The sequence below is a fragment of the Neobacillus solisequens genome, assembly GCF_051233465.1.
Taxonomy (GTDB): domain Bacteria; phylum Bacillota; class Bacilli; order Bacillales; family Cytobacillaceae; genus Neobacillus.
Genome location: NZ_JBKFGJ010000019.1, coordinates 1 through 57,671 on the forward strand (window position 1 = coordinate 1; position 57,671 = coordinate 57,671).

The 57,671-nt window shown below is 39.1% G+C and carries 57 protein-coding genes, 1 other RNA gene and 3 other annotated features (1 of these 61 running past the window's edge); of the genes, 13 read left to right on the forward strand and 45 right to left on the reverse strand.

Annotation, left to right across the window (positions count from 1 at the left end):
• Positions 1 to 332, forward strand: a 332-nt coding sequence (locus tag ACI3K6_RS17665; protein WP_435555878.1) for a hypothetical protein, incomplete at its 5' end; no start/stop codon positions are given.
• A gap of 221 nt (positions 333 to 553) precedes the next feature.
• Here the strand turns inward: ACI3K6_RS17665 and pheT are convergent.
• From pheT to ACI3K6_RS17680, 3 genes are all read right to left on the reverse strand, one after another.
• On the reverse strand, positions 554 to 2,968 hold the full coding sequence (gene pheT / locus ACI3K6_RS17670) for a phenylalanine--tRNA ligase subunit beta (protein ID WP_435555879.1): 2,415 nt from the start codon (positions 2,966 to 2,968) through the stop codon (positions 554 to 556).
• Between the two features lie 14 nt (positions 2,969 to 2,982).
• Positions 2,983 to 4,023 carry a phenylalanine--tRNA ligase subunit alpha gene (gene pheS / locus ACI3K6_RS17675; protein ID WP_335474899.1) on the reverse strand — a complete coding sequence of 347 codons (1,041 nt, stop codon included), beginning with the start codon at positions 4,021 to 4,023 and terminating at the stop codon, positions 2,983 to 2,985.
• Positions 4,024 to 4,098: 75 nt separating this feature from the next.
• Positions 4,099 to 4,334: a binding site (T-box leader), on the reverse strand.
• Between the two features lie 27 nt (positions 4,335 to 4,361).
• Entirely contained in the window at positions 4,362 to 5,126 is a 765-nt protein-coding gene (locus ACI3K6_RS17680) for a TrmH family RNA methyltransferase (protein WP_435555880.1), read from the reverse strand.
• 116 nt (positions 5,127 to 5,242) lie between these two features.
• Here ACI3K6_RS17680 and sspI point away from each other — a divergent pair, with 116 nt between their 5' ends.
• The gene (gene sspI / locus ACI3K6_RS17685) at positions 5,243 to 5,452 is read left to right on the forward strand and encodes a small acid-soluble spore protein SspI (protein ID WP_335474895.1); all 210 of its coding nucleotides are present in this window, start codon (positions 5,243 to 5,245) and stop codon (positions 5,450 to 5,452) included.
• Between the two features lie 446 nt (positions 5,453 to 5,898).
• Here sspI and ACI3K6_RS17690 read toward each other — a convergent pair whose 3' ends face one another.
• The 19 genes from ACI3K6_RS17690 to ACI3K6_RS17780 form a co-directional block, all read right to left on the reverse strand.
• Positions 5,899 to 6,984, reverse strand: coding sequence for a M42 family metallopeptidase (locus tag ACI3K6_RS17690; RefSeq protein WP_435555881.1), 1,086 nt, complete (start codon positions 6,982 to 6,984; stop codon positions 5,899 to 5,901).
• 70 nt (positions 6,985 to 7,054) lie between these two features.
• The gene (locus tag ACI3K6_RS17695) at positions 7,055 to 7,546 is read right to left on the reverse strand and encodes a dUTP diphosphatase (RefSeq protein WP_435555882.1); all 492 of its coding nucleotides are present in this window, start codon (positions 7,544 to 7,546) and stop codon (positions 7,055 to 7,057) included.
• Between the two features lie 198 nt (positions 7,547 to 7,744).
• Positions 7,745 to 8,017: a DUF1294 domain-containing protein gene (locus tag ACI3K6_RS17700; protein ID WP_435555883.1), complete on the reverse strand. Its 273-nt coding sequence runs from the start codon at positions 8,015 to 8,017 to the stop codon at positions 7,745 to 7,747.
• A gap of 62 nt (positions 8,018 to 8,079) precedes the next feature.
• Positions 8,080 to 8,439, reverse strand: coding sequence for a 50S ribosomal protein L20 (gene rplT, locus ACI3K6_RS17705; RefSeq protein ID WP_335477433.1), 360 nt, complete (start codon positions 8,437 to 8,439; stop codon positions 8,080 to 8,082).
• A gap of 38 nt (positions 8,440 to 8,477) precedes the next feature.
• A complete protein-coding gene (gene rpmI, locus ACI3K6_RS17710) occupies positions 8,478 to 8,678 on the reverse strand; it encodes a 50S ribosomal protein L35 (RefSeq protein ID WP_435555884.1) in 201 nt (66 codons plus the stop codon).
• A gap of 13 nt (positions 8,679 to 8,691) precedes the next feature.
• Positions 8,692 to 9,198: a translation initiation factor IF-3 gene (gene infC, locus ACI3K6_RS17715; protein ID WP_435555984.1), complete on the reverse strand. Its 507-nt coding sequence runs from the start codon at positions 9,196 to 9,198 to the stop codon at positions 8,692 to 8,694.
• A 113-nt stretch (positions 9,199 to 9,311) separates the two neighbouring features.
• Positions 9,312 to 9,445: a sequence feature (ribosomal protein L20 leader region), on the reverse strand.
• 169 nt (positions 9,446 to 9,614) lie between these two features.
• Positions 9,615 to 11,546, reverse strand: a complete 1,932-nt coding sequence (gene thrS / locus ACI3K6_RS17720; RefSeq protein WP_435555885.1) for a threonine--tRNA ligase — start codon at positions 11,544 to 11,546, stop codon at positions 9,615 to 9,617.
• Between the two features lie 87 nt (positions 11,547 to 11,633).
• Positions 11,634 to 11,884: a binding site (T-box leader), on the reverse strand.
• Between the two features lie 108 nt (positions 11,885 to 11,992).
• Entirely contained in the window at positions 11,993 to 12,871 is an 879-nt protein-coding gene (gene ytxC / locus ACI3K6_RS17725) for a sporulation protein YtxC (RefSeq protein WP_435555886.1), read from the reverse strand.
• 116 nt (positions 12,872 to 12,987) lie between these two features.
• A complete protein-coding gene (gene dnaI, locus ACI3K6_RS17730; RefSeq protein ID WP_335477437.1) occupies positions 12,988 to 13,917 on the reverse strand; it encodes a primosomal protein DnaI in 930 nt (309 codons plus the stop codon).
• A 10-nt stretch (positions 13,918 to 13,927) separates the two neighbouring features.
• The gene (locus ACI3K6_RS17735; protein WP_335477438.1) at positions 13,928 to 15,322 is read right to left on the reverse strand and encodes a replication initiation and membrane attachment family protein; all 1,395 of its coding nucleotides are present in this window, start codon (positions 15,320 to 15,322) and stop codon (positions 13,928 to 13,930) included.
• 140 nt (positions 15,323 to 15,462) lie between these two features.
• A complete protein-coding gene (gene nrdR, locus ACI3K6_RS17740; RefSeq protein ID WP_335477439.1) occupies positions 15,463 to 15,924 on the reverse strand; it encodes a transcriptional regulator NrdR in 462 nt (153 codons plus the stop codon).
• A gap of 108 nt (positions 15,925 to 16,032) precedes the next feature.
• On the reverse strand, positions 16,033 to 16,422 hold the full coding sequence (locus ACI3K6_RS17745; RefSeq protein ID WP_335477440.1) for a hypothetical protein: 390 nt from the start codon (positions 16,420 to 16,422) through the stop codon (positions 16,033 to 16,035).
• Between the two features lie 133 nt (positions 16,423 to 16,555).
• A complete protein-coding gene (locus ACI3K6_RS17750; RefSeq protein ID WP_335477441.1) occupies positions 16,556 to 17,587 on the reverse strand; it encodes a glyceraldehyde-3-phosphate dehydrogenase in 1,032 nt (343 codons plus the stop codon).
• A gap of 200 nt (positions 17,588 to 17,787) precedes the next feature.
• The gene (gene coaE, locus ACI3K6_RS17755; protein WP_435555887.1) at positions 17,788 to 18,390 is read right to left on the reverse strand and encodes a dephospho-CoA kinase; all 603 of its coding nucleotides are present in this window, start codon (positions 18,388 to 18,390) and stop codon (positions 17,788 to 17,790) included.
• A gap of 21 nt (positions 18,391 to 18,411) precedes the next feature.
• Positions 18,412 to 19,047, reverse strand: a complete 636-nt coding sequence (gene ytaF / locus ACI3K6_RS17760; RefSeq protein ID WP_435555888.1) for a sporulation membrane protein YtaF — start codon at positions 19,045 to 19,047, stop codon at positions 18,412 to 18,414.
• 74 nt (positions 19,048 to 19,121) lie between these two features.
• Positions 19,122 to 19,967: a DNA-formamidopyrimidine glycosylase gene (mutM, locus tag ACI3K6_RS17765; protein ID WP_435555889.1), complete on the reverse strand. Its 846-nt coding sequence runs from the start codon at positions 19,965 to 19,967 to the stop codon at positions 19,122 to 19,124.
• Between the two features lie 24 nt (positions 19,968 to 19,991).
• Positions 19,992 to 22,640 (reverse strand): DNA polymerase I, encoded by a 2,649-nt coding sequence (gene polA, locus ACI3K6_RS17770; protein WP_435555890.1) that lies wholly within the window; start codon positions 22,638 to 22,640, stop codon positions 19,992 to 19,994.
• A 6-nt stretch (positions 22,641 to 22,646) separates the two neighbouring features.
• Positions 22,647 to 24,065 carry a two-component system histidine kinase PnpS gene (gene pnpS, locus ACI3K6_RS17775; RefSeq protein WP_435555891.1) on the reverse strand — a complete coding sequence of 473 codons (1,419 nt, stop codon included), beginning with the start codon at positions 24,063 to 24,065 and terminating at the stop codon, positions 22,647 to 22,649.
• Positions 24,062 to 24,778, reverse strand: a complete 717-nt coding sequence (locus ACI3K6_RS17780) for a winged helix-turn-helix domain-containing protein (RefSeq protein WP_435555892.1) — start codon at positions 24,776 to 24,778, stop codon at positions 24,062 to 24,064. Before ACI3K6_RS17780 ends, pnpS begins: the two co-directional genes overlap by 4 nt.
• A 327-nt stretch (positions 24,779 to 25,105) precedes the next feature.
• On the opposite strand from ACI3K6_RS17780, the gene ACI3K6_RS17785 reads away from it, so the two are divergent.
• Genes ACI3K6_RS17785 through ACI3K6_RS17795 form a run of 3 tightly spaced genes read left to right on the forward strand, consistent with a single transcriptional unit; the run spans position 25,106 to position 28,888 of the window.
• A complete protein-coding gene (locus ACI3K6_RS17785; protein WP_435555893.1) occupies positions 25,106 to 26,578 on the forward strand; it encodes a spore germination protein in 1,473 nt (490 codons plus the stop codon).
• 29 nt (positions 26,579 to 26,607) lie between these two features.
• Positions 26,608 to 27,714 carry a spore germination protein gene (locus ACI3K6_RS17790; RefSeq protein WP_435555894.1) on the forward strand — a complete coding sequence of 369 codons (1,107 nt, stop codon included), beginning with the start codon at positions 26,608 to 26,610 and terminating at the stop codon, positions 27,712 to 27,714.
• On the forward strand, positions 27,695 to 28,888 hold the full coding sequence (locus ACI3K6_RS17795) for a Ger(x)C family spore germination protein (protein WP_435555895.1): 1,194 nt from the start codon (positions 27,695 to 27,697) through the stop codon (positions 28,886 to 28,888). Before ACI3K6_RS17790 ends, ACI3K6_RS17795 begins: the two co-directional genes overlap by 20 nt.
• Before the next feature lie 89 nt (positions 28,889 to 28,977).
• Here ACI3K6_RS17795 and ACI3K6_RS17800 read toward each other — a convergent pair whose 3' ends face one another.
• The 5 genes from ACI3K6_RS17800 to ACI3K6_RS17820 form a co-directional block, all read right to left on the reverse strand.
• Positions 28,978 to 29,454 carry a MaoC/PaaZ C-terminal domain-containing protein gene (locus tag ACI3K6_RS17800; protein ID WP_435555896.1) on the reverse strand — a complete coding sequence of 159 codons (477 nt, stop codon included), beginning with the start codon at positions 29,452 to 29,454 and terminating at the stop codon, positions 28,978 to 28,980.
• Between the two features lie 84 nt (positions 29,455 to 29,538).
• Positions 29,539 to 30,477 (reverse strand): malate dehydrogenase, encoded by a 939-nt coding sequence (mdh, locus tag ACI3K6_RS17805; protein WP_435555897.1) that lies wholly within the window; start codon positions 30,475 to 30,477, stop codon positions 29,539 to 29,541.
• A 71-nt stretch (positions 30,478 to 30,548) separates the two neighbouring features.
• Positions 30,549 to 31,817 carry an NADP-dependent isocitrate dehydrogenase gene (gene icd, locus ACI3K6_RS17810; RefSeq protein ID WP_335477453.1) on the reverse strand — a complete coding sequence of 423 codons (1,269 nt, stop codon included), beginning with the start codon at positions 31,815 to 31,817 and terminating at the stop codon, positions 30,549 to 30,551.
• 125 nt (positions 31,818 to 31,942) lie between these two features.
• Positions 31,943 to 33,061, reverse strand: a complete 1,119-nt coding sequence (gene citZ / locus ACI3K6_RS17815; protein WP_435555898.1) for a citrate synthase — start codon at positions 33,059 to 33,061, stop codon at positions 31,943 to 31,945.
• A gap of 341 nt (positions 33,062 to 33,402) precedes the next feature.
• Entirely contained in the window at positions 33,403 to 33,837 is a 435-nt protein-coding gene (locus tag ACI3K6_RS17820; protein ID WP_435555985.1) for a DUF441 domain-containing protein, read from the reverse strand.
• 221 nt (positions 33,838 to 34,058) lie between these two features.
• Between ACI3K6_RS17820 and ytvI the strand changes: the two genes are divergently transcribed.
• The gene (ytvI, locus tag ACI3K6_RS17825) at positions 34,059 to 35,174 is read left to right on the forward strand and encodes a sporulation integral membrane protein YtvI (protein ID WP_435555899.1); all 1,116 of its coding nucleotides are present in this window, start codon (positions 34,059 to 34,061) and stop codon (positions 35,172 to 35,174) included.
• Between the two features lie 55 nt (positions 35,175 to 35,229).
• Here the strand turns inward: ytvI and pyk are convergent, their stop codons facing one another.
• The 7 genes from pyk to dnaE all read right to left on the reverse strand — a co-directional run bounded on the left by pyk (position 35,230) and on the right by dnaE (position 45,783).
• A complete protein-coding gene (pyk, locus tag ACI3K6_RS17830; RefSeq protein WP_435555986.1) occupies positions 35,230 to 36,990 on the reverse strand; it encodes a pyruvate kinase in 1,761 nt (586 codons plus the stop codon).
• 30 nt (positions 36,991 to 37,020) lie between these two features.
• Positions 37,021 to 37,980: a 6-phosphofructokinase gene (gene pfkA, locus ACI3K6_RS17835; RefSeq protein WP_435555900.1), complete on the reverse strand. Its 960-nt coding sequence runs from the start codon at positions 37,978 to 37,980 to the stop codon at positions 37,021 to 37,023.
• A 307-nt stretch (positions 37,981 to 38,287) separates the two neighbouring features.
• Positions 38,288 to 39,265, reverse strand: coding sequence for an acetyl-CoA carboxylase carboxyl transferase subunit alpha (gene accA / locus ACI3K6_RS17840; protein ID WP_335477458.1), 978 nt, complete (start codon positions 39,263 to 39,265; stop codon positions 38,288 to 38,290).
• Positions 39,259 to 40,164 carry an acetyl-CoA carboxylase, carboxyltransferase subunit beta gene (gene accD / locus ACI3K6_RS17845; protein WP_435555901.1) on the reverse strand — a complete coding sequence of 302 codons (906 nt, stop codon included), beginning with the start codon at positions 40,162 to 40,164 and terminating at the stop codon, positions 39,259 to 39,261. Before accD ends, accA begins: the two co-directional genes overlap by 7 nt.
• Before the next feature lie 181 nt (positions 40,165 to 40,345).
• On the reverse strand, positions 40,346 to 40,924 hold the full coding sequence (locus ACI3K6_RS17850; RefSeq protein ID WP_435555987.1) for a FadR/GntR family transcriptional regulator: 579 nt from the start codon (positions 40,922 to 40,924) through the stop codon (positions 40,346 to 40,348).
• Between the two features lie 55 nt (positions 40,925 to 40,979).
• Positions 40,980 to 42,218, reverse strand: a complete 1,239-nt coding sequence (ystJ, locus tag ACI3K6_RS17855) for an NADP-dependent malic enzyme (RefSeq protein WP_435555902.1) — start codon at positions 42,216 to 42,218, stop codon at positions 40,980 to 40,982.
• A gap of 211 nt (positions 42,219 to 42,429) precedes the next feature.
• Positions 42,430 to 45,783: a DNA polymerase III subunit alpha gene (gene dnaE / locus ACI3K6_RS17860; RefSeq protein WP_435555903.1), complete on the reverse strand. Its 3,354-nt coding sequence runs from the start codon at positions 45,781 to 45,783 to the stop codon at positions 42,430 to 42,432.
• Positions 45,784 to 45,939: 156 nt separating this feature from the next.
• Here dnaE and ytrH point away from each other — a divergent pair, with 156 nt between their 5' ends.
• Positions 45,940 to 46,278, forward strand: a complete 339-nt coding sequence (ytrH, locus tag ACI3K6_RS17865) for a sporulation membrane protein YtrH (protein WP_335477462.1) — start codon at positions 45,940 to 45,942, stop codon at positions 46,276 to 46,278.
• Positions 46,275 to 46,778 carry a sporulation membrane protein YtrI gene (gene ytrI, locus ACI3K6_RS17870; RefSeq protein WP_335477463.1) on the forward strand — a complete coding sequence of 168 codons (504 nt, stop codon included), beginning with the start codon at positions 46,275 to 46,277 and terminating at the stop codon, positions 46,776 to 46,778. Before ytrH ends, ytrI begins: the two co-directional genes overlap by 4 nt.
• A 38-nt stretch (positions 46,779 to 46,816) precedes the next feature.
• On the opposite strand, the gene ACI3K6_RS17875 is transcribed toward ytrI, so the two are convergent.
• Positions 46,817 to 47,749 (reverse strand): DHH family phosphoesterase, encoded by a 933-nt coding sequence (locus tag ACI3K6_RS17875; RefSeq protein WP_435555904.1) that lies wholly within the window; start codon positions 47,747 to 47,749, stop codon positions 46,817 to 46,819.
• Positions 47,750 to 47,847: 98 nt separating this feature from the next.
• On the opposite strand from ACI3K6_RS17875, the gene ACI3K6_RS17880 reads away from it, so the two are divergent.
• Positions 47,848 to 48,165 carry a YtpI family protein gene (locus tag ACI3K6_RS17880; RefSeq protein WP_335477465.1) on the forward strand — a complete coding sequence of 106 codons (318 nt, stop codon included), beginning with the start codon at positions 47,848 to 47,850 and terminating at the stop codon, positions 48,163 to 48,165.
• A 46-nt stretch (positions 48,166 to 48,211) separates the two neighbouring features.
• Here the strand turns inward: ACI3K6_RS17880 and ACI3K6_RS17885 are convergent, their stop codons facing one another.
• From ACI3K6_RS17885 to ACI3K6_RS17895, 3 genes are all read right to left on the reverse strand, one after another.
• Positions 48,212 to 49,531 carry a DRTGG domain-containing protein gene (locus ACI3K6_RS17885; protein WP_435555905.1) on the reverse strand — a complete coding sequence of 440 codons (1,320 nt, stop codon included), beginning with the start codon at positions 49,529 to 49,531 and terminating at the stop codon, positions 48,212 to 48,214.
• Between the two features lie 117 nt (positions 49,532 to 49,648).
• Positions 49,649 to 49,885 carry a hypothetical protein gene (locus ACI3K6_RS17890; protein WP_335477467.1) on the reverse strand — a complete coding sequence of 79 codons (237 nt, stop codon included), beginning with the start codon at positions 49,883 to 49,885 and terminating at the stop codon, positions 49,649 to 49,651.
• A gap of 83 nt (positions 49,886 to 49,968) precedes the next feature.
• On the reverse strand, positions 49,969 to 50,646 hold the full coding sequence (locus ACI3K6_RS17895; RefSeq protein ID WP_435555906.1) for a metal-dependent hydrolase: 678 nt from the start codon (positions 50,644 to 50,646) through the stop codon (positions 49,969 to 49,971).
• Between the two features lie 203 nt (positions 50,647 to 50,849).
• Between ACI3K6_RS17895 and ACI3K6_RS17900 the strand changes: the two genes are divergently transcribed.
• Positions 50,850 to 51,947 carry a M24 family metallopeptidase gene (locus ACI3K6_RS17900; protein ID WP_435555907.1) on the forward strand — a complete coding sequence of 366 codons (1,098 nt, stop codon included), beginning with the start codon at positions 50,850 to 50,852 and terminating at the stop codon, positions 51,945 to 51,947.
• Positions 51,948 to 52,056: 109 nt separating this feature from the next.
• A non-coding RNA gene (gene ssrS / locus ACI3K6_RS17905) (6S RNA) lies at positions 52,057 to 52,253 on the forward strand.
• 341 nt (positions 52,254 to 52,594) lie between these two features.
• Here ssrS and ald read toward each other — a convergent pair.
• The 4 genes from ald to ACI3K6_RS17925 all read right to left on the reverse strand — a co-directional run bounded on the left by ald (position 52,595) and on the right by ACI3K6_RS17925 (position 54,740).
• Complete coding sequence (gene ald, locus ACI3K6_RS17910; RefSeq protein WP_435555908.1) at positions 52,595 to 53,710, reverse strand: alanine dehydrogenase; 1,116 nt, start codon at positions 53,708 to 53,710, stop codon at positions 52,595 to 52,597.
• A gap of 107 nt (positions 53,711 to 53,817) precedes the next feature.
• Entirely contained in the window at positions 53,818 to 54,147 is a 330-nt protein-coding gene (locus tag ACI3K6_RS17915; protein ID WP_435555909.1) for a hypothetical protein, read from the reverse strand.
• 31 nt (positions 54,148 to 54,178) lie between these two features.
• Entirely contained in the window at positions 54,179 to 54,382 is a 204-nt protein-coding gene (locus ACI3K6_RS17920; protein ID WP_435555910.1) for a hypothetical protein, read from the reverse strand.
• 199 nt (positions 54,383 to 54,581) lie between these two features.
• Positions 54,582 to 54,740 (reverse strand): hypothetical protein, encoded by a 159-nt coding sequence (locus tag ACI3K6_RS17925; RefSeq protein WP_435555911.1) that lies wholly within the window; start codon positions 54,738 to 54,740, stop codon positions 54,582 to 54,584.
• Positions 54,741 to 54,843: 103 nt separating this feature from the next.
• On the opposite strand from ACI3K6_RS17925, the gene ACI3K6_RS17930 reads away from it, so the two are divergent.
• Positions 54,844 to 55,296 (forward strand): universal stress protein, encoded by a 453-nt coding sequence (locus ACI3K6_RS17930; RefSeq protein ID WP_335477474.1) that lies wholly within the window; start codon positions 54,844 to 54,846, stop codon positions 55,294 to 55,296.
• Positions 55,297 to 55,415: 119 nt separating this feature from the next.
• On the forward strand, positions 55,416 to 55,730 hold the full coding sequence (locus tag ACI3K6_RS17935) for a hypothetical protein (protein ID WP_435555912.1): 315 nt from the start codon (positions 55,416 to 55,418) through the stop codon (positions 55,728 to 55,730).
• A 36-nt stretch (positions 55,731 to 55,766) separates the two neighbouring features.
• Here the strand turns inward: ACI3K6_RS17935 and ACI3K6_RS17940 are convergent, their stop codons facing one another.
• The 3 genes from ACI3K6_RS17940 to ACI3K6_RS17950 all read right to left on the reverse strand — a co-directional run.
• Entirely contained in the window at positions 55,767 to 56,279 is a 513-nt protein-coding gene (locus ACI3K6_RS17940) for a MogA/MoaB family molybdenum cofactor biosynthesis protein (protein ID WP_435555913.1), read from the reverse strand.
• Positions 56,276 to 57,118, reverse strand: coding sequence for an EcsC family protein (locus ACI3K6_RS17945; protein WP_435555914.1), 843 nt, complete (start codon positions 57,116 to 57,118; stop codon positions 56,276 to 56,278). The genes ACI3K6_RS17940 and ACI3K6_RS17945 overlap by 4 nt, the downstream gene beginning before the upstream one ends.
• 100 nt (positions 57,119 to 57,218) lie before the next feature.
• On the reverse strand, positions 57,219 to 57,671 hold the end of the coding sequence (locus ACI3K6_RS17950) for an acetate kinase (protein ID WP_435555915.1). 738 nt of this gene lie beyond the right edge of the window; the window shows 453 of its 1,191 coding nt (coding positions 739-1,191); the start codon falls outside the window, past its right edge; the stop codon is at positions 57,219 to 57,221.

Consider the following 57,671-nt stretch of genomic DNA (forward strand, 5'->3'; position numbering starts at 1 on the left):
CTTTTCTTTTGGATGCTCTTGGGCGGACGCCAAGAGGGCTTATTGGCGACATCTTTTCTTTTGGATGCTCTTGGGCGGACGCCAAGAGGGCTTATTGGCGACATCTTTTCTTTTGGATGCTCTTGGGCGGACGCCAAGAGGGCTTATTGGCGACATCTTTTCTTTTGGATGTTCTTGGGCGGATGCCAAGAGGGTTTATTGGCGACTCTTTTTCTAAATTGATTTATGAACCTCTCATAATGACTGCTCCCTCCTTTTTTCTACCAACCGGGCTTTATGAACTCCTCATAACGACCGCACCTATCCTTTTTTTCACTAATCGGGCTTTATGAACCCTTCATAACGACCGCGCACTGCTTTTTTTCCACCACTCGGGCTTTATGAAACCCTCATAACGACCGCTCCCTCCTTTTTTCTACCAACCGGGCTTTATGAACTCCTCCTAACGACCGCGGCCATCCTGTTTTTCACTAATCGGGCTTTATAAAAATGAGTATCATAAAAAAAAGAGTACTCGCAGTTTTAAAAAACCACAAAGTACTCTTTTCAAATTTTAGCCCCTTAATACCGCGCCAGCTTTTTCTTCTAATGCAGCTAAAACGCGATTGTGAACCTTTGTTACTTCTTCATCTGTTAAAGTCCGTTCCGGATCGACATAACGTAGGCTGAATGCCACAGATTTCTTGCCGGCTTCAAGCTTGTCGCCTTCATACAGGTCAAATACCTGCGCTTCTTGAAGCAGTGGTGCACCGGCAGTTACAATGATTTCTTTCAGGGTGCCTGACACTGTTTCACTGTTTACCACAAGGGCAATATCTCTTGTGATGGATGGGAAACGAGGAATTGACTTATACTGCAATGCAGCAGTCTCTTCGCCAAGAATCGCTTTTAATGATAGTTCGAAAACATAAGTATCTTTTAGATCTAAGGATTTTTGGACGCTTGGGTGGACTTGACCGGCAAAGCCAATTTTTACACCATTTAGTAGGAGTTCTGCCGTACGTCCCGGATGCATGCCCTCCACTTGCGACTGGACATATTGAACGTTTTCAGTTAATCCAAGCTTTTCAAATAGTCCTTCTAAGATTCCTTTTAAGACAAAGAAGTCAACTGGTTTTTTCTCGCCTTGCCATGAGTGCTGGTGCCATAGGCCTGTAATTGCCCCTGCGAGATGCTCTTCTTCTTCAGGAAGCACCTCCACACCATTTGATAAAAAGACATTGCCCGTTTCATAAACAGCCAGGCTGTCGTTTTGTCTTGCACTATTGTATTTTACTACTTCCAACAGCTGCGGCAGAATGCTTAAACGAAGTACGCTTCGATCTTCGCTCATTGGCATTGCTAAACGGATTGCTTCGCGTTTCTCCATTGCAAATTGAGCTGCTTTATCTTCACTTGTTAAAGAATATGTCACTGCCTGATATAGTCCAGCACCTTCTAGATATTGACGGACAACACGGCGTCCTTTCTGGTATTCGGATAGTTTACCAGGTGTTGAAGAGCCAATCGGCAATGTTTTTGGAATATAATCATACCCATAAAGGCGAGCTACTTCTTCAAGTAAATCTTCTTCTATTTTAATATCGCCACGGCGCGTCGGTGCCGTTACAGTGATGGTATCATTTTCAATACTGGAACCAAATTGCAAACGGTCAAAAATTTCTTTTACTTGATCCATGCTAAGTTCTGTTCCCAGCACCCGATTAATTTTTTCAAGTGTAACAGACACAACTGCCGGCTCAACTGTTAGCACATCTACTTCTGCCGCACCTTCTAATACCTCACCGCCTGCATACTTAGCCATTAAGTACGCGGCACGTTCTCCGGCTGCACGAACACGATTAGGATCAACACCCTTTTCAAAACGGGCACTCGCTTCACTTCTTAAACTATGATCTTTCGAAGCTTTTCTTACCGTAGCTCCATTAAAATATGCAGATTCTAATAGAACAGTAGTGGTATCAGATGTTACCTCAGAATTGGCTCCGCCCATAACTCCAGCCATGGCAACTGGCTCAACGCCGTTGGTGATGACAAGGTGTTCGGAAGTTAAAGTGCGTTCCACATCATCAAGAGTTACAAATTTTTCGCCATCATTCGCGCGACGTACCAAGATCTCTTTAGAACCTAAGCGGTCATAATCGAATGCGTGCAATGGCTGGCCGTATTCAAGCAGAATGTAGTTGGTAATATCAACGACGTTATTATGCGGTCGGATACCAGCGGACATTAATCTTGTTTGCATCCAAAGCGGTGATGGACCAATTTTTACGTTTTTGATCATTTTTGCCACATACAATGGATTGTCTTCTTTTGCTTCGACGATAACTTTTACATAATCAGTTGCTTTTTCATTGGAAGGCTGAAGATCTGTTTCCGGCAGTTTTACCTCTCTGCCAAGAATGGCAGCTACTTCGTAAGCCACACCAAGCATGCTTAAGCAATCTGATCGGTTTGGTGTTAAGCCAAGCTCGAGCACTTCATCATCTCTATTTAATAACGCAAGTGCATCACTGCCAACCTCAGCATCAGAAGGGTAAACAAAAATCCCCTCTGAATATTCTTTAGGAACAATTTTTCCTTCCATGCCAAGCTCTTGAAGGGAACAGATCATGCCATTGGATTCCTCGCCGCGAAGCTTAGCCTTTTTTATTTTGAAATTGCCGGGTAGTACAGCGCCAACTGTCGCTACGGCAACCTTTTGATCTTTAGCCACATTAGGTGCTCCGCAAATGATTTGCACTGGGTCACCTTGGCCAATGTCCACTAAACATTTGCTTAGTTTATCAGCATTTGGGTGTTGTTCACGTTCTACTACGTGACCAACAACTACTCCTTTAATTCCTTCATTTAAAACTTCTACACCTTCTACTTCAATTCCGCTTTTCGTAATTTTTTCAGCAAGTTCTGCTGCCGTTACTCCAGTCAAATCAATATAATCTTGGAGCCATTTATATGAAACGAACATCGGTCGTCAACCTCCTATTTCTCGTGTAATGAAAATTGCTTTAAGAAACGAACATCATTTGTATAGAAATGGCGAATATCATCCACACCATATTTTAACATCGCAATTCGCTCTGGACCCATTCCGAAAGCAAAACCAGTGTATTTTTTTGAATCATATCCAGCCATCTCAAGTACGTTTGGATGAACCATTCCGGCTCCAAGGATTTCAATCCAGCCAGTTTGCTTACATACATTACAGCCATGACCACCGCACATTTTACAGGAAATATCCATTTCAACCGATGGCTCTGTAAATGGGAAGAAGCTTGGGCGTAAGCGAATCTCACGGTCTTGACCGAACATTTTTTTCGCAAAAACTTCAAGTGTTCCTTTTAAATCGCTCATGCGAATATTTTCACCGACAACCAACCCTTCAATTTGCATGAATTGATGGGAGTGAGTCGCATCGTCATTATCACGGCGATATACTTTACCAGGGCAAATAATTTTGATGGGGCCTTTGCCTCCATGCTTTTCCATGGTGCGGGCCTGAACCGGTGATGTATGAGTACGCATTAAAATTTCTTCAGTAATATAGAAGGAATCCTGCATATCACGGGCAGGGTGGCCTTTTGGCAGGTTTAACGCTTCAAAGTTATAGTAATCCTGTTCCACTTCTGGACCCTCGGCAATTTCGTAGCCCATACCGATAAACAAATCTTCAATTTCTTCAATAATTTTGGTTAATGGATGGTGACTGCCCGTTTTAATCGGACGTCCAGGAAGTGTTACATCAATGCTTTCAGATGCTAATTTTTCAAGAACAGCAGCTTCTTCTAGCTCTGCTTGTTTGGCTTCAATTTTTGAAGCAATGGCTTCTCTTACTTCATTAGCAAGTGCCCCCATAATTGGGCGCTCTTCTGCAGAAAGTTTCCCCATGCCTCGCAGCACTTCGGTAATAGGACCTTTTTTGCCGAGATAGGCTACGCGAATATCGTTTAATTCTTTTAGGCTTGAAGATTGTTCTACCTTTTGAATAGCTTCAGCCTGCAATTCCTTTAATCGTTCTTGCATTCTATTTCCTCCTTAATGGTTTATGTAATAGTTTCGAATGAGCGTTTTGGGAAAATAAAAAAACCCCACCCCTAAAAAAGGGACGAGGTATTAGTCGTGGTACCACCCTTGTTAACACATATGTAAGCCATTTGTGTTCACTTCATTCGGATAACGGCTTCTGCCGATGCATCTTTACATTATGAAAAATGGTCCCGATGCCAACTCAGGAGGTGAACTTCTTTTGTCTTTCCCATAAAAGTGCTTGCAGTCTCGGCACTTTCTCCCTGGATGTTCTTTGACAAAATACTTTTCTCCGTCATCGTTTTTGTATTATCAATATTGTTCAATATTATATACTAATTTTCCTTGTGTTTCAAATAATATAACAAAATTCCTGTTGCAACTGCGACATTTAATGATTCACTTTTGCCGAAGATAGGAATATATAGGTTGGCAGTGGTCTCAGCAAGAAGTTCTTGATTCACACCATTCCCTTCATTTCCAACGATTAAAGCAAATGAATCTGTAGGTGAAGTACTAGTATATGCTTCAGCCCCCTCAAGTGCTGTACCGTAAACAGGAATATTTTTTTCTCTCAATTGATTCGTCCATTGCAGCAAATCCCCTCTAATAATGGGAAGATGAAAATGGCTGCCTTGGGCAGAGCGCAGCACTTTTGAATTAAAAATATCTACACTGCCGCTGCCGACAATCACTGCATCGATCCCAGCAGCATCAGCCGTTCGAATCATGGTTCCAAGGTTACCCGGGTCTTGGACCGCATCAATCATAAGATAGGTTTTGGCATCGGACAAAGCTTCCGGTTGATTATCCTGTCGGCACACTGCAAATATCCCTTGGGAAGTTTCTGTTTCTGCGAGTTCTTTTTCGATTTCCTCTGTTACAGAAAATACCGGAGTAGAGCCAACATCCAGCCTCGATGGCATTCCAATCTTTTCAGAAACAATTACTTCTAATACTTGCTCCGGTTGCTTCAATGCTTCCTCTACCAAGTGATATCCTTCTATTAAATAGGTCCCTGAGCGGTCACGTTCTTTTTTGGTTAAAAGCTTTTTCCATTGTTTAACTTGTGGATTTTGCAAAGATTGAATGTATTTCAATTCTGTGATCCCCTTTAATTTACTCTGATTTTTCCATTATAGCCTAATTAAAATACATAATAAAACCAAATTTAGAAATAATAATAAGGAAATGTGTGAAAAAGGAGAGATTTGCGATGAACTTAAATTTACGAAATGCAATTATTCACAATGTTTCCGGAAATACACAGGATCAGTTGGAAGATACAATCGTGGATGCGATTCAAAGCGGTGAGGAAAAAATGTTACCCGGCTTAGGGGTATTATTTGAAGTAATTTGGCAAAATTCATCCGAAGATGAGAAAAAAGAATTGCTTACCACTCTTGAAAACGGCTTAAAACATTAATTTACAGGGCTGTCGACTTTTTAGAAGTCGATGGCCTTTTTATTGAAAAGGCTATGTTAATGAATACTGTTGATTTTTAAACCCTGTTGATAGGAGCGGAAGGCACGAAGACTCCTCGAAAATGCTAACGCATTTCCTTCGTGCGTGGGCAAATTCTAGGAAGATAATCAATGTCCTGTGGGAGTACGGTTCTGGAGAGACCCCGCAGGCGCAAGCGCCGAGGAGGCTCGCCGAAACGCCCACGGAAAGCGAAGTGCCTGGAGCGGAAATCAACATACAAGTTTAACAGAACCATTGAAAAAGGTTTTTTTTTTGCGGAAAATATAATTTTACTTGCAAAATATCTTTATTTACTTGCAACATACACCAATATACTTGCGAGACATTCCCTTTTTACTTGCAAAACATAGAAATCCCCCAGCTAGTAAAGCCAGGGGATTACAACTTTATTCAAAAGTTATCTTATCAACTGTCTCACGGTCAAGACGTTTGATGACTTCAACAATTAGCTTAACAGCATTTTCAAAATCATCACGATGCAGCATGGCCGCGTGTGAGTGGATATAGCGCGTTGCGATTGTAATTGCCATAGCCGGTACACCGTTATGGGTTAAATGGATTGAGCCGGCATCTGTACCGCCGCCTGGAATGGACTCATATTGATAAGGGATCTTTAATTCATCAGCAGTATCAGTGACAAAATCACACAAGCCTTTATGAGCCACAAGGGATGCGTCATATATGACAACCTGTGGTCCTTTACCCATTTTACTCATTGCTTCTCTTTCGGTAATTCCTGGAGTATCTCCAGCGATACCAACGTCTACAGCAAAGCCAATATCCGGTTCAATTTTAGCTGTTGCCGTTTTGGCACCACGAAGGCCGACTTCTTCTTGGATCGTACCAACACCGTAAACAATGTTTGGATGGTCAACACCTTGGAGCTGTTTCATCACTTCAATGGCAATCGCACAGCCAATCCGGTTATCCCACGCTTTTGCTAACAGCATTTTTTCATTGTTCATTACCGTAAATTCAAAGTAAGGGACAATCATATCACCAGGACGAACGCCCCACTCGGATGCTTCCTCACGGCTGGAGGCACCGATATCGATAAACATATCTTTGATTTCTACCGGCTTTTTCCGCGCTTCAGCAGATAACACATGTGGAGGCTTGGAACCAATAATTCCGGTTACGTCACCTGTTCTTGTAACAATTGTAACCCGCTGAGCCAACATGACTTGGCCCCACCAGCCGCCAACAGGCTGAAAACGAAGGAAGCCTTTATCATCGATTTGGGTTACCATAAAGCCTACTTCATCTAAATGCCCGGCTACCATAATTTTTGGGCCGCCTTCTTTTCCAACCTTTTTGGCAATCAGACTTCCCAAGCCATCTGTGGTGATTTCATCTGCTAATGGTGCTATGTATTTTTTCATGACTTCGCGTACTTCACGCTCATTGCCGGGAATTCCCTTGGCATCCGTTAAATCCTTAAGCATTAACAGTGTTTCATCTAAATTAGGCATAATAAACCCCCTTTAATGTATGTACACTCTTATTATATCGGAACCCTAAATATTTTAACAAATTTTTCTGTTAATAATTATTTTGTTGTCTTTGATAATTTACTTCGTTTTTTGAAAAATATGCCTGTTCCATTTCCTCATAAGCAATTCCTAACAGGCTGCCAAGCTGAAAGTAGGCTGAGAATAATTTTAGGTAATTGGCTACATTTTTTTCTTTTTGAAATTGGCTGATCTGGTTATACACCTGCAAAAATTGTTCGGTGACATCAGCGATTTCCGGTTTTACGTCTAATTCCATTTTTTGTTTATCAAACCCGCATTCGATTCCGAGTGATAAAATAAAGTGCACTCCATCCACATATTCCTCAAGGATTACGGCTTTGGGGGAGGCCGGTTTTACACTCCAAAATTTAAAGCTGCGCGCTTCATTGGCCAATTCACCAAGTTCCACCAGTAAAGCTAGTACTTTTCTAGAAAATAAATCTTCGTTTTGAAGCTGATGCTTTTGCTCAATATGAGAGTCCAGAGCCTTTTGCATTTGGAACAATTTTTCGAGGTTCATTTATATTAGTCACTCCCTAAAAAAACGTTATTATAATAGGCAGTTGATTTCCGCTCCGGGCGCTTCGCTTTCCGTGGGCGTTGCGGGGAGCCTCCTCGCCGCTTAAGCGTCTGCGGGGTCTCCCCTGCCCCGTACTCCCACAGGAGTCTGCGCACCCTCCACTCCAATCAACTGGTGTATAATTATTAGTATACTTTACTATAACCATAGTTTTAAAAAAAGTATTAGTTCAATAATCGCCAGTAACGGGAACCCGAATTTGAAAGATGCATGTTTGGTCTTATGCCGGAATAGCTGCATACCTGCTGTGGTTCCGATCGCTCCGCCAAATAGTGCCACGAGCCACAGGGTTCGTTCCGGAATTCGGTACTGATGTTTTTCTGCCTTCTTTTTATCGACTCCCATAATGATAAATCCAATTAAGTTTATAATTAAATAGGTAATCAACACAATCATTTTGCCGTCTTGCATAGAATTCCCCACCTTATGAAAAACGCCATCCTCAATAGCGAGAATGGCGTTATGAAAAGTAATTACTTGTTTAATTGTTGCTTAGCAGCATCTGCTAATTGAGTAAATGCATTTGCATCGCTGATTGCTAATTCAGCAAGCATTTTGCGGTTTACTTCGATACCAGCAAGCTTTAAGCCATGCATTAAACGGCTGTAAGAAAGACCGTTGATGCGAGCAGCTGCATTGATACGAGTGATCCAAAGTTTACGGAAGTCGCGTTTTTTCTGACGACGGTCACGGAATGCATATTGTAATGATTTCATAACCTGTTGGTTAGCAACTTTGTATAATGTATGTTTTGAACCGTAATAACCTTTAGCTAATTTAAGAACCTTTTTACGACGCTTGCGCGTAACTGTACCGCCTTTTACACGTGGCATGTAATTTCCCTCCTATGATAAATCGATCTTCCTCGAGTTTATTTAACGTTTGTTAATAATTGACGAATACGTTTGAAATCGCCTTTTGAAACAAGACCAGCCTTACGAAGTTTACGCTTAGCTTTTGTTGACTTGTTTGCAAATAAGTGGCTTGTATATGCATGGTCACGCTTTAATTGACCAGTTCCAGTCTTTTTGAAACGCTTAGCAGCGCCGCGGTGAGTTTTCATTTTTGGCATTGGGATGTCCTCCTTATAACTTTTCGATTTTAGGTGCCAGGACAAGGAACATGCTTCGGCCATCCATTTTTGGATGAGACTCGATGGTTGCTACTTCCTTGCAGCTTTCAGCAAATCGGTCTAATACTTTTTGACCGATTTCTTTGTGGGTAATTGCTCTTCCTTTGAAACGGATTGAAGCTTTTACCTTGTCGCCTTTTTCCAAAAACTTAATCGCATTGCGAAGTTTTGTATTGAAATCATGCTCATCAATTGTTGGACTCAGACGTACTTCTTTAGTAGTAATGATTTTTTGATTTTTACGAGCTTCTTTGTCTTTCTTTTGCTGCTCAAATTTAAATTTGCCATAGTCCATAATCCGGGCTACCGGAGGCTTTGCGTTAGGCGCAACAAGCACTAAATCAAGATTTACTCTTCCGGCAATCTCAAGCGCTTCGATTTTAGTTTTAATTCCTAATTGTTCACCATTTTGGTCAATTAAGCGAACCTCACGAGCGCGAATACCCTCATTTACCAACATGTCTTTGCTAATAGTTAGCCACCTCCAAGGTTTCTTCACGAATACAATGTTCAAGTTAGAAAATCAGAATGGTCCACCCATAAACTGATTTGCTTACAGCAGTCTTAGTGGTTCCAAATAAAAAAGTGCGGATGAATACACCCACACTTTACGAAACAATAGTTATAAACTAAAATAGTCCACGTAAAACCTGCCAACTGCTTATTGCGTCAAATCAGGTGAGAAGCGGGTGCTTCTTCTTTTCTATAAAACGAGTATTCAATTTTTTACCTTAGTTACTATACCATAAACAAAGTAATTATGTCAAATAAACTCTTTTCATGACAACGAAATTCATTTTAACAAGAAACAATGAAATATTCAATAGTTATTTTAAAAATAAATGGGAGTCAATAGACCCCCAATTATTTCCATGATTAAAATTGAACCTCATCCTTCAATGCAGAAAGGAACTCGGCAAATGGTTTTGTTTCAGATTTTTGTTCACCATATTTACGGACATTGACAGCATTTTCTTCTACTTCTTTGTCGCCGACTACAAGCATATAAGGAATTTTTTGCATTTGAGCCTCGCGAATTTTATAGCCTATTTTTTCATCACGTCCATCTAATTCTACGCGGAAACCTTGGCTTTTCAGTTGTTCCTGTACTTTTCTTGCATACTCAAAATGCACGTCAGGCGACACTGGGATCACTTGCACTTGGACAGGTGCTAACCAAGTTGGGAATGCCCCTTTATATTCTTCAATTAAGTAGGCAACGAAGCGTTCCATGGTGGAAACAACCCCGCGGTGAACGACAACCGGGCGATGCTGTTTACCGTCTTCACCTACATAAGTTAAATCAAATCGCTCTGGTAATAGGAAGTCTAATTGAACAGTTGAAAGTGTTTCATCCTTACCTAAAGCTGTTTTTACTTGAACATCAAGCTTAGGGCCATAGAATGCAGCTTCCCCCTCTGCCTCGAAATAATCAAGACCTAGACCGTCCATTGCCTCTTTTAACATGCTTTGTGCTTTTTCCCACATGGCGTCATCATCAAAATATTTTTCAGTATCTTGAGGATCTCTGTACGATAAACGGAAAGAATAATCTTCTATATTAAAGTCTTTATACACATCCATGATTAATTGGACTACTCGTTGGAATTCTTCCTTAATCTGATCAGGACGGACAAAGATGTGGGCATCGTTAAGTGTCATCCCACGAACACGCTGCAATCCTGATAATGCTCCAGACATTTCATAGCGGTGCATTGTACCAAGTTCAGCAATTCGAATTGGTAGTTCACGATAGCTGTGAATCGCATTTTTGTATACCATCATATGATGCGGACAATTCATTGGACGAAGAACGAGCTGTTCATTGTCCATTTCCATAACAGGGAACATATCTTCATGGTAATGATCCCAGTGACCGGAAGTTTTATATAGATCGACACTACCCATGATTGGTGTATACACGTGGTCATAGCCTAGGCTAATTTCCTTATCAACAATATACCGTTCAACTGTACGGCGAATGGTAGCACCCTTTGGCAGCCAAAGCGGTAAACCTTGTCCAATTAACTGTGAATTCGTGAATAGGCTTAATTCTTTACCAAGCTTTCGGTGATCACGTTCTTTTGCTTCCTCAAGCAGGCGAAGGTGCTCCGCTAAATCTTCTTTTTTGAAAAAGGCAGTACCATATACACGCTGCAGCATTTTATTATCGCTGTTTCCGCGCCAATAAGCACCGGCTATATTAAGCAATTTAAATTCTTTGATTTTTCCAGTTGATGGAACATGTACGCCACGGCAAAGATCAAAAAATTCACCCTGTTCATAGATTGTCACTGTTTCATCATCAGGAATAGCCTCAATTAATTCTAGTTTGTAAGGATCGCCCGCTTCTTTAAAAAGCTGAACTGCATCTGCACGGCTTACTTCCTTACGAACCACTTCTAGATTTTCATTTACGATTTTAGCCATTTCTTTTTCAATCTTTGGAAGATCTTCAGGAGTCAATGACTCTTCGAGGTCCATATCGTAATAAAATCCACCTTCGATTACGGGTCCGACCCCAAACTTTGTATTTGGATAAAGTCGCTTCACAGCCTGTGCCATTAAGTGTGCTGTACTATGACGGAGCACCTCTAGGGCGTCCTCTGATTCAGGTGTAACAATTTCTATTGAACCATCCTCATGAAGTGGACGGCGAAGATCAACGATTTGTCCGTTTAATTTTCCGGCAATGGCTTTTTTCTTTAAACCTGGGCTAATTGATGCCGCAATATCTTCCGTTGTTGTCCCTTGTGGAAACTCCTTTACCGCTCCATCAGGGAACGCAATTTTTACAACGTCTGACATAATGAATTCCTCCTATTAATTAGTGCGCACTTTCGGGAATTGGGACCTTCAAAGGCGCTTATAAAAAAATAAAAAACCCGTCCCTGGAATAGGGACGAGTTATCATAAACACGTGGTTCCACCCAATTTTTCAATTTACTTGCCTTTATAGGCATAAGCCAATTGACTTTGGTCAGATAACGGCTGTTTCCGTCAACAAATACTTGCTTCAAAAAGAAGGGTTCCCTGTTGAAGTTTAAAGGTGGTAAGTACTTCTTTCGTGTTAGGAAGCTTTCAGCCAGTGGCCCCCCTCTCTTTAAACCGTAAAAAAATACTGTTATCCTTATCATCACTTTTACTTGATACATTTAAGTCTATCCTGTTATGTAGGTTATTATAATGATTACATTTTAAAAAATCAAGGTTCACGGGTCCAATCAAATAAATTATTTCAACCATTCCATTTTTCAGCCATGATTTTCAGCTGAATATTGGTCGCCATTGCCGTTCTGGACACTTCGAAGAGCCCCATAAGGCTTAATAATGACTCTTTCTTCAAAAATATTTTTAATAGTTCTCACTAACGGAGCTTCAGCATCTTTTGCATATAAAAAAATAGTAGTTGGGGCAATTGATAGTAAGGGAGCAATTGTAGTTGAATCAACATAAACGGGATGATTCACAAGCAATTTTCGATCAATCATTCTTGTCAGTTCACTGCGCTTCATTTCAACGAAATCTTGATTAAAGAAGGTAATTTCCTCATCAAATAACAGATGAAGGATGTCCATTTTCGATTCACGGCTGGCCAAAAAGTCCCTTAGCATATGAACAAACATCTGATAATCCTGCTCCATTTTGTATTCATCGATTGACACTTCTACATAACTCTCCAGCAATTGACGAAAGACCTGAAGCCTGAATGTGAAAAATGAATCAAATGAAAATGAGATCTTTTCCTGAAATACATAGTCAATCGCTTCACGAATTTCAGCTTCTTCATTTACTTCCCGTATAAAAACAGACAAATCTTCTCTTTTTCCTTCTAGAATGGAATGAAGTATATCCAATATTTGCTGTTGTTCTTCATCATCAGTAAAATAAAATTGTTGCGCCAGGATCTCCTTGAACCAATCGTCACGCTTTACATATGTGATAAATTCAAAAAAGGCATTTTTTACCTCATTCAAAAAGAATTCAGTATAGGACCCTTCAAAAATTTTCACTATATATCGATCTTCTAATAGAAGAATATTCTCACTATCCTGATTATGTTCCAGACGTGCTAATAAGTACTCATAAAACCGTACCGCATCTATTCTATTTTGGAAGATGATTTCTACCAACCAAATCCCCCCTCTACAAAAAATATCTGTTCTAATATATATGGGGGTCTTGGCCAAAATAGAATCTCGTCTTATATGCTCCGTATAAAAAACACCTTAGAAACAATTCTAAGGTGTTAGGCTCGACGGTTTGGTCCCTCTACCAGGACCGGTTCACTTAGTGCCCGGATTCTTTCCATAATTCTTAGGGCCTTCATTTGTTCTTCATCGCCTCGCTGATTTTGTGAAAGTTGGCGTGCCAAACCCTGAAAATCATAATTGGAGGTAAAAAAAGTAGGCAGCCCTTCAAGCATTCTGTATTGTAAAATAGGTCCTAAAATCTCATCCCGAGTCCAGCTTGAAATCATCTCAGCCCCAATGTCATCAAGCATAAGCACAGGTTCTTTTTTTACGGCTTCAATTTTCTCATTTAAAGTAGAATCTGCAATGGAACTTTTCAATTCTCTAAAAAGTTCAGGAACATAAACAATCATGGATGATATTTTCTTTTTGGCAAGTCTATTGGCGACGGCCCCTAACAAATAAGATTTTCCAACACCAAATTTACCGTGAAAATATAAACCTTTTGTGGTTTTTCCTTGTTCAAAGTTTACTAAAAAGGCGGCTGCCTTCTGAGCTGCTGCAATCCTGTCATTATCATGTTCAAAGTTCTCAAATGTAGCATTTAAAATATCTCTCGGAACGTATAAACTCTTGATTAAGCTTTCATTTTTTCGCTTTTCATCAGCAATAACTTTCCTTGGGCAGCGGTCATAATGAACATCTATGGCATTTCGAGTCACGATTAACTCAGGCTGATATCCCTTTAGCATATTCACACAACCATCAAGACTTTCACATTTAGCGCATTCCTTGCTTTGGTTAATATATTCAAAAAGCTTGTTAATACTTTTTTCAATCATTTCCTCTGTAAGCTGGTCATGGTTTTCCCTAATAAAGGATCTGACATCTGGATGAGCTAATGTGTCTTTCCGCATTTTTTCATAGCGCTTCTGAAAACTTTCACTTGATGCTAACCGTTTCAGTGTTTGGTTAATTTTTTCCATACATTATCACCTAATCATCAAATGCCTTAAGCATTTCTTCAATTTCCCGCTTTTTCGCCTCTAAATCATCGTTTTCTTCGTTTTCTGCTTTTGGTCCGCTTTCCGTTATTTTAGCCTTTGCTTCTTCAAACCAATCCGGCAAGAATTCTTTCCGATTTGTCTTTTTCTTTGTGAACTTTTCTGTTTTTGTTGTTTTATTACTATTATACACATTCCGCGCATGGTCAACTGCTTCTTTTACCGTCTTAAAGCCTTTTCTGGCCCATTGTCCGGCAATTTTCTCAACATATGCTTTAGTAAAACTACTGTCACTAATCTGCATGACATACCAAATAAGAACATTAACCACACCAGGTAAAAGCTTTTGTTTAATCATAATTTCTTCAATGATTTTAAGGTCGGAAGCAGGAGGTTCTCCCCCGTTTGATAAATTTCTTAAAACCTCTAATGGTGAAGTAGTTTGAAAGTACTGTATTAACTTTTCGTCTTTTGTTTTCGGTTCCTTCATCTGAACTCTATGTTGTTCAGGCTGGATCCGTTCAATCAGGCTTGGCAACTGGTCGTAATGGACAAATTGATACCAATCGCGAGCTGCTTTTCTTAGCTCTTCGATATCAATCTCATCATTTTCGTTTAGGGCTGCCAGAATAAGTTTCTTCATTTCAATGGCATCAACACTATAAAGAAAGGCGAGGTTACTAATGATTTCTTTCACCCTTGGAGTAATCGCCCGCTTCGGAACAAGCGATTCATTTAACCCAGACAGGAGCAAGTCAAAATCAAATGTGTTGATATCGATTTGAACTCCCTTTACTTCACTTCTGCCTATAAATCGTTCTTGTTCAGCAGGCTCCAAATCGGTGGAAGCATCCTGAAGATATTGAAGACTTCCGGGGGTTGCAGAGGCAAAAACCTCCTGAAAGGCCTTTGTAACCTCTTGATAGTCTTGATCCTTTGGCAGCTGCTGATCAGAAAAGAACCGTTTTAATCGGGCATAATGGGTTTTACCAATTTTTCGATAAAGATAGATATTTAACATCCCGTCTAAAAAGAATTGCTCTGGATGAAGGGGTGGGTAGAGTTCATATATAAAAGAACGTTCTTCGTCACTCGTTTTCACGTATGTTTTTAGTAATCCTATACCTTCTAGCTTCAGGCGGGCTTCATAAATCTCCTTCATGTTGACTCCGAGCAGATTCATCAGCAGATGATGGGTGGAGGACTCAGACCATAGTCTGTTATCCTCAAGTTCAGCCCAGAGTGTCATGTAGAGGCTAAAGCAAGTTGACCCAAGCAAGGGCTGATATAAAAATGTTAGTACTTTACGGTCATATTCATGAAGCAGCCCATTTGCTGACACAATGTAACGATCGATAGGAAGAATCTCCTGCCAATGCCGGGTCATATCATCAAACCTTTCATTTTATTATGCTAAATCCCTTTTAAACTAGGCTGTTGATTTCCGCTCCCATCAACAGGTTAAAAATCAGCGTTGATTTTCATTCAACAACTGAAAAAAGAGCCAAAGTCCTTCTTTAGCTCTCTCTAGGATTTCTCTTTCTTAATGAGTTCTTTTAGTTCCTCGATAAACACATTAATATCTTTAAATTGGCGATAAACAGAAGCAAACCGGACATAGGCAACCTCATCCACTTGTGCCAACCTGTCCATAACCATTTCACCAATGTCATCACTTTTAATTTCAGAGATCCCCTGACTTCGAAGTGCCTTCTCGACACCGTGGGTAATATCCTCCAATTGTTTCAGAGCAACCGGACGCTTTTCACAAGCTTTAATCAGTCCCCTAAGGATTTTATCCCGACTAAATTCCTCTCTGGTACCTTCTTTCTTTACCACAATTAATGGGATTTCCTCGATCTTCTCAAAAGTGGTAAAGCGATAACCGCATTCTTCGCATTCTCGTCTTCTTCTTGTTGCACGGCCTTCATCAATGGGTCGTGAATCAAGAACACGTGTACCATAATGCTGACATGAAGGGCATTTCATCGTCGCATCAACTCCAAATCTAAACAATCAATAGGCAAAAACTTTAGTTTATATCAATACTATCATATAAAAAACAAACCCTTTGTACAAGTAAAAAAGTACTGCTTGTTACTTGGTTCCAATATTCGTATGTAATTGATTAAGTCGGTGATAGTAAGAATCAAGGCGATTTTTCAAATCTGAGTATGTTCCGAGAAACGAAATTTTCTCAGTGGAAATAGTAAAATCCACTGCCGTCTCCATTGAGCTAACGGAAACAGCTGTTACAATCAAAAAACAATCAAACGGTTTCGAAATCTCAACAGCAATTTCTCCCCGCTCTTTTGAAACAGTGGTGATTTGGCAATCTGCATCTTCTTTAAACATTTTTTCAAGCGAATCAAATACCTGATTGAACGCAGCTTTATAGTAATGAGTTTTTAATGTCTCTTCCGTTTGTTGTTCATCTGTTTCAATTTCTCTTTTAAACCGATTAAATAAACTTAGCATTATGGTCATCATACCACTCCTAGTCGAATCTTGTTTATCTTTAGTGTACAACAACACAGGAAAAATATAAAAAGTCTCCCTTCATATTTGACGAAAATAGAATAAAAAAAGCTGCCCTTTTGGCAGCTTTTAACATGTAACTTTATCCAACCTTCACTTGATTGGTTGTTGCTATTTTTTCAGCAACATAAAGGCATAAATCGTTTACACGGGTAGAATATCCCCACTCATTATCGTACCATGCTAAGACTTTAACTTTTCTCGTTCCCATTACCATTGTTGACAATCCGTCAATAATGGCAGAATGCGCGTTTGTATTAAAATCTACGGAAACTAGCGGCTCAACAGTGAATCCAAGAATTCCTTTTAAAGAACCATTTGATGCATTCTCAAAAGCTCTATTTATATCATCTACCGTTACATCCTGCTTTAAATCTACGACAAGGTCAACAAGAGAAACGTTCGGTGTTGGCACCCGAAGTGCCATTCCATGCAATTTTCCCTTTAAATGCGGCAATACAAGTGATAATGCCTTTGCTGCCCCAGTTGTTGTCGGAATAATTGATTGTCCACAGGCGCGGGCACGACGAAGATCCTTATGAGGATTGTCAATGTTTTTTTGATCATTTGTATAAGCATGAATGGTTGTCATTAATCCGCTTTCGATGCCAAATTGGTCATCCAACACTTTCACTACAGGTGCCAGACAGTTTGTTGTACAAGAAGCATTTGAAATAATATCATGCTTTGTCACATCAAACATTTCTTCGTTCACACCCATAACAATGGTAACATCTTCATTTTTTCCAGGCGCAGTTAAGATTACTTTTTTTGCTCCAGCATCCAAATGCAATGCAGCTTTTTCTCTGGAGTTAAATTTCCCAGTTGCCTCAATTACAATGTCAATACCTAACTCTTTCCATGGTAATTGTTCAGGATTGCGGTTGCTTAGTAATTTAACACGTTTGCCATTGACTAATAATTCATCATCTAAAGGAATCACTTCTCCTTGAAATGTTCCGTGATTGGTATCATATTTAATTAAATGTGCTAACGTTTCAGCTGGATAACTAGCATTGATCGCTACCACATCAAATTTATTTTCAAGGATTGCTTGTCTAAAAACCATCCTTCCAATTCTCCCAAAACCATTTATTGCTATTCTTGCTTTCATTTTACGGCCCCTTCCGTATTAGTGTTATACTTTTTATCTCGTATTGTTGTAATTAGTATAACATATTTCGCTTTAAATGTGATAAATAAATGGCGGATTTTTTAATGTTTTATAATTCTGAAAAATAAGCACAAAAAAATAGGGTGCCCCAAGAGAAGATTTTCCTGAGGTAACCCTATTTGACACAATTAATCCGGTGATTATAAAGTGATTCCCCACCCAGTTAGCACCTCGAATAATTGTTTTTCTGTTTCTTCAATGGTTCCGTTATTATTGATGACCGCATCCGCCAATTGTACTTTATCTTTTAAAGGCATTTGTGAATGTATTCTTGCTTGGGCATCTTCAGTTGATAATTGGTTTCGTTGGATCAATCTTTGCAATTGTGTTGGTTCATCGACATAAACGAGAATGGTTTTTTCCACCATAAACGTCAGTTTGCTTTCAAACAGTAAAGGAATATCGAGTACGATTACTTTTTCCTTGTTCTTTATGCCTTCTTCTATCCTCTGTTTCATTCGATTCCGTACTTCCGGATGAACAATTTGATTTAACAGTTGCCTTTTTTTAGCATCGTGGAAAATAATAGATCCGAGTTTTTCGCGATTAATTCCTCCATCTGGCAATAGGACATCACATCCGAATTTTTCCACTATTTTCAAATATGCAGGTTCCCCTTTTTCAACAGCCAAGCGGGATTCCACATCTGCATCTACGACCCGAATATCCCACTTCTTAAACATGTTGGATACCGTGCTTTTTCCGCTGGCAATACCTCCCGTTAACCCAATGACTAAAGACATTTTTTGATCCTTTCTATGTTTCTATATCTTCCAGATTCCAATAATAATTAATAAAACTCCTGGTATAAAAGTAAATCTTTGAATCCATTCAAACCTATGAAATATAGCTCCACATTTTATCCCAAAAAAGACAAATAATGAGCTCATGCCGGCAATGGTAATGGCCAAACTTAATGGTGAATACCCCAACATTGCGGCTCCAATTCCAGCTCCAAAAGAATCCAATGACAACGCAAACCCTAGCATAAGCGCTTCAATTCCCGTAATCGTACCTGAACGGTCAAAATCAGCCGACATTGGTTTTTTTAAAATATTAATAGCCAAACCAAGTGAGCGTATTTCAAAATTTACGATTGTCTTTTCATGTTCCAGTGTTTCTTTTTCTTTCTCAGGTCTAAAAAATTGCACAATCACCCATGCTCCAAGCGCAATTAGAATGATTCCCCCAATACTGGCAGTTACTCTTGGGGATAGAACTTTATCCAAGGCATGACCGATTGACATAGCAACCATTAGAGAAACAGCTGTACAGGTTGCGATAATCAATATAGACTTGAGCGGAATAACCATTTTTCTTAAACCATACGTAAATCCAACGCTAAAGCTGTCAAGGCTTAAAGCAAAAGCTAATAGGATAAGCGAGAAAAACTGTGCCATGATGTCTGGGACTCCTTCCTCAAAATCACTAAGATAGTATATGGAAAGAGCCCATCCAATGTTATTAAAGGTTTTTAGCTTACCGGAAATCCACTAATTTTTTGGCAATTTGGACAATAATGGGTTCCCCTGCCGCCTACTGTGATTTTCTCAAGCGGGGTACCGCACCGTTTACATTCCTCACCTTTTCGACCGTATGCAAATAACTCAAGTTGAAACATTCCGATTTCCCCCTGTGAATTTACATAAGACCGAATCGTGCTTCCGCCCATTTTCACTGCTTCACTCAGGGTAGCAATAATTTCTTTATGAAGTATGGTCACTTCCTCTTCTGTCAGAGAGCTGGCGATTCGCTCAGGATGAATCGCGGAACGGAAAAGAGCCTCATCCACATATATATTGCCTAACCCAACGAGCAAATTCTGGTCTAACAAGGCTGGTTTGATTTTTCTGCTTGTTTGCTTCAGTTTTGCTTCCAAGTATTCTTTTGTAAATTCCTCGGAAAAAGGCTCAGGCCCCAGTTGTACTAGCGGGGGTTTTAAAAATTCCTCACCTTTTTTATATAAATGCATCGTTCCGAATTTACGGACATCCCGATAACGTAATTCGGTTCCATCCGAAAAGTGGAATATTACATGGGTATGCTTATCTGACGGCTCGTCCTTTGAAAAGAGACCATACCTTCCTTCCATCCTCAAATGGGATACTAAGGCATAATGGTTCGTATAAAGGATTAGAAATTTCCCTCTTCGCCCAACATCCTCAATCGTTTCCCCTTTTAAGGCATCCATAAATTGCTCTGTCTCCACCGGACTTTTTATGATTTTAGGCCAGTTAATCGTTATGCTCTGAATAGTTTTGTGTAGCACTAGATTTTTTAATGTTTTACGAACCGTTTCCACTTCAGGAAGTTCAGGCATGGCAAATCCCCCTTTGCTGTCTTCTTACTTTGCATCAAACCAGGTAGGTCCGTAAGCATAATCAACCTTCAATGGAACGGCAAGCTCTACGGCATTCTCCATTACAAGAGGTACCAATTCTTTCAATATGTCAATTTCTTCTTCAGGTGCTTCAAAAATTAATTCATCATGTACCTGCAATAACAATCGTGTTTTTAATCCTTTGTCCTTCAAGGCATCATCCATATCAATCATGGCTTTTTTGATAATGTCAGCTGCACTGCCCTGAATGGGCGTATTCATCGCTGTTCTTTCCGCGAAACTTCGCAGGTTAAAATTCCGGCTTGTTATTTCAGGGATATATCTTCTTCTTTGCAATAGCGTTGTCACATACCCTTTTTGTTTGGCTGAATGAATAATGTCATCCATATATACTTTAACACCAGGGAAGCTATTCAGATATCTGTCGATAAATTGGGCCGCTTCCTTTCTGGTGATCCCTAAATTCTGAGATAAACCATAGTCACTAATCCCATAAATGATTCCGAAGTTAACTGCCTTAGCTTGCCTGCGCATATTTGAAGTAACCTCGTCCTTCGAAACATGGAATACGTCCATTGCGGTTTTCGTATGAATATCCAAATCTTCTTTAAATGCTTCAATTAATTTTTGATCTTCGGAAATATGAGCCATTACCCTTAACTCGATTTGTGAATAATCCGCTGCAAAAATAACCCAGCCTTTTTCAGATGGTACAAAGGCCTGGCGGATTTTTCTTCCTTCTTCTAGACGTATAGGGATGTTTTGCAGGTTAGGGTCAATCGAACTTAATCTACCTGTTGCTGTTAATGTCTGTTGAAACCTTGTATGAACTTTCTCTGTTTTTGGATCGATGACTTTAAGCAGCCCTTCTATGTAAGTAGATTGTAATTTTCCCAATTGGCGGTACAGAAGGATATGCTCAATAATTTCATGATGTGGCGCTAATTTTTCAAGGACATCAGCTGAAGTGGAGTGCCCTGTTTTTGTCTTTTTAAAGGTCGGTAGGTTTAATTTTTCAAATAGAATAACGCCTAATTGCTTTGGTGAATTAATATTAAACTTTTCCCCGGCCAACTCACAGATTTTTTCTTCCAATTCGATTAATCTGTTGTTGAGCTCACGTCCCATGGATTGTAGCCGTTCTTTTTCCACCTTGATTCCACATGATTCCATATCTGCTAAAATGAGTGATAAAGGCATTTCAAGGTCTTTAAATAATTCATATTGTTCATTTGTCTTTAATTCATCTTCAAGCCTTGTGTGCAGCTCTGACATAGCGATCCCTTTTCGGACGAGATGCGCCGCAAGATCTTCTTTCTCTGGTATCCCTCGTTTAGCACCTTTCCCGTAAAAGGATTCATCTGATTGGATATTCACAATATGGTATGTCTTCGCAATCGCCGCCAAGTCTTCCATTGTTTCCGATGGATTTAGTAAATAAGCAGCCATCAAAATATCGAATTCTGTTCCTTTTAAATGAATGTCATATCTTCTTAATGAAACTTCAGATCGCTTCGCATCATAAACTATTTTCGTTTTCCTTTCATCTTCAGCCCACTTTTTAAACACTTCTGATTGCAATGCAAGTTTAGTTGGCAAATAGAAATTTCCCTTTTCATTTACAAGAGAAAACCCAATGAGATCCGCATAATGATAATTATCATCTAACATTTCAACATAAAAATAATTTTCGTTCGCAAAAAGATCTTCGGTAATCTCATCGGGAATTATGTATTCAACTGCTTCAAGCTCCAGCTGTACCTGCTCGGCCGGATCTTGTCCCATTTTTTCCAATAATGTAGAAAAGCCCAATTCTTTATATAGGCTAACAACTTTTTCCCTTTCTGGTCCTTCAAACGAAATAGACTCCAAAGTTACATCGATTGGAGCCTGTCTTTCTATTGTGGCAAGCTGTTTACTCATTAACGCCTGACCTTTAAATTCTGCTAGTTTTTCCTTCAGCTTTGCTCCGCTTACATTTTCGATGGATTCATACAAATTCTCAAGCGTGGAAAATTCTTTTAGAAGCTTGATGGCCGTTTTTTCTCCCACTCCAGGAACACCAGGGATATTATCAGATTGATCTCCCATGAGACCTTTCATATCAATAATTTGTTCAGGTGTAAGACCATACTTTTCCATGACATGCATAGGGGTGTATTGTTCAATATCTGTAATCCCTTTGCGGGTAATGCCCACCGTCGTTTTCTCAGATGAAAGCTGAGTTAAATCCTTATCTCCGGAAATGACCTTAATTTCAAAGTCCTCTTTTTCAGCAATGGCCGAGAGAGTACCGATAATATCATCTGCTTCATAATTCTCCAGTTCATACCTTGAAATTTGATAGGCATCTAAAAGGTCACGAATAAATGGAAATTGCTCTGATAATTCTGGAGGCGTTTTTTGCCTGCCACCTTTATACTCCTCAAACGTTTTATGACGGAAGGTTGTTTTCCCAGCATCAAACGCAACAAGTATATGAGTAGGTTTTTCCTCCTCAATAATTTTCATTAGCATCATTGTAAATCCATACACTGCATTAGTATGGATTCCTTTATCATTATTTAGGAGTGGAAGTGCAAAAAATGCACGGTAAGCAATACTGTTACCATCAATTAGCACTAACTTCTTTTTTTTCAAATCATTCACCATCCATTATCATTTTAACTTTTTAGGAAGTTCAATGATAAATTCACTGCCCTTGCCAAGATCACTTTTCACACTAATATTACCGTGATGCGCCTCCACTAAGTGTTTTACAATTGCCAAGCCCAAACCCGTCCCACCGGAATTGCGGCTCCGATCACGATCAACACGATAAAACCGTTCAAAAATGCGCGGAATTTCTTCTTTATTAATACCGATTCCGGTATCAAGCACATGAATTCGCACTTCTTCAACCTGTTCTAATAAATACACTTTCACAATACCGTTTGGAGGTGTGTAGATGATTGCATTGCTAATTAAATTGATAAAGACTTGTTTCAGTCGATCACGATCACCATCCACAGTTACTTCAGAGAGATTACAATAAAATTGCAAGTCAATATTCTTTGCCTGAGCCTTCCCATCAAGCAAAGTCATCACATCATTGAGAAGGTGGTAAAGATCAACTTTCTGTATGTTTAGGATAAAGCCTTGCTGTTCAATTTTTGACAGCTCCAATAAATCATGAACCAGTGTTTGTAATCTAATGCTCTCTTTTAATATGATGGACAAAAAGGCTTCTAGTGTTTCTTTATTATTCATGGCTCCGTCCAATAAAGTTTCCGTAAATCCTTTAATGGAAGTAATCGGGGTTTTTAATTCATGAGAGACATTTGCTACAAAATCCTTCCGCATCTGCTCCAAGTTCTTTAACTCAGTGATATCATGAAATACTAGCAGAACTCCTTTCCACACATGGTTAGTGCCGATAATTGGAATTCCGTAGACAACGAAATATTTTCGTTGAATTTCCAAAGGAATCATCAATTGTTTATTCACTTTTTGCTCCGTACGGAAAACCTCAGCAACAATTTGACAGATTTCCTTTTGCTCAATTACTTCATAATAAAGCTTGTTTAAATATTGGGAACCATTCACGTGAAAGAGATCACTAAACCCCTTATTGATTAGGCCAATATAGCCCCGGCTGTCAATTAAAATCAACCCGGCCCCCATATTTTCAATCAGAGCAGTTAACCGATCCTGTTGTATTTCCTGTGATTTCACCAACTCTTGAAGATTTTCTGCTAACATATTGATCGAAGTTCCCAGCATGACGGTTTCGTCTAAGCGACCCACTGTCGTTCTGGCCCGATAGTTTCCTTTTGCCAGTTCAATCGCAACGTTGGTCGCGTCTTCAATCGGTTTTGTGTACCTGGTGGTAATTCGTATCGATAGAAAAAGTATGAAAAAAATAGCAATGCCTAGGCAAATGGAAAGATAGAAAAAGATTTCTGCTTTGATCTGGTCATTTAATGTCTCAATATAAGAGATTTTAAATAATTGCCCTAACAATACCCCAATACCAATCAGTACTAAAATGATTAATATAAACAATGCAACAAAAATTTTTTTCCGAAACTTGGTCATTCTACCTTAGGCCCCTCAAGTTTGTATCCCAAACCACGAACTGTCTTTATGTATACTGGCTTTTTCGTATCCTCCTCTATCTTTTCCCTCAGATGGGAAATATGTACGTCAACAATTCTAGTATCGCCCGCAAAATCATAATTCCAAACAGCACTCAGCAATTGATCGCGAGTTAAGACCCGGCCTTTATTTTGGGCCAGATAGATTAAGAGCTCAAATTCCTTTAAGGTTAGCTCAAGAAGTTCTTCTTTATAGAAGGCTTCAAATTTTTCTGGATAAAGAGTTAAACTGCCAATCAAGATCTGTTGAGCTTCACTTTTATTTCCTTCGGAGTCATCATTTTGAATTTGTGACCTTCTTAGAATTGCCTTAACCCTTGCGATTACTTCCCTAGGGCTGAATGGTTTCACCATATAGTCGTCTGCCCCAAGTTCTAATCCTAATATTTTATCAAATTCATCGTCTTTTGCTGTCAACATTAAAATGGGAGTCATAACTTTTTCCTGTCTGAGCTGCTTGCAAACATCCATTCCATCCAATTTTGGCAGCATCAGATCTAAAATGATGATATCTGGATACTCAACCTCAGCGAGTCTTTTTCCTTCCATCCCGTCCATAGCGGTAATCACTTCAAATCCAGCTTGCTTCAAATTATACTGGAGCAACGTAACAATCGACTGTTCATCATCTACAACAAGTACTTTTGTTTTCATAATCTCCCCCATAAAATTCCAAACTAAGGTTATTTTCTTTCATTATAATATAAATCTGGGAAGAATACTTGTTTGGATACCTTTACCATACAAAGTTAGTAAATCTGTTTGCAATGGAAGCTTTTCTACACATTTATGCTGTAAAAATAAAATATTTTTTCAAAAATATGGAATGATAAAAATGGGTGATATATATGTGGGAATCTATAGTTTCGAAACTTCCTGATTGGCTAGTATTAATACAGGCAATGATTACCTTCCTTGTCCCATTTTTAATTTCACGTCTATTTATGTGGATTAACAGCCTTAAGGAGAGGGTATAAACGAATGGAAGAATCAGCGAAGCCGTTATCAGGAAAAATTAAAAATGATTTAGAGTTGGTTAAATCAGAAATAGGTCATAATTCAGATCTAAATATTCGCGAGTTTTATATCGGTACTACCGGTATTCCGGCAGCAATCATATTTCTGAGCGGACTTTCAGATAAAGATTTGATTGATAAACATATCTTACACTCTTTGATGTTACAATTCCCTGAAAGTTATCAGGGAAATATAAAGGAATTCATTAGGTATCAAGTACTTTCTATCAGTGGAATAACGGAAGTTAAGAATGTAAGTGACCTAGCTTCCAAAGTTATGGCAGGTTCCACTGCCCTATTAATAAACCAGGTGGCTGGAGCACTCATTCTCAATACGACGAAATCGAAAAGTCGCAGTATTGAAGAACCTGTTTCTGAAGCATTGGTTCGTGGACCAAGGATTGGCTTTACCGAAATTTTAACGGATAATACTGCCATTTTAAGACAAAATGTGAATAATCAAAACCTGTCAATCCACAATTTTCAAGTAGGGAAACAGGCAAAAAAAGAACTTGCTATTGTTTTTATGGAAGATATTGCCGACTCTGAATTGGTAGAAGAGGTCAAGAAGAGGATCAGGAAAATCGATATTGATGATTTACTTGAGTCGGGATATGTTGAGCAATTGATTGAAGATAATTTCATTAGTCCTTTTCCTCAGGTACAGAATACGGAACGTCCTGACAGAGTGATCGGGGCTTTAATGGAAGGAAGAGTGGCCATCATTTTGGATGGGACACCTTTTGCTTTGATTGTTCCCGTCACATTCAATATGTTACTTCAATCTCCGGAAGACTATTATGAACGTTGGTTGCCTGGAACCTTAATTCGGCTTTTGCGTTATTTTGGAGCATTCTTATCATTATTTAACCCCGCTCTGTATATCGCTTTTATTTCTTTTCATCCCGGATTGATTCCAACCAAATTGGCTTTGTCGATTGTCGGTACTAGAGAAGGTGTTCCCTTTCCTGCATTGATTGAGGCATTGATCATGGAAATTTCCATTGAAATATTACGTGAAGCAGGTTTGCGCTTGCCTAAACCGATTGGCCCTGCCATGGGGATTGTTGGCGGTCTCATCATTGGGGAAGCAGCTGTGCAAGCAGGAATTATCAGTCCCATAATGGTCATTGTTGTATCATTAACCGCCATATCATCTTTTGCAATTCCACAATATAGCGTCGGGATTACATTACGTATACTGCGCTTTTTGGCAATGATCTGTGCTGCCCTGTTAGGGTTATATGGGATTATCCTATTTTTCCTATTACTGTGCATTCACTTAGTGAAATTGAAAAGTTTTGGCGTCCCATACTGCAGTCCAGTTGTTCCTTACCGATTAAGCGACTGGAAGGATCTTATGGTACGTGTACCAATAGGTATGATGAAACGCCGTCCAAAAATTCTTGACCCAAAGGATTCAGTCCGAAAAGGATGATAATTGCCATATTATAGGGGGAACAAAGCATGAAAACAAACCCTAAAGACCTATTAACCACCCCTCAAGCTGTGGTAATTCTAATTAATTATGTACTGGCTGCAGGGATCCTGACACTTCCCCGATCATCTGTTGATAAGGTGAAAACACCTGATGTTTGGATTTCTGTGATACTGGGAGGATTAATCTCATTTATGGCCGGTTTCATCATGGTTAAATTAAGCCAACAATTCCCAGAAAAAACCTTTTATCAATACAGCAAGGAAATCATTGGAAAATGGCTAGGAGCCATACTTGGTCTGCTTATGGTTGGTTATTTTTTGTCGCTCGCCGCATATGAAGTAAGAACACTTGCTGAGGTAACCGGATTTTTCTTACTTGAGGGCACCCCAATCTGGGCAATTATTATGCCTTTTATGTGGCTTGGCCTATATTTAATTATAGATGGCATTAATCCCATTGCCCGTTTATTTGAAATTATTTTCCCCATTACTGTGGTGGTTTTTTTGCTCGTTACCTTTTTAAGCATAGGCTTATTTGAACTGGATAATCTTCGTCCTGTTTTAGGGTTGGGTATCATTCCAGTATTAAAGGGGGTAAGTACAACGGTAATGGCATACTTAGGACCAGAAATTATGTTAATCATGGTCTCCTTTATGCAAAAGCCTAAAAAAGCCATTAAAGTATTAACGATTGGAATTTCAATATGTATGTGTTTTTACATTATAACTGTAGTGATGGTCATTGGTGCATTATCAATTGATGGAACAGCCTCAAGAACCTGGCCTACCATCGGGCTGATACGAAGCTTTGAAATTCAGGGGTTAATTTTTGAACGCTTTGAGTCCATGTTACTCGTTATTTGGATTATGCAAATCTTCGCAACCTTTATTGTCACTTATTATGCTGCCACTTTAGGATTGGCCCACATTTTCAATAAAAAGATGAAACCATTTATGTTTGGAGTTTTGCCTTTTATATATATAATTGCAAGATATCCTCAAAATTTAAATATGGTCTTTAAATTTGGCGATTATATTGGCTGGTCGGCCCTGTTCTTATTTGGCGGAGTTCCACCATTATTATTTGTAATCTCTAAACTTAAGGGAGCTAAACATGAAGCAAAGAACTCTTAAAACCTTGTTTCTCTCATCTTTTTTACTCTTTTCTTTAACAGGATGCTGGAGCAGTAAAGAAATTGAAGAATTAGGTTTTGTAGCAGGGACTGCAATGGATTTGAAAAAAGAAGATCCTTTTAAAGGAGACATGGAAGGACCAAATGAGGGCAGTTCTAAACAAATAAGCTTGACACTGACAAACCAGTTCTTCACAGCCCAGACTAATAGCCAAAACACTCAAAAAGGTGGATCCCAAAAATCATACCAAAATATTACTGAATCTGGACATTCCGTTATATCAGTATTGCGAAAAATGGTGTTAAAAAATGAAAAACGTTCATTTGGCCAACATTCAAAGGTCATTGTCATCAGTGCGGACCTTGCACGGAAAGTAAATCTGCAGAAATTATTAGATTTTTTTCTAAGAGAAGTAGAAATTAGACAAAGCAGTTATATTTTTATTGCCAAAAACAGTGCTAAAAAAACTCTCGAAACAAAAGAATCAAGCGTCATTCCTGCTTACCATTTATTTCAAATAACGAAAAGCCAAGAAAGAACTACTAAAATCCTTCATTCATTACCTTTGGCCAAACTGCAAGGAAAACTCCATTCAGGAACAAGTTTTTTGTTGCAAAATTTAGTCACTGAAAAGGGAGAAGTTAAATTTTCAGGAGCTGCCGTAATCAAGGGAAAATCAAGAAAATTAGTCGGTTTTATAAATGAAAAGGATATCGAAGGCTTGAATTGGTTGACAGGAAAGGCAAAGGGGGGTCTAGTTAATAGTATTGATAAAGAAACAGGGCAACCTGTCACATATGAGATAAAAACTTTGAAAAGTAAAATTACTCCTCATATGGTAAAAAATCAAATTTCCTTTGATGTAAAAATTGAATCCCAAGGAACTCTTGCTGAACATTGGGATCGATCCGGAAAGCCGTCTGATGAGAAATTTTTGAAAAAGGCAGAAAAAAATTCTGAAGAAGAAGTGGAACACTTAATAAAGAATGTATTGGTTAAAACACAAAAGAAATACAAGATTGACGTGGTCGAGTTTGGAAAAGAATTTCAAATTAAATATCCTAGAACATGGGAGAAAATAAAAAAGGATTGGGAACAAACATTTAGTAATGTTCCGATCCATTACAGTGTCGATATAAAGATAATTGATTATGGTACCCTGATCGGGGACTAATCATGGAATAACTTAAAAGATAATCTTTGAATAGTAGACCCTCTTTTAAAAAAGCCCAGACAAGGAATGCCCAAAAGCATTCCTTGTCTCTAAAAATTTTCCATAGCCGTCCCATGAATCACTTGCAAGCGGTGAGGTGGACAAACTTTCAACGTTCCCTGGATCACTGTTTCTTTTTTTTCATTTGTCCCGGTTATATGGATGGTAACTGTGTGATCCTCATTTGATACATCCATCACTTCGAAGAAAAATTCTACCATGCAATAATGATAAACTGGTTTGGGAAACTCAATATTTTGGCTGATAATATGACTACCTGGCCCTGGTAAATATTTAGAGATCGCCGATGTAATTAAACCTGTCAGCATGATGGATGGAACGATCGGCTTTTCGAATGGGGTCTGAGAAGCGTAGTCATGCTGAATATAAAGTGGGTTAGCATCATCGGTTAGTCCTAAATAAAGCAGTATGTCCTTATCCTCTATTTTCTCTGTTAATGACAATTTTTCTCCGATATTGATTTCATCAATTCTCCTGCCTATTTTTCGTTTTTTTCCTAATAACATCGTCTCACGCCTCCAATGAAAACGGTTTCAAAATATAACTAAGAGAAATTCGGGGCACCTTCCCCCCGAATCTCCAAATTCATTTTAAACTAATACGTTCATTACATTTTTGACGGAATCAGCTGATTTATCAAGCGTTTCTTTTTCTTCTTCGGTAAGTTCAAGCTCAATGATTTTTTCAATTCCCCCGGCACCAAGAATCGTTGGAACGCCAAGGTAAATACCATTGTAGCCATACTCACCTTCAAGAAAAGCAATAGAAGGTAATACACGGCGTTGGTCTTTCAGGATCGCCTCGCACATCTCAACTAGTGATGCTGCAGGTGCATAGTAGGCGCTTCCATTTCCAAGCAGGTTAACGATTTCACCGCCGCCTTTTCTAGTGCGTTCAACAATCGCATCCAGCCGTTCTTTTGGAATTAATGTTTCTAGCGGGATTCCACCAGCATAGGAATAACGAACAAGAGGAACCATGTCATCACCATGACCACCTAATACAAAACCGGTGATATCTTTAACAGAAAGATTTAATTCCTGTGAAATAAAAGTACGGAAACGGGCTGTATCAAGGACGCCGGACTGACCAATTACACGATTTTTTGGAAACCCTGATTCTTTAAATACCGTGTAAGTCATTGCGTCAACTGGGTTTGTTAACACAATGATAATCGCGTTGGGAGAATACTTGGAAATTTCCTGTGTAACACTTTTCATTATCTTTTGGTTTGTTTGCACCAGATCATCACGGCTCATACCAGGTTTGCGAGCAATCCCTGCGGTGATGACGACTATATCAGATTCCTTTGTATCTTCATAGTTGGAAGTACCGATGATGTTGGCATCAAAACCTTGAACAGGACTTGCTTCAAGCATATCTAATGCTTTTCCTTTTGTTGGATTCTCCATTTGTGGAATATCAACTAATACAACATCCCCAAGTTCTTTTTGTGCCAGTAAAAATGCAGTTGTTGCTCCTGTGAATCCCCCGCCAATAACAGAAACTTTCTTGCGTTTTAATGACATCTCCTTCTCCCCTTTGTTCGTATTATAGATGAAACAACGGGCCGTCCGAAAACAGCCCATTAGTTAAATCATTATTCCATATTTTTGATAAGCTCATCAGCAAATTCTGAAGTTTTCACTTCAGTAGCCCCTTCCATGAGACGAGCAAAGTCATAAGTAACAACTTTAGATGCAATGGTTTTTTCCATAGATTTCGTAATCATTTTAGCTGCTTCATTCCAGCCAAGATGCTCAAGCATTAATACGCCTGATAAGATCACAGAAGATGGGTTAACTTTATCAAGATTTGCATATTTAGGTGCTGTACCATGTGTTGCTTCGAAAATGGCATGACCAGTTTCATAGTTAATGTTTGCTCCTGGTGCAATACCGATACCGCCAACCTGCGCAGCTAATGCATCAGAAATATAGTCACCATTTAGATTCATTGTAGCCACAACATCGAATTCGCGTGGACGAGTTAAGATTTGCTGTAAGAAGATATCTGCAATGGCATCCTTCACAATAATTTTGCCTGCTGCTTCTGCCTCTGCTTGGGCTTTATTTGCCGCATCTGTTCCTTGTTCTGCTTTAATGCGGTCATACTGTGCCCAAGTAAAGACTTTATCGCCGAATTCTTGTTCTGCAATCTCATAGCCCCAATTTTTAAATGCGCCTTCGGTAAATTTCATGATATTCCCTTTATGCACAATTGTAAGGGACTTTCTTCCCTCTTTAATCACATAGTTAAGTGCTGAGCGAACAAGGCGCTTTGTACCCTCTTCGGAAATTGGCTTAATGCCGATACCGGATGTTTCAGGGAATCTGATTTTCTTAACTCCCATTTCAGTTTGAAGGAAATTGATGATTTTCTTCACTGCATCTGAGCCTTTTTCATACTCAATACCAGCATAAATATCTTCAGTATTTTCACGGAAGATAACCATATCAGTATCTTGTGGACGTTTTACAGGTGATGGAACACCTTCAAACCATCTTACAGGACGCAAGCAAACAAATAGATCTAACTCTTGTCTAAGAGCAACGTTTAAAGAACGAATACCGCCTCCAACTGGAGTTGTTAATGGTCCTTTAATAGCAATTAAATATTCATTGATGACATCGAGGGTTTCTTGTGGAAGCCATTCACCTGTTTGGTTAAACGCCTTTTCTCCAGCTAAAACTTCTTTCCAAACTAATTTGCGCTCACCTTTATAAGCTTTTTCTACTGCTGCATCTAATACTCTATAGGATGCTGCCCAAATATCTGGACCTGTTCCATCCCCCTCGATAAATGGGATAATTGGATTGTTTGGTACATTTAGTACACCATTATTAACCGTGATTTTTTCACCTTGCATGTTGTAATCTCCCTCCTATGTTATGTACAAAAGTTTAAAAAAATAGCAGACTGAATCAAAGGTTAGAGAATTCTCTAACCTTTACTCAATCTTATTACATCAATTTTTTGCAAAAAAGTAAAATATTAACCCCTTTGTTCAATAGGGATATATTTTTGCATTCCAGGGCCGGTATATTCGGCACGAGGACGAATAAGACGATTGTTCTCGTATTGTTCAAGGATATGAGCAAGCCATCCTGAAACACGACTAACAGCAAAGATAGGTGTAAACAGGTCGTGGTCAATCCCCAAGCTGTGATAGACAGAAGCAGAATAGAAATCAACGTTAGGCGGCAATTTCTTTTCCCCTGTCACGATGCCCTCGATTTTAACGGACATATCGTACCATTGTGGTTCGCCTGTAAGCTCTGTTAATTTCTTAGACATTTTTTTCAAGTGCTTGGCACGTGGGTCACCTAGACGGTATACTCTATGACCAAAACCCATTATTTTTTCTTTCTTTTCAAGTTTACCATGTACGTAGGATTCAACATTTTCTGGTGAGCCGATTTCAGAGAGCATCTTCATAACTGCCTCATTTGCTCCACCGTGAAGAGGTCCCTTAAGTGCACCAATAGCGGCGGTAACTCCTGAATAAATATCAGATAATGTAGCCACACATACACGAGCAGTAAAGGTAGACGCATTTAATTCATGGTCAGCGTGCAGTACTAATGCTTTATCAATTGCTTCCTCTGCAATTTTGTCAGGTACATTGCCGGTTAACATATAAAGGAAATTAGCTGCAAAGCTTAAATCCTGTCTTGGGGCCACAGGCTCAAGTCCTTTTCTAACACGTGCAAATGTAGCGACGATTGACGGCATTTTTGCCTGCAGACGGATCGCTTTACGGAAGTTTGCTTCTGGCTCCATGACATCTGCTTCGTCATCGTATAATCCTAAAAGGGAAACAGCTGAACGAAGTGCTGCCATTGGATGTACTTTTTGAATTGGATACATTTTAAAGTGCTCAATTACTTCTTGAGGCAGAGCTGAATTTTCAGCGAGTTGTTTTTTCAACTCAGCTAATTGAGACGCATTAGGAAGCTCACGATGCCATAATAGATAAATTACTTCTTCAAAACTTGCATTTTCTGCTAAATCATCAATGTCGTAGCCAACATAGGTTAGAGTGTCATCAATAATCGAGCTAATTGAGGAAGTTGTTGCGACTACCCCTTCAAGACCACGTGTAACTGTCATAATAATCTCTCCTTCACCTTTCTAAATTTCCCCATTACCCATATTTCTTTAAATATTTTAAACTGGAATACTTAGGCAGCATCCAGTTCAATTGAAGAAACGGCATTAAAGTACAGTTCAATTACATTCGTGAAAAACTGACTGAGCGATTGCTCGAAGTTGAAACAAAAGCATGTATGCCCTTTCATTCAGGTGAATAATTATTTTACAAGTAAATCAGTATGTCTATGTGGTTTTATGTAAAAAACTAGACGCTTACAAGCCTATTATAAACAATTTTGAGATTTTTGTGAACGAAAAGGAACTGAAAATAACAAAAAAATTATTATTTTACAAAAAATCTAACTAAATAGTCCAATTAATTTCATGGCAGAATATGCAATCCCTGCACCGATTAAGGGGCCAACCGCAACTCCTTTAAAAATTGAAACAGATAGAATCGTCCCTAAAACTAATGCGGTCGTAATTTGGGGGTCTTCTGCCAGTAGTTTTACTCCACCCTTGGCCAGTAGAGCAACAAGTATCCCTGAAATTAAAGCGATCCATGCATAATAGGATTTAAAGGCTCCGGATAAATCCTTAAATCCGATATCACCGCTTGCAATCGGGGCTAATACAGCAATAGTAATAATTGTGATCCCCCAATTGATCCCCTTTGTTTGAATCATACCAAATAACTTTTCATTCATTCCTGCAGTTTTTAATAAAAGAAGCACCAAAATAGCAATCATCAATGAACTGTTTTTTGCAATATATCCAATAACTAACAATAACATTAAAAATAAAACCGATTCATTTACCAAATTAATCCACCCTTTCACTAAATTATACTACCATAATATTCATAAAACTTATTCAATTATTATTTAATTGTGGAAACCTTTTTCATAGAAAATCGTATGATTACACTAGAACGATTCCTGTGCATGGAAAAATATGCAAAGACGTTTATAAAATGGTAAACTATACTAGTCACCCTTGGAAGGAGGTTTACTTTTTGAGTCGCATTTACATAAACCGTACAATCAGGTTTTTACTCGTAATTGGTATTATTGTTTTGGGGCTTTTCTCGTTTTATTATTTGTCCAAAGTTACCTATCCATTTTTAATCGGCCTAGTTATCGCCTTTATGATTAACCCGCTTGTCAATCTATTTGAAAAGAAAGCAAAAATGCCGCGGGCTTTAGGTGTCTTTATCGCATTAATTATTATTTTTGCGGTATTTGCCGGTCTCATAACATTATTAGTTGCCGAAATTGTTTCAGGTGCAAATTATTTGGCAAATGTAGTTCCAAAACATTTAGATACTTTAATCAATTACATTGAAAAATATTTCACTGCACAAATCCTGCCTCTTTATGACCAAATTTCCGGCTACTTTAATAAACTTGAAACCGGACAACAGGATACCATTATAAATAACATCCAAAATGTCGGGAAAAAGATTGGCACTACCGTTGGTTCATTCATACAGAATCTGTTTTTAGGTATTCCCAATATTTTATCTTGGATTCCAAATGCTGCCACAGTCCTAATCTTTTCGTTGTTGGCGACCTTTTTTATCAGTAAAGATTGGTATAAATTAAGGGGAATTGGCAGTAAGATTTTACCTGACCGTGCCAAGTCTAGCAGTAAAACAGTATTTACTGATTTAAAAAAGGCATTATTTGGTTTTATTAAAGCTCAGCTCACCCTTATCTCCATCACTACAGTGATTATTTTAATTGGACTATTAATTTTAAGAGTTGATTACGCCATAACAATTGCTTTATTGGCTGGTATTGTTGATGTTCTCCCTTACTTAGGCACAGGGGCAGTGTTTGTCCCATGGATCATATATGAAGTCATCGGGGGAGATATGGGACTGGCAATTGGTCTTGGTGTCCTTTATATTATTGTCCTAGTGCAGAGACAGATTATGGAGCCCAAAATTCTCTCTTCGAATATTGGTTTGGATCCATTAGCTACCCTTATTTCCTTATTTGTGGGCTTTAAGCTTATTGGCTTTTTAGGTCTGATCCTTGGACCTGTGACATTAGTTATTATCAGTACTCTTTATCGCGCCAAAGTATTTCATGATATTTGGTTGTTTATAAAAGGAAAAGAAATTTAAGCTTCCTTATAAAAAAACGTCAACTCCACTACGGAAGCTGACGTTTTTTTTTTATTTAAAGCACACTTGCGTGTCCGTTATAGATTATACCTCTTGTGGCATCAACTGTGACTTCTTGGCCTGATTTTAGGATACTTAATGCATTTTCTACTCCTACAATGACAGGAATGCCAAGGTTTAGGCCTACAACAGCAGCATGGCTGGTTAATCCGCCTTCTTCGGTAATAAGGGCAGCACACTGTTCAATGGCCGGAACCATTTCGCGGTCAGAGCCTATTGTTACTAAAATTGAGCCTGGTTTTACATTTTCGTTGGCTTCGGCAGCATTATGGGCAATTACAACTTTACCGAATGCAGATTTTCTGCCAATTCCTTGGCCTTTCGTGATAACATCACCGACAATATGGATCTTCATTAAATTAGTTGTTCCTGACTCACCTACTGGAACACCAGCAGTGATGACAACTAGATCACCATGCTTAACAATACCACTATTTAAGCTTTCTTCAACTGCAATATCAAGCATTTCATCTGTTGTTGTGGCAGCTTTTCCAAGTTGTGGGTATACACCCCAAACTAATGAAAGACGACGGCAGATATGTTCATTCGCTGTTACAGCAACAATATTAGCTTTTGGACGGTACTTGGAAATCATTCGAGCAGTATGTCCACTTTCAGTTGGTGTAATAATCGACTTCACTTCAAGGTTTAATGCAGTATGGGCTACAGACTGACCAATAGCATCTGTTACATTATGCTCGGTATCCTTGCTTCGTCTTGATAAGATTTCTTTGTGATTTAATGCTGATTCTGCTCTGGAAGCAATATTATGCATTGTCTGCACAGCTTCAACAGGGTATTGACCGGCAGCAGTTTCACCGGAAAGCATAATAGCATCCGTACCATCAAAAATGGCATTGGCTACGTCACTTGCCTCTGCTCGTGTTGGTCTTGGATTTCTCTGCATGGAATCAAGCATTTGGGTAGCTGTAATAACTGGTTTTCCTAATGCATTACATTTTTTAATCAGCATTTTTTGGACAAGTGGAACTTCCTCGGCAGGAATTTCTACCCCAAGGTCACCACGAGCAACCATCAACCCATCGGAAACCTCAAGGATTTCATCTATATTATCCACGCCTTCTTGGTTTTCAATTTTTGGAACAATATGGATATGCGCTGCATTATTTTCTTCCAATAGCTGACGAATTTCCAAAACATCTTTGGCACGACGTACAAAAGATGCTGCAATAAAGTCGACTCCCTGCTCAATCCCGAAAAGAATGTCTTGTTTATCCTTTTCAGTAATGCCTGGTAAATTGACGGAAACTCCAGGTACGTTAACGCCCTTTTTATTTTTTAATGTTCCGCTGTTTAAGATTTTCGTATGAATCTCTTTCGCGTCGCGGTCAATTTTCAACACTTCAAGACCAATGAGACCATCATCGAGTAAAATACGGGAGCCAACATGAACATCTTCAATTAATTCAGTATATGTAACAGAGAATTTCTCAGTTGTCCCTTCCACTTCAGTCATGGATACGATAATATTTTCGCCGGCTATTAATTCAATTGCCCCATTTTGCATATTATTCGTACGAATTTCTGGACCTTTTGTATCAAGCAGGATTGCAACAGTTTTATTTGTAGCTCTTGCAGCTTCACGAATATTTTTGATTCGCATTCCATGTTCTTCAAAGTTTCCATGAGAAAAATTCAAACGGGATACGTTCATGCCCGAATTAATTAATTGTGTTAGTTTTTCTACGCTTTCACTTGCTGGGCCAATCGTACAAACGATTTTTGTTTTACGCAACATTCTGTATAGCCTCCTATGGGTCACCTATTAAATCGATAATTCTTTAGAAAGTTTGAAAAGGTCCATATCTAGTTTATGTTTTCTTCCTAACGCTTCGATGATATCATAATCAACCATCTTGTTATTTTCAATACCAACAGCACGGCCGCCTTTACCCTCGATTAGCAGTTCAACCGCTCTTGCACCCAATCTGCTTGCAAGTACACGATCCTGAACTGTTGGAGAACCGCCGCGTTGAATGTGACCTAATACTGAAACCCTTGTATCAAAGTTAGTTAATTCTTTCAATTGTTTAGCAAACTCTACGCCACTGCAGACGCCTTCCGCAACGACAATGATACTGTGCTTTTTACCGCGTTCTTGACCTTTACGCAGTCTGTCAGCAATCTCATTCATATCATAGCCTTCTTCAGGGATTAAGATTGTTTCGGCACCCCCAGCTAATCCAGCCCACAATGCAATATCACCAGCATCTCGGCCCATAACTTCAATAACAAATGTTCTTTCGTGGGAAGTCGCTGTATCACGAATCTTATCAATTGCGTCAATAACTGTATTTAATGCAGTATCAAAGCCGATCGTCATATCTGTTCCAGGAATATCGTTGTCAATTGTTCCTGGCACTCCTACACATGGATAGCCATGTTCAGTTAAGGCTTTAGCCCCCATATAAGAACCGTCGCCGCCGATCACAACAAGACCTTCGATCCCATGTGCTTTAAGTTGTTCAATTCCCTTTTGCTGACCTTCTAATGTTCTAAATTCAGGACAACGCGCAGACTGAAGCATTGTGCCTCCTCGATGAATAATATCACCAACAGAACCAAGTTCAAGTTTTTTTATTTTACCGGCAATAAGGCCGGCATATCCGCCATAGACACCATATACTTCGACATTATGAAAAATTGCTTTTCGGACAACCGCCCGGATGGCTGGATTCATACCAGGTGAATCCCCGCCGCTCGTAAGTACCCCAATTTTTTTCATGACCGTCACCTCTGTAATAAAATAAAATCTTATGTAAAAAGTTCACAAGAAGGTCATCGATAAAACAGATTTCCCTCTATTTATTATGAGCATAATACACGTGAATATTTATAAAATATCACGAAGAAATGTTGATAACAACTGTTCCATGGAGTTAATTAAAATAGACGAAATAATTAATTAATTGGAACCGTTTTATTTTTGAATGAATACGTTATCATTATCTATTTGGTGAAAAAATATTTACAAATTCATGAACAAAATCAACATTCTATAAAAAGGAAAACGTGCTCACTGAGCACGTCCCCTATTTAGCTCCAATATAGTCCTTTAAAAAGCCAAACTCTCCAATCGTTCGGAAGCGATTATAGCGGTCCTCAATCAATTCTTCTTCTGACAATTTTACAAGCTCTTTTAAAGACTTTACTAATATCTTTTCAATCTCTTCGGACTGCTTTTTAACGTCCTTATGTGCCCCACCCTTAATTTCAGGGATAATGTCATCGATGACACCTAATTGTTTAAGATCAGGCGCGGTTATTTTCATGGATTCAGCTGCGTTTTTAGCAAGAGAAGAATCCTTCCATAAAATTGCAGCAGCTCCTTCAGGAGAAATAACTGAATAAGTGGAGTTTTCAAGCATATAGATTCGGTTCCCAACACCTAGTCCTAATGCTCCTCCACTGCCCCCTTCTCCGATCACAATACAAACTACTGGAACTCGCAGACCACCCATTTCAAATAAATTACGGGCAATTGCCTCACTTTGGCCCCGTTCCTCCGCAGCCTTTCCTGGATAAGCCCCTTTGGTATCAATAAAGCAAATGATCGGCCTGTTAAACTTATCAGCCTGTTTCATTAAGCGAAGGGCCTTTCTGTATCCTTCCGGATGAGGCATTCCGAAATTTCTGCGAATGTTTTCTTTCGTGTCCTTACCACGCTGATGGCCAATGACCGTCACCGGCACTCCTTTAAATTTCGCAATTCCCCCGACAATGGCTTCATCATCCGCAAAGGTACGATCACCGTGACATTCAAAAAATCCATCAAAAAGATAGGAAATATAATCAAGTGTCGTTGGTCTGTTAGCTAGACGGGCAATTTGCACTCGATCCCAAGGTTTAATGTTTTCATATATATCATGTTCCAGTTTTTCAAGACGCAACTCTAATTTTTTAATTTCAGAGCTTAAATCAACATCAGCACTCTTAGTAAACTCTTTTAACTCTGAAATTTTTTGTTTCAATTCCACAATTGGGCGTTCAAATTCCAGTTCTCCTACCATGTAGGTTCACCCCCTGGCTGATGGATATCAAGGATATTTGTTATTTGTTCCACCAATTCCAAGCGTGGGATGATGGCATCCAGCTGACCGTGTTTTAATAAAAACTCAGATGTCTGGAAGTCTTCTGGTAACTTTTCACGAATGGATTGTTCAATAACCCTTCTGCCTGCAAAACCAATTAGTGCACCTGGCTCTGCCAAATTATAGTCACCAAGCGAGGCGAAGCTTGCAGAAACCCCGCCAGTAGTAGGGTGGGTCATGATCGAAATGATTAACCCTCCATGCTCACTAAATCTTTTCAGTGCCACACTTGTTTTCGCCATTTGCATTAAACTAAGCGCACCTTCTTGCATTCTGGCACCGCCGGATGCTGTAAAAATGATAAAGGGAACAGACATCTCATCCGCTTTCTCAATGGCTAGAGTGATCTTTTCACCAACAACGGAGCCCATGCTTCCCATACGAAACGATGAATCCATAATGGCTACAACAACCTTATGGCCGTTCACAGCACCTGAGCCTGTTACTATTGCCTCATTTAAATTACTTTTTTGGCGATCTTTTTCTAGTTTTTCCAAATAATCAGGGAAATTCAACGGATTTTTGGACACCATATTTTCGTTTATTTCCTGAAAACTTCCTTCATCAATAAAACTATCAATTCTCTCTTGTGAATTCATTGGAAAATGATGTCCACAATGAAGGCATACCATTAAGTTTTTTGCCAGTTCCTTCGTATACATTATTTTTTTGCAGGAAGGACATTTTGTCATAATTCCTTCAGGAACATCATGTTTTGCAGCTTCTGTTGGGATGGCAGCATATTTTTTCTTTTTTGTGTTAGGTTTTACAAAGAGATCTTTCAGCGCCAAAAAATAAACCTCCCTTGTCCGATACATTTAGATGATTATATCTTCCATTTTTTCCTATTCAGAAGTCTTTCTATCTTCGATTATCTTCATACTTAATTATCTTCGTTCCCAGTGGTCAGACCACTTTTACCAAAAATAAATAACCTTTCATGCAATCATGCAAGGCTTGTACAAATTTCAATATAAAACATATTTATTTCAAAATCTGTTAGTTCTTGTCGATTAAAAAAGACAAATTTCGTAGTTTCTTGTATGCCAATACAGTCTGGGATGAATCTTTCTGTGTTAAAGCCATGAGCAAGGACTGATAATCTTCTCGCTTATATTGAACTGGATGAAAATGCAAAGAATTATAATAATCCTTTAAAATGGTCCAAATCCTTAGGAAAAGATGGTTATCTGCCATTTCGATAATTCGAAAAAAGAAATCATCGTCATGAATGTTGACAGTTTGGTTAAACCATTTTAAGATCTCAGTCATTTGATTTTGGTTACACTTATCGGCTGCAAGACGGAGACAGTCAATCTCAATCAAGTATTTTGTTTCAAACACATCTCGTTTTGCTCTTTCATCCTGCAATATAAACGTGCTAAGTAATTGTACCAGTTGGTGGCCTTGAAAGTCGCGTATAAAGGTACCTTCCCCGCGCCGTGTCTCAATTAACCCCAGCAGTTCCAGTGCTCTTAATGCTTCTCTAACGGAAGAGCGCCCGACATTCAGGCGCTCCGACAATTCCCGTTCAGAAGGTATTTTATCTCCAGCTTTTAATCCATCCGCTGTTATCATTGTTCTTAGTTGTTTAACTATTTCCAAGTAAACCTTTGTGTTCGTCACTATGGCTTCACTCACTTTTACCAATTAGAGCGAGTCTCTTTGTTTTTTCCTTTATCTCTTCTGGATCCACTTTAATACGGGCTACTCCGGTTTCCATTGCGGTTTTAGCCACGCCTGCTGCTACATTTGGAGCTACTCTCGGGTCGAACGGTCCCGGAATAACATAGTCAGGATTTAGTTCATCTTCACTAATTAAACTTGCAATTGCTTCAACGGCAGCAATTTTCATTTTTTCATTGATATGTGTTGCCCTAACATCTAGCGCACCACGGAAGATTCCAGGGAATGCTAGAACATTGTTAACTTGGTTAGGGAAATCCGATCTTCCCGTACCTACAACTTTTGCACCTGCAGCTTTCGCTTCATCCGGCATAATCTCTGGTACTGGATTAGCCATCGCAAAGATAATGGCATCAGGATTCATTGACGCAACCATTTCCTTAGTCAGAGCTCCCGCTACAGAAACCCCAATAAAGACATCCGCGCCCTTGATAACATCCTGTAAACTTCCTGTAAGATTATCACGATTTGTATACTTAGCCACTTCTGCCTTAACAGCATTCATTCCATGAGGGCGTCCCTCATAAATGGCTCCCTTTGTATCACACATAATGATATCTCTTACCCCATAGCTGTAAAGTAATTTAATAATGGCAATTCCAGCTGCCCCCGCACCGTTGGCAACTACTTTGATTTCCGTCATTTTTTTACCAACAAGCTTAAGCGCATTTACTAAACCGGCAACTGTTACAATGGCTGTACCATGCTGGTCGTCGTGAAAAATCGGGATGCTTGTTTCCTTTTTCAATCTTTCTTCAATGACAAAGCAATTTGGTGCTGCAATATCTTCAAGGTTAACTCCACCAAAGGTTGGTTCCAATAGTTTAACGGTTTCAATAATTTTTTCAACATCTGTTGTATTTAAACAAATTGGAAATGCATCGACTCCCGCAAAGCTTTTAAATAAAACAGCTTTTCCTTCCATTACCGGAAGTGCTGCTTCGGGTCCAATATTACCCAACCCAAGAACTGCAGTCCCATCTGATACCACGGCAACCATATTCCCTTTCATGGTATATTCATAAACGGTTTCCGGCTTCTCATAGATATCTTTACATGGTTCTGCAACACCTGGTGAATAGGCAAGGCTCAGATCATGCGCGTTGCTAACCGGCACTTTCGATTTTGACTCTAACTTTCCTTTATTAATCCGATGCATATGTAATGCTTCTTCCCTCAAAGTCAAGAAATGTCACCCCTTATATGATTATAAAGAAAACTAGCGACTGGCGAGCCTAACAGGCGAAGACAGAGGCGTAGTTGTCTTTATGCCTAATAGGAAAGTTAATACTTTTCTATCGGCCAAAAGAATATAAACATACATTATTCCAGCTGTGGTGGTCAGACCACACTCGTCTCTTTTACCACTATAACATATCTTTAGAAGTTGTAAAGAATTAATCTTTTAAGACGACATTGTTTGCCCCAAGAAAATTTTTCAAACTTTGAAGCAATTCGGGGGTTGGATTAATATTTTTTTCTTTGGCCAATCTCACCGTTTTCCGAGTAACTTCAAAGTGCAACACTACTCCAGCCTCTCCCTTATTTTGATCTAGGATTATATTTAATTGATGAAGAGTTGAGTCATCCTGGTGTTTCTCGGTAAGTTTCAGATATAATACTGGCTGTTTTTTTACCTTTAGCCATTGTTCCATATCTACGGCATGTTTGATAATTAATTGGCTTTTCCCATCGCGCTCTTCCAATTTCCCTGAAATAACTACAAAGCTACCTTGCTCAAGGAGCAGCGAGTATCGTTTATATACTTCCGGAAAAGCGACAGCTTCCATTTCTCCTGTCGAATCACTTACGGTTAGAAAGGCCATTAGATCACCCTTTTTCGTTCTAATCGTTTTTTTGGAAGAAATATAAATGCCTGCTTCCTGTTTTACATTACTATTTTTAAAATCATAGAGCAAAAGAGCCCCGCCTTGCTTAAGCTCTTTTGCGTAAATTGAAATCGGATGACTGGACAGATACATGCCAAGGACCTCTTTTTCAAAGGAAAGTTTTAATTCTTGGCTGATCGAATCCACATGAACATATTTTGGTTTTGGAATCATGTCTTCGAAAAAATCAATTTGAGCATCATCATCCGGTTTAAAAATTTGCGCATGTTCGATGGCAACATCCAAACTGGCCAGAAGAACAGCACGATCCTCTCCAAACTCATCAAAGCTGCCGGAATGAACTAAAGACTCCAATGTTTTTCGATTAACCGCCTTTGAAGAAACGCGGATACACAAATCGAATAAATCTGAGAAACGTTTCGCTTTTCTTGCTTGAAAAATTTCTTTCAACGCAGCGGCCCCAACACTCCTAATTGCTGCCAAACTGTAGCGGATCCCCCCCTTTTCCACTTGAAAAGCAAAACCGCTATGATTAATCGATGGTGGCAAAATAGTTATTTCTTTTTGTTTTGCTTCCATTATATATTGGGCAATTTTTGTTTCATTTCCGATGGCCGAAGTGAGAAGTCCTGCCATGAAATAAACCGGATAATTCGCTTTTAAATAAGCCAGCTGGTAGGCAATCATACTATAGGCTACTGCATGGCTTCTATTAAATCCATAATTGGCGAATCGGACAATCAAGTCATATAAATCATTTGCCAATGTTTGAGCATACCCATTTTTTATGGCGCCTTGCACAAAATGATGGCGTTCTTGATCAAGTGCCTCTTTTTTCTTTTTCCCAACGGCTCTTCTTAACAAGTCTGCTTCCCCAAGAGAAAATCCGGCAATCTTTGAGGCAATCTGCATGATTTGCTCTTGATAAACAATGACACCGTAAGTATTTTCGAGGATGGGCTTTAAATCAGGATGTAGGTATTCTACCGTTTGCTTACCATGCTTTCGATCAATGAACAGAGGGATATTTTCCATTGGACCCGGCCGATACAGGGCATTAACTGCCACAATATCTTCAAAACGGGATGGCTTAAGACGGACGAGGACTTTTCGCATTCCATCTGACTCTAACTGAAAGATTCCGGTTGTTTCTCCTCTTGCCAACAATTCAAAGGTCTTGACGTCATCTAATGGAATAGAGCGGATCTCGACTTTTCGGCCCGTATTTCGAGAAATGGTGGTCAAAACAGACTCCAGCAAGGTGAGATTCCTCAAGCCAAGAAAGTCCATTTTCAAAAGACCAATTTCTTCGAGGTATTCCATTGAATATTGTGTTAAATAAATATGATTTGATCCATTCTGAATGGGAATTAGATCGATTAGGGGCTTCTCACTCAAGACAACCCCCGCAGCATGGGTGGAAGTATGACGTGGTAACCCCTCCAGTTTTAATGCCGTTTTATATAGCCTTTGATTTAGCGGAGTTTCATTTACATAATTTCTAAAACCCTCAGATTGATTATATGCGTCTGTAAGATTAACCCCTAAATGAGCAGGTACCAATTTCGATAAGTGATCTAGTTCCTTTGTATTTAATCCAAATACACGGCCCACATCTCTAAGAGCAGCTTTAGCTGCCATAGTGCCGAATGTAACAATTTGTGCGACATGGAGTTCACCATATTTATTTGCTACATATTCAATCACTTCATCCCTACGGACATCAGGAAAATCGATGTCGATATCGGGCATGGAAATCCTTTCGGGATTGAGGAACCGCTCAAATAAAAGATTATGTTTCAAAGGGTCAACATCTGTAATAAATAAAGTGTAGGCAACAAGTGAACCAGCTGCTGAACCTCTTCCAGGCCCTGTTAAAATCCCTCTTTCCCGAGCATAATTCATAAAATCCCAGACGATTAAAAAATAATTGCTAAATTGCATTCGTTTAATAACCGATAATTCATATGTTAATCGGTCCATATACTCGGGGGCCGGTGAGGAAAACCGTTCGCTTAATCCTTTTATGCACAGTTGCTCAAGGTATTCATCTGCGGGAATATGATGTTCAGTTGGATAGGAAGGCAGGAATGTTTTATTTAACTCCATATTCACATGACATTTTTGGGCAATTAAGAGTGTATTCTCAAGTGCTTGCGGGATCTCAGAAAAAGAATCCACTATTTCAGCCGCAGTTTTTAAATAGAACTGATCACTTCCCAATTGTTCACGATGGTCGTCCTGCAGCTTGTCTCCATTTTTAATCGCAAGTAAACATTCTTGGGCAAATGTATCATCCTGCTCCAAATAATGGACTCTGTTTGTGGCAACAACCGGGATATTGAATTCTTCTGATAGAGCGAGCAGTTCTTTCCTAAGTATTGCTTCTTCCTCAATCAGATGGTTCTGCAATGACAGAAAAAAACGACCGTTCCCAAAAATTCGGTTTAGTTTTTGCATGATATTTATTGCAAACTCACGATCTCCCGAAAGCAAAGATTGCTCGATTTCCCCTTCTATGCCTGGGGTGATCGCGATCAGCCCATCTGAATAATGTTTTAGCCATTTTAGAGGAATTCCATTTTCAGCTTTTGTCTGAACGGTTGAAGATATTTTCAACAGATTCCTAAAACCGTTGTCATTCTCAGCTAGTAGAACTAACGGAAATGCGTCTTGTTCCGTTTTGCTTCCTACAACATCTACGGTTAAACCGATAATGGGTTTAATCTGATGCTTCTTACACAGCTTGTAAAACTCTACGGTTCCATACATTACATTCTGATCCGTTAGGGCTAGAGCCTTGAATCCCTTGTTAACGGCATTCTTTACTAAATCAGCCACTGAAGCTGTGCTGGATAATAAACTATAAGCACTATATACATGAAGGTGAATAAAAGACATTTCGTCACACCCTTATTTCTATATTCTTTTATATTATAGAGCTTCTAGTAAAAAAAAGAAAATATGTTCTGTTTTTTCCGTAACATATTTGTTTTTACTTGTCCATATAATGAAATGAAACAGGATTTTAATCTGTACAGGGGCGGCGGTTTGGACATGAAGGAGATCGGTTTTTTTCCCGCTTTTATTGAAAGTTATTTTATTGCATTAGGTGTTGTGCTAGGGGGAGCATTAATTGGCGGTATCGCCTCGTTTATTACAGGCCAGCCACCGTTGACAACGGTTTATCGATTATCATCTGCTCTACGGATTTGGGGAATCGTAGCAGCTATTGGTGGAACCTTTGATACTGTTTATACCTTTGAGCGCGGGTTATTTAACGCAGATACAAGAGATCTATTTAAACAGTTTTTACTGATTCTCTCTGCACTAGGCGGAGCCCAAACAGGAGCACTGATTATCAATTGGCTAACACAGGAGCATATTTCATCATGAGAATTCCGCCCTATTATCGAAATCCGACATGGCAACGGTTCTTTTCCGGAATGGCCATTGGCGGGGCAATCAGCTGGTGCATTTTTTTATATATTCATGGTGTCTGGCAGGAGGAAAGCTCAAAGTTAATCCAGAGCCAGCAAAAGGAAATAAATGACCTGGAAAATGAAAAAAAAATTTGGCAGGAAGATTATGAAAGGCTTAACAAAGAAAATATAGATAAATTAACCGTTCAAAAAATAAACATTAGGATCATTAACTGGGAAAGATATAAATTGGATGACTTTAGTGTTTTTCAAACCGAGGATTTGGTTAAAGATGACCTAAGTGTAATGCTGGCCAAAGATTTGGAGACCGTTTCGAAAAGTAAAGATCTCATTAAGAAAATGGTTGAAAATAAACCGATTAAAATTAATGAAAAGCGCTACAAACTGAAAGTCAAGGAGATGATCATTTATACAACCTTGACGATCAATCTTGAAATTCAATTTGATGAATGAGAAACGGCCGCCAATCGGCCGTTTTCTCATTCTAACACTTATTGACAAACAACATTTAATTCCTTAAGGACATCCTCAACTTCATCCCAGGAATAAATGGAGGCTCCTGAAGCAAGCGGATGACCGCCACCATTGAATTTTTTTGCTATGCCATTGATCACCGGTCCTTTGGAGCGCAATCGAACTCTAATTTGGTCATGCTCCTCGATGAAAAAGACCCAAGCCTTTATCCCTTTTACATTACCAAGATCACCAATCAAAAGAGAAGCCTCAGATGGCCTAACGTTATACTCTTGAAGTAATTCTTTTGTTAATCGAACCGAAGCAACCCCGTTATCCTGCATCACGAAATTTTGCAGGATATAGCCATTTAATTTGATGATATTGGGATCAAGCTCGTACATTTTATCAAACAATTCTGGACGGGAAAAATTGTAGTGTATTAACTCGCCGGCATAAGCAAAAGTTTTATCCGTTGTGCTCGGGAACAGAAATCTTCCCGTATCCCCCACAATCCCAGCAAAAATTAATCTTGCTGCCTCATCATTTAGCTTTAATCCCTTATCCTTGCCATACTGATAAAATTCATAAATCATTTCACTGCATGAGCTGGAACTTGTGTCCACCCACAATAAATCTCCATACGGATCCTCATTTGGGTGATGATCAATTTTAATTAACTTATCACCAAGTGAAAACCGCTCGTCACATATTCTAGCTGCATTCGCTGTGTCACAAACAATGACTAAAGCACCCTTATAAACCTCATCAGAAATTTGGTCAAGCATCCGCATATAATGTAGGGTTGGTTCATCTTTTCCAACAGCATAAATCTGTTTTTCAGGATAGGATGCTTTTAAAATTTCTACTAACCCACATTGGGAACCGTATGCATCGGGATCAGGACGAACATGACGATGGACGATAATGGTTTCATACTTTTTAATGGTTTCTAAGATTTGTTCTTTCATATGTATTTCTCCTAACCTTCTTTCCTAAAGCCAATAGTGGCATTTTCTTTATATTCACGGTAAAATAATAATGATTTTTTAAACTGGAGGAACAAATTATGCCTATTTTTGTGTTGTTAATTGGATTTGCTCTTGCCTTCTATATATTTTATAAAACAAAATACATTCGAAGCAAGTTTCCTGTTGAAAAGAAATGGCTTTCGGCAAAATCTAATATTGCTCTAGGACTGTTTGTCTTCTTTTTTGGAGTCAATTATTTTTTCAACATTGCCGAAACAATCTCTAACTATTTAATTGCAGGTCTGTTTATTATTTATGGAGGTATTTTCAGCTGGATTGGCTATAAAAAATATAAACACTACCTGCCATTTGCCATTGAGGAAGCAGAAATGGTCAATGCACAAAATGAAACATAGCCGCTCCTACGATTTGAAGCGGCTTTTTTGATGGGTTCATTTACGTTTAAGTCCTGTCAATCAATTGGCAAGTCATCATCGCTTTTCCAACTAAAACTCCATCATTAAATACTTCTACATCCACTTTACCAAATTTTCTCCCTACTTCAAGAATTCTTGGATAAATTTCCAGAGAACTTTCCATTTGGACTGGTTTAATAAAATAGATGGACATACTTTCGACCACTAAGTCGCCTTTTTTGTAACTGCGCAATACCCGGTTAGCAGCATCGGATACAATCGTCGTAAAAACACCGTAGGAAATGGTGCCAAGATGATTGGTCATTTGCGGAGTTACCTCAAGAGTGAAGACATCTTCTCCCTTTGCTCGGCCCTGCATCAAAACCATTTGATTCGTCACAATATCATCCAATGTCTCCCCCACTTGAGGTTGACGTTGATTCATTTGTAGTGCTTTTAACACATCTTGACGGCTGATAATTCCTTCAAGACGGTTGGAATCATCAGCAACAGGAAGAACTTCAATCCCTTCCCATACCATGGTATGAGCGGTTGAAGCAACACTTGTTTTCCCCGTAACTGTCATGGGCTGTTTGGTCATGATTTTATCAATGGAAGCATCTAAATCCTGACCCAAAACATCCTTGCTTGTCACCATACCTTGAATCTTCATGTTTTGATCCACAACAGGATAACGGCTGTGTGTGGTTTGTTGATTTAGCTCATGCCAGCGAGAGACCTTTTCATTTGTTTTAAGAAAAAAAGTGTCCGAAATAGGCGTTAAAATATCCTCTACTAAAATAATTTCCTTTTTTATTAATTGGTCATAGATGGCACGGTTAATCATCGTTGCAACAGTAAATGTATCATAGCTAGTAGAAATAATCGGCAATTCTAACTGATCAGCAATTCGCTTTACATGATCTTCTGTATCAAACCCACCTGTAATTAAAACAGCGGCACCGGCTTTTAAAGCCAGTTCATGGGCCTGCGTCCGATTCCCTACAATTAATAGGTTGCCGGCCTCAGTGTAACGCATCATCGCCTCTAGCTTCATCGCACCAATGACAAATTTATTGAGGGTTTTATGCAAACCGGTTCTTCCACCTAATACCTGTCCGTCAACGATATTTACGACTTCCGCAAAGGTAAGCTTTTCAATATTCTCCTTTTTCTTGCGTTCAATCCTAATCGTTCCTACACGCTCAATTGTACTGACATATCCTTTATTTTCAGCTTCTTTAATCGCACGATAGGCCGTGCCTTCACTTACATTCATCGCCTTGGCGATTTGTCTGACTGATATTTTTTCTCCAATCGGAAGCTCATCAATATATTGTAAAATTTGTTCATGTTTTGTAGCCAAGACCTTCACCCTTTTTAATTGAATTCCAGCCCATCCGGTAACCAGAATGTTCTAAATTTCATTATAAGGTGAAAAAAGTCTTGATTCAATGCGGTTTCTCACTTTGTTCAATTATTCTCAAAGATAGGATCGTGTTTTCTTCTTTCCAGACTCTATCTGAAGCTTGCGAACTTGCTTTTTTGGCGAATAAAGCAGAGCTGTAAGATTCCCCGCAATAACCATTAATGCAAAGGCAAGCCAAGCAATCGAAAAAATCCCAGGAGCGCCTTCAGCATGAATGGAAAGCCTTGGTAATGCGAAATATAACATAAAACCACAGAGTAGCAGACAAAGCAAATACCTATTTTTTTTCAACAAGAATTCCTCCCTTTTAAGACTGCTTGTTTCATCTTTATGCTTCTGGAAGGAAAAAAAGTATGATATTTACCTATCCTTATTTAAATTTCCATGATATCTCCAGGGTTCATCACTTTTCCGTTCTGATCTTCAAGCAATTGAATAAATTCTTGAGGATCCTGTTTAATAGGAGGGAACGTATTATAATGTATCGGGATGACTGTTTTTGCCTGTAGTAATTGTGCCGCATAAGCCGCATCTTCAGGTCCCATCGTGAAATTGTCTCCAATCGGCAGAAATGCCACATCAATCGGATGACGCTCACCGATTAACTTCATATCAGAAAACAATCCTGTATCCCCGGCATGATAAACCGTTTTATCCTCATTCATATACAAAATTCCGGCAGGCATCCCGCCATAAACAAGTTCATTCTCCTTTTCGAAGCTTGACCCATGGAATGCCAAAGTTAATTTTACCTTGCCGAAGTCAAATTGACGGGAACCGCCAATATGTAACCCATGTGTTCTGATTCCCTGCCAGCCTAAATAAGTAGCAATCTCGTGATTGGCCACAACAAGCGCATTATTTTTTTTAGCCAACTCCACTGTATCCCCGACATGGTCATTGTGAGCATGTGAAAGAATAATCACATCAGGCTTTACCTCATCCACTTTTAAATCAGTTAAGCTATTTCCTTTAATAAATGGATCAATTAATATTGTCTTTCCATTAGACTGAATTTGAACAACCGAGTGCCCATGATAAGAAATTCTCATATTGTCATTCTCCTTTCAATGGATCATATTTATTTATTTCCATATAAAAACATGATTTCCTTCCTCTGTTATACCCATAATTATTCTGATTTAATGCAAGCCTACTTTGATAGTTTACTTTTTCTACCGATATTGGTACTCTCTAATTGGATTTTATTTTTGGCTCTGATAAACTTGGGCCTTATTTATAGGGGGAAGAGAAAATGAATCAACGATTGGAAAAGCTTCAAACATGGATGAAAGAAAATGATATTGAAGTGAGCTTCCTCACCTCTTCAGAAAATGTTTTTTACTTAAGCGGTTATTTTACCAACCCTCATGAACGCTTGCTTGCCCTTGTGGTATTTCAAGAGGCTGAACCCTTTTTAGTTTGCCCGGCGATGGAAATCCACGATGCCAAACGTTCCGGCTGGGAACATGAAGTCATCGGCTTTAGTGACATCGATAACCCATGGGAGTTAATCGGCAAATCGCTACAAAAGCGCGTTCAACATGTCGCCAGGGTGGCCATTGAAAAAGAGCATATGAATGTGGAACGCTATGAACATCTTTCACAGCTATTTTCGAATGCAGCCTTCTTCTCAGCCGAAGAGAAATTGCGCGAGCTTCGTATGATTAAAGATGCAAAGGAAGTAAAAATAATTGAAGAGGCCTGTGCTTTGGCTGATTATGCAGTGCAGTACGGCTGCAGCGAAATTAAGGAAGGGAAAACAGAACTTGATGTCCTAAATGCACTAGAATATGCCCTCAAACAAAAAGGAGTGACAGAAATGTCCTTTGCCACAATGGTTTTAACCGGTGCTAATGCAGCTTCTCCACACGGCAATCCAGGACAAACTAAAATTCAAAAGGGCGACTTGGTGTTATTTGATTTAGGGGTAGTGGTGGATCGTTATTGCTCTGACATTACCAGAACAGTGGCATACGGTGACATCAACGACAAACAAAAAGATATTTACGATACTGTCTTAAAAGCACAATTAGCTGCAGTTGAGGCAAGTAAGCCTGGAGCTACTGCTGCGGAAGTAGACCTCACTGCCCGCAAAATCATTAGTGATGCCGGATACGATGAATATTTTCCACATCGCCTAGGTCATGGTTTAGGAATTAGTATTCATGAGTATCCGTCTCTTACTGAAACCAATCAGCTTGTTATCCAAGAAGGAATGGTTTACACAATCGAACCAGGTATCTATGTACCAAACGTTGCCGGCGTGCGTATTGAGGATGATATCTATATTACCGCGGACGGAGCAATAACGTTAACAAAATTCCCGAAAGAATTGCAGATTATTAAATAAGAGTTTGTAAGCAGTAAACACAAAGCACAAATTAGTTTTAATAGAGCCAATTAGCAAATTTGGGTGTAATTAACATTGCAACTATGGATAAATTGATGTAATATACAAATACAGGCTGCGTTGTTCGTAGTGATAATAAAGTTTTAACCTTTAAGCTGTAACAGGGAGTTTTAATATTGAAGCCGGAATGACAAGCCTTCGTCTATATGACAGGGAGGACATGCAGAAAAGCTTCTGCGAACACCCACTTTGAGGAGTGGTGGTTTAAAACTTTCTTATATGAGGTACGGCAAATGCGGCTTTCATAATTGGGTCTTTCTCGCCAGCTCTTTCATGAGCTGGTTTTTTCTTTTTATTATTGGCTTTGTTAAAGAACCCTGTTGATTGGAGCGGAAGGCACGAAGACTCCTCGAAAATGCTAACGCATTTCCTTCGTGCGTGGCGAATTCTAGGAAGATAATCAATGTCCTGTGGGAGTACGGTTCTGGGGAGACCCAGCAGGCGCAAGCGCCGAGGAGGCTCGCCGAAACGCCCACGGAAAGCGAAGTGCCTGGAGCGCAAATCAACAGCCACGTTTAACAGAGCTTTATTATTAAATGAAGGCAGCAGGGCAAAGAATTGGTTTCCTGCCCTGTTGCCTTTTATTTTTAACCAAGCAACTCCCTGGTATCTTTATAATCCATTCCATGTGCCTCTGCTACTGCCTTATAGGTGACAAAGCCGGCGAGCGTATTTATTCCTTTAAGCAGTGCTTCTTGGTCCAAGCAGGCTTGACGATAACCTTTATTAGCAATTTGTAATGCATACGGAACCGTCACGTTTGTCAGAGCAATTGTAGATGTTCTTGGTACTGCCCCCGGCATGTTGGCTACAGCATAATGAACCACACCATGCTTGATATAGGTCGGGTTATCATGAGTGGTAATTCGGTCTGTCGTTTCAAAAATACCTCCTTGGTCGATGGCGATATCCACTACCACACTTCCAGGTTTCATTCTTTTAATCATTTCCTCCGTTACAAGCTTTGGCGCCTTAGCACCCGGAATTAAAACAGCTCCAATCACCAAATCTGACTCTTTAACAGCTTCGGCGATATTGTATGGGTTTGACATTAGAGTAGTAACATCACTTCCGAAAATATCATCCAACTGTCGCAAACGATCTGGATTTAAATCAATGATAGTAACTTTCGCTCCCAAACCAATCGCCATTTTTGCTGCATTAGTACCTGCTACGCCACCTCCAATTATCGTAACATTTCCCCTTTTAACCCCTGGAACTCCAGATAGAAGAATACCCATTCCTCCATAAACTTTTTCTAAAAATTGTGCACCGACCTGGGCTGCCATTCTTCCAGCAACTTCACTCATCGGTGTTAACAAAGGCAAGCTGTGATTAGGCAGCTGCACAGTCTCATAGGCAATTCCCACCACCTTTTTCGCAATCAACGCCTTGGTCAGTTCCGGTTCAGGAGCTAGGTGCAAATATGTAAATAAAATTAAGTCTTCACGAAAATACTGATATTCGTCAGGCAGTGGTTCTTTTACCTTCATGACCATTTCCTTGGACCAGGCTTCTTTCGCAGAGTCAACTATTTTAGCGCCAGCAGCTTGGTAGTCTTCATCAGCAAAACCAGATCCAAGACCGGCTCCTTTTTCTATATACACTTCATGTCCAAAATGTAATAGGTTTACAACCCCTGCTGGTGTCATCGCCACACGATTTTCATTATTTTTAATTTCTTTTGGCACTCCTATTTTCATTGGTTTCCCTCCAGTAAAATAATGTAAGGATCTTCATTTTATCAAAATCTTTTCTAATACTAACTAGTGGAAAAGCCTTACCTAATCAAAGCAAGGCTTTTTATTTTTTAATAGTAGTATGGGTATCCGTAGTATGGATATGGATAAGGATATGGATAAGGATATCCGTACCCATATCCATACGGTGATAATAATGCTCCCGTAGCTAAACCAGCTGCAAAAGGAAAGCCAAATCCAAAACCAAATGGTCTGCCGAAGCCAAATCCCCACGGTCTTCCGAATCCATGATGGAAGCCTCCAAAACCTCCAAAGTGTCCAAAACCGCCATGTCCAAAACCGCCAAATCCATGATGAAGTCTTCCATCATTTATATCATACAAATGTTGATCTACATTCAAAGTAGTATTCATGGGCATTAATCCCATTTCTTGATTCATTGTTCCTCTCTCCTCCAATTATTATTATCTGTTAAATAAAGAACGGAAATCCAAATCCGAAACCAAATGGAACGCCGAACCCGAATGGAACACCAAAGCCAAACGGTCCTCCAAAGAAAGGACGCCCAAAACCAAAGCCCCAAGGTCGGAAGCCAAATCCTCCCCATAAGCGCGATTCATCAGGGTTATAGTTTAATGTCTGGTCATAAGGCATATTTCCTGGATTCATATACATATGATTATTCCATACTCTTCCTCCTCAAATGTAATACGTAACACACTTAAAGAATATGCATCCTATTAGGCAACTTCTTGGGTATATGCCCTGATAGTGAAATTTTTCTGTGTAAGTGCTTATAAAAATGGGATTTTATCAAGTTCAGAGGTCTTTAAATATGAAAGGGCAATCCATCTCCGGAAAGCCCCTTCATCCATTAACCCTCGGTTGTAGTAAAATCAGTCTGGTCAGCCACGGCAGTGCCTTCATCAATGTATCCACTATTATAAGAATTCATGATTTGTTCGCTGATTTCACTTACTCCATTTTCATCAAAGTCAAATGTAAATTTTTTATTCGGATCCAGTTTAGTCATTCTTACATCCCCTTTCTTGGTAAGGTACTACATTATTGTTCGAAAAGTTGAAACAGTTATTCCCTCCGGTTTACTGTATAATAATGGTAAGGAGATGATAATCATGGGACTTAAATATCAAAATATTATGGTTGCCATTGATGGTTCCAAAGAAGCAGATTGGGCATTCAAAAAAGGGATAGAAGTTGCTAAAAGGAATCAAGCCAAACTATTATTGGTTCATGTCATCGATACAAGATCATTTGCATTAGTAGAAGCCTATGACACCGTTATAGGTGAAAGAGCTGAAAAACTGGCTAAAGAAATGCTAGAAAATTATCAAAAGCTGGCATTGGAAGCTGGATTACCTGAAGTACAATTCGAAATTGACTTCGGTTCACCAAAAGTTAGAATTCCAAGAGAACTGGCCAAAAAGCATGATGTTGATTTAATTATTTGCGGTGCTACAGGCATGAATGTGGTAGAAAGATTCTTCATTGGTAGTGTATCAGAGCATATTGTTAGGTACGCTCCATGTGACGTCCTTGTCGTACGTACACAAAAAGATTTAGAATAAAGTTTTAAGTACGGAGCCCTATGGGTTTCGTACTTTTTTTGAAAACACAAAAAATATCGTGAATATTTTCACAATATGTAGTATTATTATAATAATTACACTTTTTTGGGAGGGGTATGATGAAAGAGAATTTTTCATTTGATCATCGTCTTGGGATTTATATTCCTGACATAATTCATGAATGGGAACAGTTTAGCAAGGATATTCAAGAAGGTATACTTTTTCATTGGGAAAAGATTCGCGGGTCGATTCCTGATCGAATTAGTGAGCTTGAAGCAGAGATTAACCATAAGCAAGCAGAACTTTCAGACGAAAATGACTTCCCTCGTTCCTGTCAATTAAACACGGAAATCTCCGAACTTGCTTCCATTATTAACGATCTTTGGCTTTGGTACCGTGCAAATCAACAAATTTCAGCAAAAGCTCATCACTAAAAAACTCCCTCCATTTTGAAGGGAGTTTTATTTTTCTCAAAGATCTTTTTTAATTTCACGAACAACGTGACCGATTTCCGGAAGAATCAATTTATTCATCGCCAGCTTTACCGCGCCTGTAGAACCAGGGGTAGAAAAAATGGCTGTATCGTTCACTACACCTGCAATCGCTCTTGAGAGAATGGCGGCTGAACCGATATCTTCCTGATAACTAAGCATTCTAAAAATCTCTCCAAAACCGACGATTTCCTTATCAAGCAGTTCCTGTACCGTTTCAATCGTCACATCCCGCTTAGCAATTCCTGTTCCGCCATTTGTTAAGACAACATCAATATCATCTCGATCACATGCTTTTAGGATTTCAGTTTGAATCGGGAGCGTTTCATCCTTGACGATACAATAATCAACAATATGATGACCGGCGTTCTCAAGCAAGTCAATCATTAACTTCCCGCTTTTATCGGTGTCAGGATTCCTTGTGTCACTTACAGTAATAATCTTGCAATTGATTGTTTTAGGAGCTGCGCTTTTATGTTCAATAGTACTCATTCAGATAACTCCTCTTTTTCTTTAAGATAGCGAAGTTGATAGTATTTATGGGCTATACTAGTAACTTTTCTTGTTAATTGATAATTGGCGCCAGCCCCTATAGCCATACTTACTAACGGGATCCCCTGGATTAGTTTCTTGCGAAACAAGGCGATTACAAACGCTTTTAACAATTGTTGGATTGGTTGTTCTACCCATGATATATTTGTAATTTCATCGTTTCCTACGTAAAAATAATTATGTTGGTATTGCTCCGTTTCTTTGATTAAAGCAAGCCATCCATTTTTTTGAATTTGCGGTGGCAAAGTGGCAATATGAAATACTTTTAATGAATTCATCATCTCATTAGGCGTATTGATTTCATATCCATAGGTCATGGCTATTAGTTGTACGGCTCTTATATTGATGACAGCCATAGCTGGAATATCCGTTCCAAGGAGAATTGTGCTCCCTGAGCCAGTTAAACTTCCTTGAAAAAATGAGTACAACCGATGTCTGGCCATATGCTGTTCTGCTATGTAATGTAATTGGTCTATTTCTAAATGTCGTAAGTCTTCTATTTTTTCAATATGATGATTAAAAATTCTTCCCGAAGCCAAAATGCGTTCCTTGGCATCCATTTGCAGCTGAGAACCTTGAATCAGACTGTGTAAATGAAACAACCAAGTATCCAGCATCGTAAAAAATTGCTTTTGGACCTTGCTAGGCAATAAAGAAAATGAACGTTCTAAATATTTTTCATAAGTTAACTGAAAGTCATTTGGTTCGTAGCTTAACAGCTTTTCTTCCCATTCACGGATTTCTTGCCATGCAGCCTTTTCTCTGGGAGTCAACGGCATTTCCACCCCTCCTCCAAGCCTTTTTTTTAGTATAACATAAAATAAATTCAGAAAATAAAAAGGCAATAGCTTTTTTGTTAAGCTATTGCCTTTTGGTCTATTATTCTTCAGTTAAGCGAACGACGTCACGGGCAATCATAACTTCTTCGTCAGTCGGAATTACCATAACTTTTACCGGTGAATGCGGATAGTTCACGAAAGCTTCCTTGCCTCGTACTTGATTAAGGGCTGGATCCCAATAAACACCCATAAATTCTAGTCCTTTTAATACATTAGCACGAATCACATCACTATTCTCTCCGATACCTGCAGTGAAGATTATGGCATCAATGCCGTTCATGCGGGCTGCATAAGAACCAATGTATTTATGAATGCGGTTTGAGAAAATATCCAAAGCCAATTGTGCCCGATCATTTCCTTTTTTCGCTTCAATTTCAATATCGCGTAAATCACTAGAAAAACCGGACATTGCTAGCATACCGCTTTTCTTATTTAAAACGTCCAACACTTCATCAGCCGTTTTATTTGTTTTTTCCATAATATAAGGAATTAA

Bases quoted from the DNA above. Each gene is read 5' to 3' on its own strand.
- ACI3K6_RS17695 (WP_435555882.1), bottom strand. From the start codon at position 7,546: ATGAACCTCGAAAAATTGTTCCAAATGCAAAAGGCTCTGGACTCTCAT.
- sspI (WP_335474895.1), top strand. From the start codon at position 5,243: ATGAACTTAAATTTACGAAATGCAATTATTCACAATGTTTCCGGAAAT.
- accA (WP_335477458.1), bottom strand. From the start codon at position 39,265: ATGGTAGGAGAACTGGAATTTGAACGCCCAATTGTGGAATTGAAACAA.
- coaE (WP_435555887.1), bottom strand. From the start codon at position 18,390: ATGTCTTTAGTCATTGGGTTAACGGGAGGTATTGCCAGCGGAAAAAGC.
- ACI3K6_RS17800 (WP_435555896.1), bottom strand. From the start codon at position 29,454: ATGTTATTAGGAAAAAAACGAAAAATAGGCAGGAGAATTGATGAAATC.
- ACI3K6_RS17850 (WP_435555987.1), bottom strand. From the start codon at position 40,924: ATGATAACAGCGGATGGATTAAAAGCTGGAGATAAAATACCTTCTGAA.
- ACI3K6_RS17880 (WP_335477465.1), top strand. From the start codon at position 47,848: ATGCCTATTTTTGTGTTGTTAATTGGATTTGCTCTTGCCTTCTATATA.
- ACI3K6_RS17750 (WP_335477441.1), bottom strand. From the start codon at position 17,587: ATGAAAGCAAGAATAGCAATAAATGGTTTTGGGAGAATTGGAAGGATG.
- ACI3K6_RS17690 (WP_435555881.1), bottom strand. From the start codon at position 6,984: ATGCCTAATTTAGATGAAACACTGTTAATGCTTAAGGATTTAACGGAT.
- ACI3K6_RS17735 (WP_335477438.1), bottom strand. From the start codon at position 15,322: ATGACCCGGCATTGGCAGGAGATTCTTCCTATCGATCGTTACATTGTG.
- dnaI (WP_335477437.1), bottom strand. From the start codon at position 13,917: ATGGAAAAAATTAACCAAACACTGAAACGGTTAGCATCAAGTGAAAGT.
- pfkA (WP_435555900.1), bottom strand. From the start codon at position 37,980: ATGAAAAAAATTGGGGTACTTACGAGCGGCGGGGATTCACCTGGTATG.
- ACI3K6_RS17820 (WP_435555985.1), bottom strand. From the start codon at position 33,837: ATGTTATTGTTAGTTATTGGATATATTGCAAAAAACAGTTCATTGATG.
- ACI3K6_RS17900 (WP_435555907.1), top strand. From the start codon at position 50,850: ATGAATCAACGATTGGAAAAGCTTCAAACATGGATGAAAGAAAATGAT.
- ACI3K6_RS17940 (WP_435555913.1), bottom strand. From the start codon at position 56,279: ATGAGTACTATTGAACATAAAAGCGCAGCTCCTAAAACAATCAATTGC.
- ytrI (WP_335477463.1), top strand. From the start codon at position 46,275: ATGAGAATTCCGCCCTATTATCGAAATCCGACATGGCAACGGTTCTTT.
- pheS (WP_335474899.1), bottom strand. From the start codon at position 4,023: ATGCAAGAACGATTAAAGGAATTGCAGGCTGAAGCTATTCAAAAGGTA.
- ACI3K6_RS17790 (WP_435555894.1), top strand. From the start codon at position 26,608: ATGAAAACAAACCCTAAAGACCTATTAACCACCCCTCAAGCTGTGGTA.
- rplT (WP_335477433.1), bottom strand. From the start codon at position 8,439: ATGCCACGTGTAAAAGGCGGTACAGTTACGCGCAAGCGTCGTAAAAAG.
- accD (WP_435555901.1), bottom strand. From the start codon at position 40,164: ATGTATCGGACAAGGGAGGTTTATTTTTTGGCGCTGAAAGATCTCTTT.
- rpmI (WP_435555884.1), bottom strand. From the start codon at position 8,678: ATGCCAAAAATGAAAACTCACCGCGGCGCTGCTAAGCGTTTCAAAAAG.
- ACI3K6_RS17920 (WP_435555910.1), bottom strand. From the start codon at position 54,382: ATGTATATGAATCCAGGAAATATGCCTTATGACCAGACATTAAACTAT.
- infC (WP_435555984.1), bottom strand. From the start codon at position 9,198: ATGTTGGTAAATGAGGGTATTCGCGCTCGTGAGGTTCGCTTAATTGAC.
- ald (WP_435555908.1), bottom strand. From the start codon at position 53,710: ATGAAAATAGGAGTGCCAAAAGAAATTAAAAATAATGAAAATCGTGTG.
- ACI3K6_RS17785 (WP_435555893.1), top strand. From the start codon at position 25,106: ATGGAAGAATCAGCGAAGCCGTTATCAGGAAAAATTAAAAATGATTTA.
- ACI3K6_RS17795 (WP_435555895.1), top strand. From the start codon at position 27,695: ATGAAGCAAAGAACTCTTAAAACCTTGTTTCTCTCATCTTTTTTACTC.
- icd (WP_335477453.1), bottom strand. From the start codon at position 31,817: ATGCAAGGTGAAAAAATCACGGTTAATAATGGTGTACTAAATGTACCA.
- mutM (WP_435555889.1), bottom strand. From the start codon at position 19,967: ATGCCTGAACTTCCTGAAGTGGAAACGGTTCGTAAAACATTAAAAAAT.
- ACI3K6_RS17895 (WP_435555906.1), bottom strand. From the start codon at position 50,646: ATGAGAATTTCTTATCATGGGCACTCGGTTGTTCAAATTCAGTCTAAT.
- ytaF (WP_435555888.1), bottom strand. From the start codon at position 19,047: ATGGCACAGTTTTTCTCGCTTATCCTATTAGCTTTTGCTTTAAGCCTT.
- pheT (WP_435555879.1), bottom strand. From the start codon at position 2,968: ATGTTCGTTTCATATAAATGGCTCCAAGATTATATTGATTTGACTGGA.
- ACI3K6_RS17745 (WP_335477440.1), bottom strand. From the start codon at position 16,422: ATGACCATAATGCTAAGTTTATTTAATCGGTTTAAAAGAGAAATTGAA.
- dnaE (WP_435555903.1), bottom strand. From the start codon at position 45,783: ATGTCTTTTATTCACCTTCATGTATATAGTGCTTATAGTTTATTATCC.
- pnpS (WP_435555891.1), bottom strand. From the start codon at position 24,065: ATGACCAAGTTTCGGAAAAAAATTTTTGTTGCATTGTTTATATTAATC.
- ACI3K6_RS17915 (WP_435555909.1), bottom strand. From the start codon at position 54,147: ATGAATCAAGAAATGGGATTAATGCCCATGAATACTACTTTGAATGTA.
- thrS (WP_435555885.1), bottom strand. From the start codon at position 11,546: ATGTCAGACGTTGTAAAAATTGCGTTCCCTGATGGAGCGGTAAAGGAG.
- ACI3K6_RS17930 (WP_335477474.1), top strand. From the start codon at position 54,844: ATGGGACTTAAATATCAAAATATTATGGTTGCCATTGATGGTTCCAAA.
- ACI3K6_RS17780 (WP_435555892.1), bottom strand. From the start codon at position 24,778: ATGAAAACAAAAGTACTTGTTGTAGATGATGAACAGTCGATTGTTACG.
- polA (WP_435555890.1), bottom strand. From the start codon at position 22,640: ATGGTGAATGATTTGAAAAAAAAGAAGTTAGTGCTAATTGATGGTAAC.
- ACI3K6_RS17935 (WP_435555912.1), top strand. From the start codon at position 55,416: ATGAAAGAGAATTTTTCATTTGATCATCGTCTTGGGATTTATATTCCT.
- ACI3K6_RS17875 (WP_435555904.1), bottom strand. From the start codon at position 47,749: ATGAAAGAACAAATCTTAGAAACCATTAAAAAGTATGAAACCATTATC.
- ACI3K6_RS17700 (WP_435555883.1), bottom strand. From the start codon at position 8,017: ATGCAAGACGGCAAAATGATTGTGTTGATTACCTATTTAATTATAAAC.
- ytrH (WP_335477462.1), top strand. From the start codon at position 45,940: ATGAAGGAGATCGGTTTTTTTCCCGCTTTTATTGAAAGTTATTTTATT.
- nrdR (WP_335477439.1), bottom strand. From the start codon at position 15,924: ATGAAATGCCCTTCATGTCAGCATTATGGTACACGTGTTCTTGATTCA.
- citZ (WP_435555898.1), bottom strand. From the start codon at position 33,061: ATGACAGTTACACGTGGTCTTGAAGGGGTAGTCGCAACAACTTCCTCA.
- ACI3K6_RS17945 (WP_435555914.1), bottom strand. From the start codon at position 57,118: ATGCCGTTGACTCCCAGAGAAAAGGCTGCATGGCAAGAAATCCGTGAA.
- ACI3K6_RS17925 (WP_435555911.1), bottom strand. From the start codon at position 54,740: ATGACTAAACTGGATCCGAATAAAAAATTTACATTTGACTTTGATGAA.
- mdh (WP_435555897.1), bottom strand. From the start codon at position 30,477: ATGTCATTAAAACGCAAGAAAGTTTCTGTTATTGGCGGGGGATTCACA.